General features: G+C 59.5%; 49 protein-coding genes, 1 pseudogene and 1 riboswitch (1 of these 51 only partly in view). Of the genes and pseudogenes, 25 read left to right on the top strand and 25 right to left on the bottom strand.

Translation table 11 applies throughout. The features are described from left to right. The first annotated feature begins 455 nt into the window (after positions 1-455). Together tmaR and AB5Z05_RS16835 are read left to right on the top strand one after the other, a co-directional pair. Entirely contained in the window at positions 456-773 is a 318-nt protein-coding gene (gene tmaR / locus AB5Z05_RS16830; protein WP_127006015.1) for a PTS system regulator TmaR, read from the top strand. A gap of 207 nt (positions 774-980) precedes the next feature. Continuing rightward, positions 981-4,064: a transglycosylase domain-containing protein gene (locus AB5Z05_RS16835; RefSeq protein WP_368152300.1), complete on the top strand. Its 3,084-nt coding sequence runs from the start codon at positions 981-983 to the stop codon at positions 4,062-4,064. Between the two features lie 109 nt (positions 4,065-4,173). Here the strand turns inward: AB5Z05_RS16835 and yidA are convergent, their stop codons facing one another. The 4 genes from yidA to AB5Z05_RS16855 form a co-directional block, all read right to left on the bottom strand. Continuing rightward, positions 4,174-4,983 (bottom strand): sugar-phosphatase, encoded by an 810-nt coding sequence (yidA, locus tag AB5Z05_RS16840; protein WP_043825990.1) that lies wholly within the window; start codon positions 4,981-4,983, stop codon positions 4,174-4,176. 114 nt (positions 4,984-5,097) lie between these two features. Further along, positions 5,098-6,771: a FapA family protein gene (locus tag AB5Z05_RS16845; RefSeq protein ID WP_368152301.1), complete on the bottom strand. Its 1,674-nt coding sequence runs from the start codon at positions 6,769-6,771 to the stop codon at positions 5,098-5,100. Between the two features lie 250 nt (positions 6,772-7,021). Beyond that, the gene (locus AB5Z05_RS16850; protein ID WP_368152303.1) at positions 7,022-8,170 is read right to left on the bottom strand and encodes a competence/damage-inducible protein A; all 1,149 of its coding nucleotides are present in this window, start codon (positions 8,168-8,170) and stop codon (positions 7,022-7,024) included. Between the two features lie 53 nt (positions 8,171-8,223). Next, positions 8,224-9,462: a DUF3391 domain-containing protein gene (locus AB5Z05_RS16855; protein WP_204419726.1), complete on the bottom strand. Its 1,239-nt coding sequence runs from the start codon at positions 9,460-9,462 to the stop codon at positions 8,224-8,226. A 144-nt stretch (positions 9,463-9,606) separates the two neighbouring features. On the opposite strand from AB5Z05_RS16855, the gene metA reads away from it, so the two are divergent. Next, a complete protein-coding gene (gene metA, locus AB5Z05_RS16860; RefSeq protein WP_019446225.1) occupies positions 9,607-10,554 on the top strand; it encodes a homoserine O-succinyltransferase in 948 nt (315 codons plus the stop codon). On the opposite strand, the gene AB5Z05_RS16865 is transcribed toward metA, so the two are convergent. Further along, the gene (locus AB5Z05_RS16865) at positions 10,555-11,073 is read right to left on the bottom strand and encodes a cyclin-dependent kinase inhibitor 3 family protein (RefSeq protein WP_368152304.1); all 519 of its coding nucleotides are present in this window, start codon (positions 11,071-11,073) and stop codon (positions 10,555-10,557) included. 143 nt (positions 11,074-11,216) lie between these two features. On the opposite strand from AB5Z05_RS16865, the gene AB5Z05_RS16870 reads away from it, so the two are divergent. Then, positions 11,217-11,687, top strand: a complete 471-nt coding sequence (locus AB5Z05_RS16870) for an Lrp/AsnC family transcriptional regulator (protein WP_005336001.1) — start codon at positions 11,217-11,219, stop codon at positions 11,685-11,687. Between the two features lie 91 nt (positions 11,688-11,778). Here the strand turns inward: AB5Z05_RS16870 and AB5Z05_RS16875 are convergent, their stop codons facing one another. Then, entirely contained in the window at positions 11,779-13,743 is a 1,965-nt protein-coding gene (locus AB5Z05_RS16875) for an LTA synthase family protein (protein ID WP_368152306.1), read from the bottom strand. A 259-nt stretch (positions 13,744-14,002) separates the two neighbouring features. Between AB5Z05_RS16875 and AB5Z05_RS16880 the strand changes: the two genes are divergently transcribed. Continuing rightward, positions 14,003-14,260, top strand: coding sequence for a DUF2442 domain-containing protein (locus tag AB5Z05_RS16880; protein WP_005335997.1), 258 nt, complete (start codon positions 14,003-14,005; stop codon positions 14,258-14,260). Here the strand turns inward: AB5Z05_RS16880 and AB5Z05_RS16885 are convergent. Then, positions 14,257-14,517 (bottom strand): hypothetical protein, encoded by a 261-nt coding sequence (locus AB5Z05_RS16885; protein ID WP_368152307.1) that lies wholly within the window; start codon positions 14,515-14,517, stop codon positions 14,257-14,259. The two genes, AB5Z05_RS16880 and AB5Z05_RS16885, sit on opposite strands and share 4 nt — an antisense overlap. Between AB5Z05_RS16885 and AB5Z05_RS16890 the strand changes: the two genes are divergently transcribed. Beyond that, the gene (locus AB5Z05_RS16890) at positions 14,506-16,473 is read left to right on the top strand and encodes a TonB-dependent copper receptor (RefSeq protein WP_368152308.1); all 1,968 of its coding nucleotides are present in this window, start codon (positions 14,506-14,508) and stop codon (positions 16,471-16,473) included. The two genes, AB5Z05_RS16885 and AB5Z05_RS16890, sit on opposite strands and share 12 nt — an antisense overlap. A gap of 109 nt (positions 16,474-16,582) precedes the next feature. Further along, complete coding sequence (locus AB5Z05_RS16895) at positions 16,583-18,211, top strand: alpha-amylase family glycosyl hydrolase (RefSeq protein ID WP_368152310.1); 1,629 nt, start codon at positions 16,583-16,585, stop codon at positions 18,209-18,211. 84 nt (positions 18,212-18,295) lie between these two features. Here the strand turns inward: AB5Z05_RS16895 and AB5Z05_RS16900 are convergent, their stop codons facing one another. Then, complete coding sequence (locus tag AB5Z05_RS16900) at positions 18,296-19,735, bottom strand: RimK family protein (RefSeq protein ID WP_368152311.1); 1,440 nt, start codon at positions 19,733-19,735, stop codon at positions 18,296-18,298. A gap of 186 nt (positions 19,736-19,921) precedes the next feature. Here AB5Z05_RS16900 and AB5Z05_RS16905 point away from each other — a divergent pair, with 186 nt between their 5' ends. From AB5Z05_RS16905 to AB5Z05_RS16915, 3 genes are read left to right on the top strand one after another with little or no spacing between them, the layout of a single operon-like run. Next, positions 19,922-20,443 (top strand): N-acetyltransferase, encoded by a 522-nt coding sequence (locus tag AB5Z05_RS16905; RefSeq protein ID WP_257691146.1) that lies wholly within the window; start codon positions 19,922-19,924, stop codon positions 20,441-20,443. Positions 20,444-20,474: 31 nt separating this feature from the next. Then, positions 20,475-20,720, top strand: coding sequence for a DUF3624 domain-containing protein (locus AB5Z05_RS16910; RefSeq protein WP_108541674.1), 246 nt, complete (start codon positions 20,475-20,477; stop codon positions 20,718-20,720). Between the two features lie 56 nt (positions 20,721-20,776). Next, positions 20,777-21,523: an SDR family oxidoreductase gene (locus tag AB5Z05_RS16915; protein WP_368152313.1), complete on the top strand. Its 747-nt coding sequence runs from the start codon at positions 20,777-20,779 to the stop codon at positions 21,521-21,523. 61 nt (positions 21,524-21,584) lie between these two features. Here the strand turns inward: AB5Z05_RS16915 and AB5Z05_RS16920 are convergent, their stop codons facing one another. Next, positions 21,585-23,057 (bottom strand): C69 family dipeptidase, encoded by a 1,473-nt coding sequence (locus AB5Z05_RS16920; protein WP_368152315.1) that lies wholly within the window; start codon positions 23,055-23,057, stop codon positions 21,585-21,587. 474 nt (positions 23,058-23,531) lie between these two features. Here AB5Z05_RS16920 and AB5Z05_RS16925 point away from each other — a divergent pair, with 474 nt between their 5' ends. Together AB5Z05_RS16925 and AB5Z05_RS16930 are read left to right on the top strand one after the other, a co-directional pair. Then, on the top strand, positions 23,532-23,987 hold the full coding sequence (locus AB5Z05_RS16925; RefSeq protein ID WP_019446593.1) for a hypothetical protein: 456 nt from the start codon (positions 23,532-23,534) through the stop codon (positions 23,985-23,987). A 143-nt stretch (positions 23,988-24,130) separates the two neighbouring features. After that, positions 24,131-25,282 (top strand): iron-containing alcohol dehydrogenase, encoded by a 1,152-nt coding sequence (locus AB5Z05_RS16930; protein ID WP_368152317.1) that lies wholly within the window; start codon positions 24,131-24,133, stop codon positions 25,280-25,282. Positions 25,283-25,371: 89 nt separating this feature from the next. Here the strand turns inward: AB5Z05_RS16930 and AB5Z05_RS16935 are convergent, their stop codons facing one another. The 3 genes from AB5Z05_RS16935 to AB5Z05_RS16945 form a co-directional block, all read right to left on the bottom strand. Beyond that, complete coding sequence (locus AB5Z05_RS16935) at positions 25,372-25,830, bottom strand: methylglyoxal synthase (RefSeq protein ID WP_005354960.1); 459 nt, start codon at positions 25,828-25,830, stop codon at positions 25,372-25,374. 184 nt (positions 25,831-26,014) lie between these two features. After that, the gene (gene bfr, locus AB5Z05_RS16940; protein WP_005354959.1) at positions 26,015-26,491 is read right to left on the bottom strand and encodes a bacterioferritin; all 477 of its coding nucleotides are present in this window, start codon (positions 26,489-26,491) and stop codon (positions 26,015-26,017) included. Positions 26,492-26,635: 144 nt separating this feature from the next. Beyond that, positions 26,636-26,842, bottom strand: a complete 207-nt coding sequence (locus tag AB5Z05_RS16945; protein ID WP_368152320.1) for a bacterioferritin-associated ferredoxin — start codon at positions 26,840-26,842, stop codon at positions 26,636-26,638. A 136-nt stretch (positions 26,843-26,978) separates the two neighbouring features. Between AB5Z05_RS16945 and AB5Z05_RS16950 the strand changes: the two genes are divergently transcribed. Together AB5Z05_RS16950 and AB5Z05_RS16955 are read left to right on the top strand one after the other, a co-directional pair. Continuing rightward, positions 26,979-27,290 carry an HlyU family transcriptional regulator gene (locus AB5Z05_RS16950; protein WP_107682840.1) on the top strand — a complete coding sequence of 104 codons (312 nt, stop codon included), beginning with the start codon at positions 26,979-26,981 and terminating at the stop codon, positions 27,288-27,290. Then, entirely contained in the window at positions 27,287-29,353 is a 2,067-nt protein-coding gene (locus tag AB5Z05_RS16955; RefSeq protein WP_368152321.1) for a tRNA(Met) cytidine acetyltransferase TmcA, read from the top strand. The genes AB5Z05_RS16950 and AB5Z05_RS16955 overlap by 4 nt, the downstream gene beginning before the upstream one ends. Here the strand turns inward: AB5Z05_RS16955 and AB5Z05_RS16960 are convergent. Next, the gene (locus tag AB5Z05_RS16960; protein WP_368152323.1) at positions 29,340-30,059 is read right to left on the bottom strand and encodes an SDR family NAD(P)-dependent oxidoreductase; all 720 of its coding nucleotides are present in this window, start codon (positions 30,057-30,059) and stop codon (positions 29,340-29,342) included. The two genes, AB5Z05_RS16955 and AB5Z05_RS16960, sit on opposite strands and share 14 nt — an antisense overlap. Before the next feature lie 203 nt (positions 30,060-30,262). Here AB5Z05_RS16960 and AB5Z05_RS16965 point away from each other — a divergent pair, with 203 nt between their 5' ends. The 3 genes from AB5Z05_RS16965 (at position 30,263) to AB5Z05_RS16975 (ending at position 32,566) form a co-directional block, all read left to right on the top strand. Next, positions 30,263-31,279, top strand: coding sequence for a chemotaxis protein (locus tag AB5Z05_RS16965; RefSeq protein ID WP_100644989.1), 1,017 nt, complete (start codon positions 30,263-30,265; stop codon positions 31,277-31,279). 175 nt (positions 31,280-31,454) lie between these two features. Further along, positions 31,455-31,934 carry a hypothetical protein gene (locus AB5Z05_RS16970; protein WP_005354955.1) on the top strand — a complete coding sequence of 160 codons (480 nt, stop codon included), beginning with the start codon at positions 31,455-31,457 and terminating at the stop codon, positions 31,932-31,934. Between the two features lie 17 nt (positions 31,935-31,951). After that, positions 31,952-32,566 (top strand): superoxide dismutase, encoded by a 615-nt coding sequence (locus AB5Z05_RS16975; RefSeq protein WP_368152325.1) that lies wholly within the window; start codon positions 31,952-31,954, stop codon positions 32,564-32,566. Between the two features lie 84 nt (positions 32,567-32,650). On the opposite strand, the gene AB5Z05_RS16980 is transcribed toward AB5Z05_RS16975, so the two are convergent. From AB5Z05_RS16980 to AB5Z05_RS16990, 3 genes are all read right to left on the bottom strand, one after another. After that, complete coding sequence (locus AB5Z05_RS16980) at positions 32,651-33,598, bottom strand: vancomycin high temperature exclusion protein (protein WP_368152327.1); 948 nt, start codon at positions 33,596-33,598, stop codon at positions 32,651-32,653. A gap of 187 nt (positions 33,599-33,785) precedes the next feature. Further along, complete coding sequence (locus tag AB5Z05_RS16985; protein ID WP_368152328.1) at positions 33,786-36,545, bottom strand: collagenase; 2,760 nt, start codon at positions 36,543-36,545, stop codon at positions 33,786-33,788. A gap of 470 nt (positions 36,546-37,015) precedes the next feature. Continuing rightward, the gene (locus AB5Z05_RS16990; protein ID WP_005354947.1) at positions 37,016-37,333 is read right to left on the bottom strand and encodes a hypothetical protein; all 318 of its coding nucleotides are present in this window, start codon (positions 37,331-37,333) and stop codon (positions 37,016-37,018) included. Positions 37,334-37,424: 91 nt separating this feature from the next. Beyond that, a riboswitch (cyclic di-GMP riboswitch) is annotated at positions 37,425-37,511 on the bottom strand. An 863-nt stretch (positions 37,512-38,374) separates the two neighbouring features. Between AB5Z05_RS16990 and AB5Z05_RS16995 the strand changes: the two genes are divergently transcribed. From AB5Z05_RS16995 to AB5Z05_RS17020, 6 genes are all read left to right on the top strand, one after another. After that, the gene (locus AB5Z05_RS16995) at positions 38,375-38,917 is read left to right on the top strand and encodes a fimbrial protein (protein ID WP_026034942.1); all 543 of its coding nucleotides are present in this window, start codon (positions 38,375-38,377) and stop codon (positions 38,915-38,917) included. A gap of 99 nt (positions 38,918-39,016) precedes the next feature. Further along, positions 39,017-39,406 carry a hypothetical protein gene (locus AB5Z05_RS17000; RefSeq protein ID WP_019445468.1) on the top strand — a complete coding sequence of 130 codons (390 nt, stop codon included), beginning with the start codon at positions 39,017-39,019 and terminating at the stop codon, positions 39,404-39,406. A gap of 67 nt (positions 39,407-39,473) precedes the next feature. Next, the gene (locus AB5Z05_RS17005) at positions 39,474-42,008 is read left to right on the top strand and encodes a fimbria/pilus outer membrane usher protein (RefSeq protein WP_368152331.1); all 2,535 of its coding nucleotides are present in this window, start codon (positions 39,474-39,476) and stop codon (positions 42,006-42,008) included. A gap of 10 nt (positions 42,009-42,018) precedes the next feature. After that, the gene (locus AB5Z05_RS17010; RefSeq protein ID WP_019445470.1) at positions 42,019-42,750 is read left to right on the top strand and encodes a molecular chaperone; all 732 of its coding nucleotides are present in this window, start codon (positions 42,019-42,021) and stop codon (positions 42,748-42,750) included. Between the two features lie 5 nt (positions 42,751-42,755). Further along, entirely contained in the window at positions 42,756-43,784 is a 1,029-nt protein-coding gene (locus AB5Z05_RS17015; RefSeq protein ID WP_158111291.1) for a fimbrial protein, read from the top strand. An 11-nt stretch (positions 43,785-43,795) separates the two neighbouring features. Then, positions 43,796-44,347: a fimbrial protein gene (locus AB5Z05_RS17020; RefSeq protein ID WP_043826024.1), complete on the top strand. Its 552-nt coding sequence runs from the start codon at positions 43,796-43,798 to the stop codon at positions 44,345-44,347. A 2-nt stretch (positions 44,348-44,349) separates the two neighbouring features. Here AB5Z05_RS17020 and AB5Z05_RS17025 read toward each other — a convergent pair whose 3' ends face one another. The 7 genes from AB5Z05_RS17025 to AB5Z05_RS17055 form a co-directional block, all read right to left on the bottom strand. Further along, positions 44,350-45,585, bottom strand: coding sequence for a winged helix-turn-helix domain-containing protein (locus AB5Z05_RS17025; protein WP_110303624.1), 1,236 nt, complete (start codon positions 45,583-45,585; stop codon positions 44,350-44,352). A gap of 300 nt (positions 45,586-45,885) precedes the next feature. Next, the gene (menE, locus tag AB5Z05_RS17030) at positions 45,886-47,289 is read right to left on the bottom strand and encodes an o-succinylbenzoate--CoA ligase (RefSeq protein WP_368152356.1); all 1,404 of its coding nucleotides are present in this window, start codon (positions 47,287-47,289) and stop codon (positions 45,886-45,888) included. Further along, positions 47,282-48,211, bottom strand: a complete 930-nt coding sequence (menC, locus tag AB5Z05_RS17035) for an o-succinylbenzoate synthase (protein ID WP_368152333.1) — start codon at positions 48,209-48,211, stop codon at positions 47,282-47,284. Before menC ends, menE begins: the two co-directional genes overlap by 8 nt. Beyond that, positions 48,211-49,059, bottom strand: a complete 849-nt coding sequence (menB, locus tag AB5Z05_RS17040; protein WP_368152358.1) for a 1,4-dihydroxy-2-naphthoyl-CoA synthase — start codon at positions 49,057-49,059, stop codon at positions 48,211-48,213. The genes menC and menB overlap by 1 nt, the downstream gene beginning before the upstream one ends. 4 nt (positions 49,060-49,063) lie before the next feature. Then, complete coding sequence (gene menH / locus AB5Z05_RS17045; RefSeq protein WP_368152335.1) at positions 49,064-49,861, bottom strand: 2-succinyl-6-hydroxy-2,4-cyclohexadiene-1-carboxylate synthase; 798 nt, start codon at positions 49,859-49,861, stop codon at positions 49,064-49,066. Beyond that, positions 49,821-51,578 carry a 2-succinyl-5-enolpyruvyl-6-hydroxy-3-cyclohexene-1-carboxylic-acid synthase gene (gene menD / locus AB5Z05_RS17050; protein ID WP_368152336.1) on the bottom strand — a complete coding sequence of 586 codons (1,758 nt, stop codon included), beginning with the start codon at positions 51,576-51,578 and terminating at the stop codon, positions 49,821-49,823. The genes menH and menD overlap by 41 nt, the downstream gene beginning before the upstream one ends. A gap of 32 nt (positions 51,579-51,610) precedes the next feature. Further along, positions 51,611-52,933 carry an isochorismate synthase MenF gene (locus AB5Z05_RS17055; protein ID WP_005335930.1) on the bottom strand — a complete coding sequence of 441 codons (1,323 nt, stop codon included), beginning with the start codon at positions 52,931-52,933 and terminating at the stop codon, positions 51,611-51,613. Between the two features lie 208 nt (positions 52,934-53,141). Here AB5Z05_RS17055 and AB5Z05_RS17060 point away from each other — a divergent pair, with 208 nt between their 5' ends. Then, positions 53,142-54,047, top strand: a complete 906-nt coding sequence (locus tag AB5Z05_RS17060) for a 1,4-dihydroxy-2-naphthoate polyprenyltransferase (protein ID WP_005363134.1) — start codon at positions 53,142-53,144, stop codon at positions 54,045-54,047. A gap of 75 nt (positions 54,048-54,122) precedes the next feature. On the opposite strand, the gene AB5Z05_RS17065 is transcribed toward AB5Z05_RS17060, so the two are convergent. Beyond that, positions 54,123-55,517 (bottom strand): PepSY-associated TM helix domain-containing protein, encoded by a 1,395-nt coding sequence (locus tag AB5Z05_RS17065; RefSeq protein ID WP_368152338.1) that lies wholly within the window; start codon positions 55,515-55,517, stop codon positions 54,123-54,125. A 268-nt stretch (positions 55,518-55,785) separates the two neighbouring features. On the opposite strand from AB5Z05_RS17065, the gene AB5Z05_RS17070 reads away from it, so the two are divergent. Beyond that, the gene (locus AB5Z05_RS17070) at positions 55,786-56,193 is read left to right on the top strand and encodes a hypothetical protein (RefSeq protein ID WP_201908173.1); all 408 of its coding nucleotides are present in this window, start codon (positions 55,786-55,788) and stop codon (positions 56,191-56,193) included. Positions 56,194-56,220: 27 nt separating this feature from the next. Here the strand turns inward: AB5Z05_RS17070 and AB5Z05_RS17075 are convergent. Continuing rightward, positions 56,221-56,238 (bottom strand): annotated as a pseudogene (locus tag AB5Z05_RS17075) (YkgJ family cysteine cluster protein); its annotated part runs 97 nt beyond the window's last position; the annotation flags it as partial.

Raw genomic sequence — 56,238 nt, forward strand, 5'->3', positions numbered from 1 at the left:
TGTCACGCCGGGGGTCGCGGGTTCGAGTCCCGTCCGCTCCGCCACTAATTTGAAGGCCTTCCCGATTGGGAAGGCCTTTTTGCTATGGGCGATTTTGTTCATAAGACCCACAGATTTGCACACCAGAATCAACACAAAGCCCAGTCTGACCACCGGGCTTTTGTATTTTTAGCGTGTTAAACCGCCAGTGTTAGCATTTATCTGCAGGAAGAGAACTAAAACCCTGTCACCTCCACCATTTTCTATCTATATCAAGCCCTTATCTGATGGATTACTTGCCATTTTAACTGGTTTACTTTTGGCCAAACTCTGTTCATGGTGCGCGATTAGGGTTGTATCTCGCTTATAACTCGGTAGAGTAAGGGCATCTTGAGTTTGCCTGTCCCGCGCCTAGCTTGCCGGGTTCCAGGTGTAACTTGGCCAGTTTTTATCAACCTTAAGTCAGTGGTATCGATATGGAACAAGTAAACAAGTCCACCTTCAGCGATGTACTGGAATATGTGCGTATGTCCCGTCGCCAGAACAAACTCAAGCGTGAAATTGCGGATAACGAGAAGAAGATCCGTGACAACCAGAAGCGCGTGCTGCTGCTCGACAACCTGAGCGACTACATCAAGCCGGGCATGAGCATTGATGATGTACAGGCGATCATCGCCAACATGCGTGCCGACTATGAAGAGCGCGTGGATGACCACATCATCAAGAACGCCGAGCTATCCAAAGAGCGCAAAGATCTGAGCACCAAGCTGAAGGGCATGAGCTCTCACAAATAAGCGTTGCGCTTCGCTTAAGAGACACCGGCCACTGGCCGGTGTTTTGTTATCAGCTCGGATCTCTGCCACTCCTGCAACAATCGGCTCCCCTTTTTAGAATTGCCCTGTTACCATCACCACAAAGCGGTCAATAGTTTCAAGCCATTGACTTGAAAAGGCTAAGCTTGAGTGAAACACAATAAATTGCGCAACCATGGTGGGGCTGATATGGGCGCATCAGAACAGACGGATTTGACACAAGTGGCATCTCAAGATTCATCTGTCCAGACCTCGGACGGGAACCCAAAGCGCAAGCGCCGTCCCTGGTGGCGTTGGCTGTTCTGTTTTCTCTTTTTATTGTGCCTGGGGGCGGTGATCGCTCTGGTTGGCTATGAGATGAAAACCTCGAAGCTGCAATCTCAGGAGATCTCCCGCTATGCCGCCAAGCTCACCTATCAGGTCGAGCCTGGCCAGAGCAAGCAGATCACCTTCCCTGAGGATGGCCCGTTCGACAAGCGGCTCGGCTATGTGCAACTGCCGATGATGCAGGAGCGTTTGCTTCAGCGGGGCTATGAAGTCAGCAAGCAGGTGTATTTCTCCGACGCGCTCTATGACTACGCCAGTCGTGGCTTCTTCGTGCCCTATACCGAGAAGGTGCAGGCTGGCCTGACGTTGCACGATTGCCGCGCAGAACCTTTCTATCAATTCAAGTATCCGACCCATCACTATCCGGATTTTGCCTCGATTCCGCCGCTCGTCATCCAGTCGCTGCTGTTTATCGAGAACCGCGACTTGCTGAGCAACGAAGAGCCGTTGGCCAACCCGGCGGTCGACTGGCCCCGTTTTGCCAAGGCGGCACTATCTCAGGTGGGCAAGGCGCTCGATATGCAGGATCAATCTGCCGGTGGCAGTACTCTGGCGACCCAGGTGGAGAAGTATCGCCACTCGCCGGATGGCCTGACCCTGTCGCCGACCGAGAAGATCCGTCAGATGGCCTCTGCCAGCGTGCGGGCCTATCGTCTCGGGCCGGAAACCCTCGAAGCGCGCAAACTGGTCGCCTGGGCCTACCTCAACTCGGTACCGCTCTCGGCTGCGCCGGGATATGGTGAAGTCCATGGTCTGGGAGATGGTCTCTGGGTCTGGTTTGGTGCCAACGTCGATGATGTGAACCGTCTGCTGGATCCCGCCCGCAACCAGAATGCGCCGCTGGCCGAACAGGGGCTTGCCCTGCGTCAGGTAGTCTCTTTGATGATTGCGCACCGCCGTCCCTCTTACTATTTGGCTCAGGGGCGAGAGGCATTGGCTACCCTGACCGACAGCTACCTGCGCCTGTTTGTGCAGGAGGGGATGATCACGCCACCTCTGATGGAGGCGGCGCTCAAGGCCAAGATTACGTTTCGTGATTTCCTGCAGTCCCCGGCTATCACCAGGGTGAATAATAACAAGGGGTTGCAGGTTGCCCGTACTCGCCTGAGCCGCCAGCTCGGGGTGCAGCTCTATGACCTCGACCGGATGGATCTGACCGCCGATACCAGCCTCAACATGCCGTTGCAGAACGAAATATCCCGTTATCTGCAACAGCTGGCCGACCCGACGTTTGCCGCTCAGGTGGGACTGTTTGGTGAGCGCCTGCTCTCGCCAGAGAAGACCGGCGATGTGCGCTACAGCTTCACCCTGTTCGAGAAGTCGCCGGAAGGGTTCAAGGTGCGGGTGCAGACCGACAACACCGATCAGCCGTTCGATATCAATGAAGGCTCCAAGCTGGAGTTGGGCTCAACCGCCAAGTTGCGGGTACTGACTACCTATCTGGAGATTGTGGCCGAGCTGCACGACAACTATGCCGGGATACCGGTCGAGAATCTGCGCAAGCTGGCTGCCGTCTCTCAGGACAACCTCAGCCGCTGGGCCATCTCCTATCTGATGACGGCTCAGGACAAGAGCCTCCCTGTGATGTTGGAAGCGGCGCTGGATCGCAAATACTCCGCCAGCCCCAACGAAGGGTTCTTTACCGGTGGCGGCATGCACACCTTCAACAACTTCCGCCGCGAGGATAACAATCGTATTCCGACGTTGCGTGACTCTCTGCGTGAGTCGATTAACTTGCCCTTTGTGCGGCTGATGCGCGATATCGTGCGCTACAGCCTCTACAAGGAGGGCAACCGTGCCCAGTTGCTGAAGGATGACAAGGATCCCCGCCGTCAGGAGTATCTGGCCAAATTTGCCGACAAAGAGGGGCAGACCTATCTGCTGCGCTTCTGGCGCAAATATCGCGGCAAGACTCCCGAGGAGCAGCTCGATACCTTCCTCGACGGTCTCAAGCCGAGTGCGGTACGTCTGGCGGCGGTTCACCGCTACCTGATGCCGGAAGCCAGCGAAGCCGCATTTGCTGCCTTCCTGGCGGAGCGGTTGCCGCGGGAGAAGCTGAGTGCGAAGCGGGTCAATCAGCTCTATGTGAGCTATGGCCCGGGCAAGTATTCACTGCCGGATCAGGGCTACATCGCCCGGGTGCACCCGCTGGAGCTGTGGTTGCTGGCCTATCTCAAGGAGTTCGACAAGGCGACCTTTGCCGACGCGGTGGCGGCCAGTCGTGACGAGCGGCAGGAGGTCTACAGCTGGCTGTTCAAGACTCGCCATCGCAGTGCCCGTGACAGCCGGATCCGCACCATGCTGGAGGTTGAAGCCTTCCTCGATATCCATCAGCGCTGGGCCAAGCTCGGTTACCCGTTCGACCATCTGGTGCCTTCGCTGGCGACCGCGTTGGGTAGCTCCGGCGATCGTCCGGCTGCACTGGCCGAGCTGATGGGGATTATCCAGAATGGCGGTATCCGCTCGCCAACCTTGCGTATCGAGCATCTCTCGTTCGCCAAGGGGACGCCCTTCGAGACCGAGTTTGAGCCGCAGCACACCGAGGGTACCCGGGTGATGCCAGCAGAGGTGGCGGCCGCCCTGCGCAGTGCGCTCTCCAAGGTGGTTGAAGGGGGCACGGCAAGACGTATCGCCGGTGCCTTTACCCTGCCGGATGGCACTGTGCTGCAGATGGGGGGCAAGACCGGGACCGGGGATAACCGGATTGAAACAGTGGGCCGTTATGGCAACGTGACCAGCTCGCTGGCGCGCAACCGCACCGCAACCTTCGTCTTCTATCTGGGTGAGGATCACTTCGGTACCTTGACCGCCTATGTGCCGGGTAGCCAGTCTGACAAGTTCCGCTTCACCTCGGCACTGCCGGTGCAGGTGCTCAAGGGGATGGCTCCCCTGCTGACGCCTTACCTGCAACCTGGCTCCCATACCCAGTGTCTGGCGAACCAGTGATGCGAGCGAATTACCGCTCATCACGCAGATAACTGACCAGAAAAAACGGGGAGGCTGACAGCCTCCCCGTTTTTATTTCCTCATCGGACGCAGCAGCGCTCGATTGCGATCAGGCGTTCAGTACGAACTGCTCGATCACCTGAGCCACGCCATCTTCATCATTGCGGGCAGTGGTGTGCTGGGCGAGAGCCTTGATCTCGTCGGTGGCATTGCCCATCGCAACCCCGAGGCCTGCGTATTCGATCATGTGGCGATCGTTGCCCGCATCCCCGACGCAGATCACCTGAGCGGCGGTCAGGCCCAGGTGCTCGGCCAGCGCGGCGACGCCAGTTCCCTTGTTGCTCTGCTTGTTCATGAATTCGAGGAAGAAGGGGGCGCTCTGTACCACGGTATAGCGCTCATAGAGCTCAGCAGGCAGTCGCTCGATGGCGCGGGAGAGCTGGGGCGGCTCGTCGATCATCATCACCTTCATGATCTGCTCGTCGGCAGGCAGGGTAGCGAAGTCGATCAGATTGATCGGCATGCCGATCAGGCGGGATTCGTGCTCGGTGTAGGTGCTGACACGGGGACTGATGAGGCCCTGGGTGACCGAGAAACCGTGAACGTTCACTTCCAGCTCGTCAGCCAGTTTGGCGACGGCGCTGGCGTCACTGCCGGTCAGCAGCTGGCTGCGGATGATGCGCTGATCGGCCACCTGTTGTACCAGGGCGCCGTTGTAGCAGATGACGTAGTCATGCTCTGTGGTGAGGCCGAGCTCTTCCAGATAGCGGCTCATCCCTTCCAGCGGGCGGCCGGAGGCCAGCACAACTGTTACCCCTTTGGCGCGCGCGGCGCTGATGGCGGCGTGGGTGCGGGGAGTAATCTGGCCCTGCGGGTTGAGCAGGGTGCCATCCATATCCAATGCGATCAGCTTGTACATCTCTCACTACCTGAGTCTGGGTGGCCCGCCCGGTGGGGCCAAGGAAGTGGCGAGTGTAGCGAAAATCGGCGGCGGGATCACGACCGGTTCAGCGATGGGGCCGTGCCTGTTGATCTATTTGTGCCCCTCGTAAGGGGTCATCTCCAGGGTTTCATCATGGATGGTCAGACGGGTAGGGCCTCGGGTGATGGTAACCTTGCGTTTGAAGCTGGCCATCTCGACCTCGATGCCGGAGTAGAGGTGTTGGGTGGCAATGACCTCCATCTGAGCCATCAAGTTTCGCAGCTCCTCCTGGTTGGCGGTGAGCTGCTCATCGAGCTGGGCCAGTTCGGCCAGCTGATGGTCCCGGATCGGTTTGAGCTTGCGCAGGGTATCCGGATTGCGCTTGTCGCCGGGCAGTTGCAGCAACTTCATGACCAGCTCCTTGATTTTCTCCAGCTGGGCCTGACACGCCTGCTGGCGCAGCTTGAGCTGGTGTTCCTGCTCCTTGTGGGTGAAGTAGCCGCCGAGGATCTGCAGCCGGGTATGATTGGCGGCCTCTGCCCCCAGGCTGGGAGCCATGATCAGGCGATTGGCAATGCTGGTGCCCCCCAGCAGAGTGCCTTTGCGCATGTTGCTATCGCCCACCTTGATGTCTTGTCCGCTGCGGGAGTAGCAGTGGCTGAGCTGGCTCTGGATCTGGATATCCCCCCCCGCTTCCAGCTGGGCATATTGGGCGTAGCTGGCGTGGATCTCTCCTTGTGCATTGAGCTGGCAAAGGTACTCCCCCTGCTCGTTGCGGCGGCCAATGATGCCGTGGCGTACCGTGATGCAGCCCCCCGCCTCGATCCAGCCCCCTTCGATAAAGCCGCCGATGACGATATCACCGCTGACCCTGATCTTCATGCCCGGGTTGACGTCGCCGCTGACGATTAAGCCCCCTTCAAAATCAATGTGGCCGTGGCGGGCATCAACCTGTTTGACGCTGAGCACCTCGTCCACCTTCATGCCTGCTTTCTCCTGACAGGGCAGGCCAGCCCGACCGGCAATCAGCAGGTCGGGATCGTCGGGGGAGATGAAGGTGCCCTCGCCAGCGCTCATCTGACTGTCTTTGCCATCTTTGGCGGGCAGGTCCTGACCGGTCACGGTAAAACCGGGTACCCCGACGGTGGCCGGATGACGGCGCATCAGCGGAGCGCCGGCCTTGACGGTGACGATGGAGCCGAGATCCCGCAGGTCGACCTTGCCATGCCCCAACTCCTGCGGTTTGAGGATCCGTTCGGCCGGGGTCTCCACCAGCCGCTCATAGCGAGTGTCCTGACCATTGACGGCAGGCTGGCCGTTGGCAATCACCAGCTTGAGCTGACTGCCGGGGGCGGCCTCCTTGGCCGACTGGATGGCAGCGGTGAGCAGTTGCTCACTCACCCCCTGTTTGATTTCGCTGATGGCGATCGCCTCTTTCAGCTGTTCCAGCGTCACATACTTGCCCCCCCAGTCGGCAGTGATCTGGGCGATGGCGCTCATGCGATCCTTCTCCACTATTACGGTGAGTCGGGCATCCTGACGCTTGCCGACAGGGATGGGGTTGGCGGGGACGGGGACGGGGGCGGCAGGGTTGGTGAGCAGGGTATTAAGCAGGCTGATGGCCTGTTTGATCCCCTCGGGCAGCGGCTGATAGCGGCGACAGTTGGAAGCGAGCAGCAGAGCCTGCACATCCTGTTCCGTGACAGGTTTGGTGAGACCGGCGGCAATCCGCAGGCAGACCAGTTCCATATCGCTTGATAGCAGCAACCACTCTTTGCTTAACACCGCATCTCCTTGCTGGATGAGAACGGAACGATCGGCTCGCTCCTCTACTGTCATTTAATCTCTCAATGATTAATAAAGCGAGTCACCAACCCTGAGAGTGGGCAGTATTCAGATATTTCCTCTGAATGGTCAATGAATTGAAGTTAAATCGGTGATGGCGGCCGGATAAATATGGGTGCTGTTTGGCAATGGCGTGAAAAGGCGGATCGCAGCGCCAGCAACATAGGGTCGCTGGCAGGGGCGGTAGTTATCAGCTGCGCTGGGCTGTTCTGGCCAGGGTGAGGTAATCGCCGAGTACCGGCTCACCCAGCATATGGCGGCGCAGCATGTCGAGGGCGGCAAAGGCGAGGATCTTGCGGCGGCTCTCCGGGTCGGGGTGGCTGACCTTGACCGTCTGACCGATGTGCATGCCATCGGCGCTGAGCAGCAGTGGCACCCCCTCTGCACCCTCTCGCCCAATGGTCAGTTGCAGGCCTGCATCGGTTGTCGGCAGTTGTGCCAGCTCATTGGCCAGTTGCGTACTGAAGTTGGCCTCCAGCCGGGGATGGCCGTGACAAAGCGCCAGCAGGGCGCCGCCACTCTCTCCCTCCAGCAGAGCCAGCGGTTTGCCTTGCAGCAGCGCCAGGATCTGTTGCGCAGGTTCCGTATCTCCGCTGCCAACCAGCCAGGGGCGGATCGTATCCAGCAGTCGGCGTTCTGCACTCTCCATGTCAGCGGCACTGGCGCCGTGGCAGATCAGTTTCAGCTCGATAAGGGGCATGGAGGAGCGGTAACCCAGCTCGATGCCGGCTGGCCAGGGTTCGGCATCCAGCATATCGCTGAGCGCCGACTCCGAGACGCCGAAGGTGTAAAAGCGACGCAGCTCGGTATCGACTTGTGCCCCGGCCAGCTGTTTGAGGCGCGGCAGAATTTGCTCGCGCACCATCTGCTTGAACTCGAACGGCACGCCCGGGGTGAAGAAGAGCTGACTCTGGCCATTTCGCACCACAAAGCCGCAGGCGGTGCCAACCGGGTTGTCGAGGATCTCGCTCCCCTGCGGCAACCAGGCCTGTTTGGCATTGCTTTGTGCCATGGGGCGGCCACGGCTGGCGTAGCGCGCTTCTATGGTAGCGAGCCAGTCGGGGAAGAGGGTGAGCGGTTGGTCAAAGGCCTCGGCGGCAGCCTGAGCGGTCAGGTCGTCGGCAGTGGGCCCGAGCCCGCCACACACCAGCACCACCTCGGCGCGGCTGGCACTCTCTTGCAGCACCGTTTTCAGGTCGGCGAGGTTGTCCCCTACCGTCAGGCGACGGCGCACCTGCCAGCCCTGTTCCAGCAGCAGAGCGCTGAGCCAGGCCGCGTTGGTATCCACCACCAGACCCGTCACTATCTCGTCTCCGGTACTGATGATCTCGATACGCATGGCAGGCTCCTTGGGTTAAACGGGTGGCAACGGTTGGCCTCGGGCCAACACAATCAGGCTTTGTTGTGCTCGAAGTAGTAGCTGATCCGGGTACGCGGATTGAGGTACTCGAACACCGCCGGCGGCAACCGCTTGGGATGGATCACCTTGGCGATGGAGAGTTCGGCCTGCTGCAGATCGATGATGGCCGCTTCCTGACGGGGAATGCGCGGATCGTAGACCAGCACCGAGGGGTAGAGCAGGCGGGAAGCGTTGACCGACATCACCAGCCCCACCTGACCGTTGGAGAGTTGCACCACGCTGCCGGGGGGGTAGATCCCCATCAGCCGGATCAGCATGCTGAGGTACTCCGGATTGAACTGCGCCTTGCGCTGCTTGTAGAGGCCGCTCAGGGCCGAGTAGGGCACCTTGGCCTGCATGTGGCAGAGGTTATCGTACTCGTTGATCAGCGACACCATCTGGGTCAGCGGATCGAGCTGGCCACCCTTGAGCCCTTCCGGCCCGCTGCCATCGAGATATTCGTGGTGATGGAGCACGATCCCCTTCGCCTCGGCCGGAAAATCTTTGGCCAGATTGAGCAGATCCAGCCCGTAGCGCGGGTGCTGGGCCATCAGGTTCTGCTCCGGCTTGGTGAGCGGATCGGTCTTGCGCAGGATCTGGCTCGGGATCTTCAGCTTGCCGATATCGTGGAACAGCGCCCCCATGCCGACCTGACGGATCTCGTCGGCCGTCATGCAGCACTCCTTGGCCAGCAGCATGCTGAGCACGCTCACATTGAGGGAGTGGAAGTAGAGGTTGTTGCCATCCTCGCTGTCGGAGACCAGATGAAGCACCATCTCGTCCACCGAGAGCAGTTGCTCGGTCATGGCGTTGACCAGCTCCTGCGCCTCGCCGATAGCATTGAGGGGGCGGGACTGGATCTTGCTCATCACGCTGCGCACCTGCGCCAGCGACTGCTGGAACTGTTTCTCGCACTGCTGCAGGTTGCGGCGATAGAGTTGCAACTGCTCGATGCGGCGATCTTTCTCCTGCTGCATCTGGGCCTGGCGCTGGGCGGCGTCTGCGCTCTCTTGTTGCTGAGGCTGTACCTGATTGAGGGGCTTGGGCGGAACGTCGCTCTTGTCGGGAATGATGGTGACCAGTTTCAGGCCGAGACGGCGGATCAGCTCGATCTCTTCTTCACTTTTGATCTTGAAGCTGGAAAACAGGAACGGGTGTTCGCGCCACCCCAGTGGCAGGGATACATAGTTGCCGACTTGCAGTCGATCTACGGAAATCTTGATACCGGTCATTATCTTGGAAGCAGGAGACACACTGAGCCGTATGCTAGTCAAAGGCGGGGGTGAATACAAAAGGTATCTGATGACAGGGCTGGAGCTTTATTATAGGCTTCTGGATGTCCAGACATATTTACCGATGCAGTACAGGGAGTAAGCATGCCGATCAAGATCCCGGATCAGTTACCCGCCGCCGAAGTGCTGGGGCAGGAGAACATCTTCGTGATGACGGAATCCCGGGCCGTCACCCAGAACATCCGCCCGCTGCGGGTGCTCATCCTCAACCTGATGCCAAAAAAGATTGAGACCGAGATCCAGCTGATGCGGATGCTCTCCAACTCGCCGCTGCAGGTGGATGTGGATCTGCTGCGCATCGATGACAGGGAGTCAAAGAACACGCCGCAGGCCCATCTGGAGAACTTCTATCACGACTTCGAGCAGGTGCGCGGCAACAACTACGACGGCATGATCATCACAGGGGCGCCGCTCGGGCTGGTGGAGTTCGAGGAGGTGGTCTACTGGCCGCGCATCGTCGAGATCATCGAGTGGTCCCATCAGCATGTCACCTCCACCCTGTTCCTCTGCTGGGCGGTGCAGGCGGCGCTGAAAGCCTTGTATGGTATGGAGAAGCAGACCCACGGCGAGAAGCTCTCCGGGGTTTATCGCCACCATCGCCTCGATGAGCACGAGCCACTGCTGCGCGGTTTCGATGATGAGTTCGTCGCCCCGCACTCCCGTTACGCGGCGTTTGATGGTGATCTGATCCGCGCCCAGACCGACTTGCAGATTTTTGCCGAGTCAGAAGAGGCAGGGGTCTATCTGGCGGCGACCAAGGATTGTCGTCAGGTGTTTGTCACCGGGCACCCGGAGTACGATGCCCTGACGCTGGACGGGGAGTATCAGCGGGATCTGGCTGCGGGGCTCGACCCGGCCATTCCGGTCAACTACTACCCGAATAACGATCCTGGCAAGACCCCGCGCGCCAGCTGGCGCAGCCATGGTCATCTGCTGTTTGCCAACTGGCTCAACTACTACGTTTATCAGCTCACCAGCTATCGGGTGGAAGATATCGGCAAGGTCTTTACCTACGACCAGGGAGGCAAGTAGTCAGTCGCCCTGCGCCAGCCGCTCGGCCAGCTGGTCGAGCCACTGGCGGTGGCAGGCCAGGGTAAACGCCTTGGGTCTGTGGGCCTTGATGGCGGCCATCGCCTCTAGCTGTGGCTGGCCGAGGGTCATCAGCAGCGCGGCGGCGACCAGACCGGTACGACCGCTGCCCCCTTTGCAGTGGATGACCAGATGTTTGCCATCCCCCAGCAGCTCGCGCAGCTGTGGCAGCGCCTGTTGCCAGGCAGCCTCGAAGTCGGCATCGGGGGCCAGATCATCCTCAATGGGCAGATGGAACCAGCGCATCCCTTCGTGCTCGACCTGCTGGCCGAGCTGCGCCAGTTCGAGTCGGATCAACTCGGCGCTCGTCATCAGGGTCACCACCCCGTGGGCACCGGCCAGCCGCAGTTGATCGAGCGCCAGGGTCAGCGGCACCTGCTGGGTGCCGGGGCAGGGTGTCAGCAGCAGCTGACCGTCGACACGGGGAACCTCAAGGCTCCAGAAGGGGTGATACGGGTGCATGGCGGATCCTCGCGTGGTGGCCGCAGGGCTGCGACCGGTGAATGGCGCCAAGGATAGGCGGGGCAGGGGGGATGTCAATGGCCGTTGTGTTTGCCCCGGTTTACGGGCAGAGTCTAAAAAATTGAGCGGTTCAAGGAGTTAAGATGAGAAACCTGGATCAACTGGATTTGGATATCCTGGCCCATCTGTTTCGGGATGCGGGCATGACCAACAAGGATCTGGCCGCGCTGGTCGGTGTTGCCCCCTCCACCTGTCTGGAGCGGGTGCGTAAGCTGCAGCAGGATGGCGTGCTCAAGGGAGCGCACTGCGAAGTGGATTATCAGGCCCTCGGTGGCCACATTCAGGCCATGGTCTCCCTGCAGTTGGCCCGCCACAGCCGCCAGATCATCGATGCCTTCCGCGATGCCATTCTGGCGCTGCCCGAAGTGATCAGTCTGTTCCACATGGGGGGCAAGGATGATTTTCTGGTGCACCTCTGTGTTTCCGATACCGAGCACCTGCGCAACTTCGTCTTCGATCACTTCACCTCCCGCGAGGAGGTGGTGCACCTCGAAACCTCGCTGGTGTTCGAGCACAAGTTCAGCCGCTCCCTGCCCTGCTTTCCCCAGCCATAACGGTCTGTGGGCCGACGGTATGGATAGATGGAAAAAACCGCCAGCTGGCGGTTTTTTCCATTCTGCTATCGGCTGAATCAGCACAGTTGGCTCAATTGGCGGCGGTGCGTTCATCCTTGGCCGTCTGATAGAGACTCTTCTGATAGGCCATGCTGCCCCACAGGGCAAGACCAAGCGCATCCTCCTTCAAGGCGTCCGGCTGCGCCGCCAGGGTCAGCTTCTCGCTGGCATTGTCGTAGACATAGCCCTCTGCCGCCCGCTCCGGTTGCAGGATCACCACATCCTTGCCGCGCATCAGGGCAAAGTTCTTGTCGTACTGCATGATGGCGCGCCCCGGCCAGTCGGCGGGCATACGGGTCAGATCCTTGCCGAGCATGGGGTAGTCGGCACTGATCCCCATCAGGGAGAGCAGGGTCGGCGCCATGTCGATCTGGCTGACGATGCGCGGATCCTTTCTCGGCGCAATACCGTCGCCCACGATAACCCCCGGAATATGGAAGCGGGGAATGGGCACCAGACTGGCGCCACCGACCCGGCTATCGTGGTCAGCGATGACCAGGAACAGGGTATCCTTCCAGTATTCGGACTGTTTCGCCCTCTTGAAGAACTCGCCGATGGCGTAATCCGCATACTTGGCCGCGTTGTTGCGGGTCTGCTTGGGTTGCTCGAAGAGTTCGATGCGGTTGTCCGGGAATTCGAACGGATCGTGGTTGCTGGAGCTGAACACCAGACTGAAGAAGGGTTTGCCCTCCTTGTGCAGCGCCTTGAAGGTCTCGTCGGCCTTGACCATCAGATCCTCGTCGGAAGCTCCCCAGGAGCCTTTGAATACCGGATTGTCGAAATCCTTCTGCTCGACGATGGTGGTGAAGCCGTTGCCGAGGAAGAAACTGCGCATGTTGTCGAAGTGGCTCTCGCCGCCATAAATAAAGCTGGTGTCGTAACCCCGTTGCTTAAGCAGATCCGCGATGGTGAAGAAGTTGGTCTGGCTCTTGCCGAGTTTGACCACCGACTGTGCCGGGGTCGGCGTGAAGCCGGTCAGTACCGCCTCGATGCCGCGCACCGAGCGGGTGCCGGTGGCGTAGAGCTGCTCGAAGGCCCAGCCCTGCTGCGACAGGGCATCGATGTTGGGGGTGAGCGGCAGGCCGCCGAGGGAGCCGACAAACTGGGCGCCCAGACTCTCCTGCAGCAGGATCACCAGATTCTTCGGTTTACCCCGGAAGCTCGCCTCGTTGAAGGTCTGGCTGGGCAGCAGATCGGAGTTGAAATCACTGGCCGGACGGCCACTCTCCTTGCGCATGACCTCGAGCACCTTCTGAGGGGTCATCTCACCGTAAAACTGGCCGGCATCCTCCTCGGCGCCCATCTGTTTGATGGCAAAGAAGAGGGAGTAGGCGGAGTTGACGGTGAGCGAGTTGACCAGCGGATCTTCGGCAAAGGCGACCATGGCCGGGTTCAGGGCGCGGTGGCCGAGACTGGAGCGGGCACCGAGAAAACCTATGGCCAGAATGAGCAGGGCGAAGGCAGGACGCAGATACCAGCGGGGGAAGCTGAGGCCACGCACCAGACGGCCGCTCAGCCACCAGCCACCGGCCAGCACGGCGCCACTGAAGAGTACCGCCAGCAGCAGCTCGGCTTTGCGGCCCGCCCAAAGCATGGCGAATACCTCTTTCGGATAGATGAGGTACTCCACATAGAGGCGGTTGGGGCGCACGCCATACTCGGTGACAAACGAGGGGGTGGAGATCTCGAGGAACAGCATCAGCCAGAGTCCGACGGTCAGCCAGATGCGCATCAGTTGCAGCCAGCCCCGGCCGATGGCATGGGGGCCTGCCAGCAACAGAGTGAGCATGGCGGGGACACCCCAGACCCAGCAGAGGGTCGCAAAGTCGACCCGGATCCCTTGCAGCAGCATCTCCTGCCAGCCGGCCACGGTATCCACCCGTTCCAGTTGCCAGAGACCGAGGGCGATTCGGCTGAAAGAGAGAGAAAAAAGCGCGAGCGCGCAGAAGACGGCGAAGGGCCAGAACGGGCCGAGTCGCTGTTTTAGATTTGTCATGTTTGTTCCTGAATGAGACTCTAAACGTCTGTCCACAGACGTTTTTTTAGTTGTTGTGAGGTTATGACAGATCGAATTGGTTAAGGTTGCATTCAAGTTTGTTAAAAGTCGGCATTAACACATTTGTCATCTAAAAATGTGATGTCGCGCCACTAATGAGCACAGAATAATCTGCTGGGTAAAATGTGAGCCACAGCGTGTATGGATGGGGAGTTGGTGTTTATAATTGCCGCGAATTATCTCAATCGGAGCCGAAGGGATGCCGGTCTTTATCGATGTCGAGTATGTGCGGGGATGGCGCCTGTTTCTGGTGTTATCGGATGGCACCACGGGTGTGCTGGATCTGACCCCCTGGCGAACCCAGCCGCTGTTTGCAAAGCTTGAGAGCGAGCGTCACTGCGCCCGGGTTTTCATCAACCGTCACCACCAGCTGGAGTGGCCCGTCGGATGTACCTTATCAGCCCATGAGGTCTATCACCTCATCTCTCCCATCGATGAGCGGGAAGCCTTCAGCTAATCCCCATTTTTTGTGAGCCAACGCCAGATTCCTGTTGCTAGAATGTTTGCCCGTTTGCCTTTCTGAGCCAACTTGGGTAAAACCTGCGCAACATTTTGCCAACTTGCCTTCGCTTCACCTGACAGAGGCTTGCCGCTTTCACGCCGCAGGCCTTTTTTGCGGCCTGATGGCAAACCTTTCCCTTGCTGAAAGGTTTGGTTGGTTGAATGAAAATAACAAAATAAACAAATACATAAGGAAAATGTATGGCTTGTCATATGCGCACACCCCTTGCCCTGCTGGTTGGTGGGCTCGCCTGTCACGGCGCTGCCGGTCAGGAACCGGTGCAACAGCTGGATCCCATGGTGGTGGTGGCAACCCGCCCCGCCAGCACACTTGAAGTGACACTGGATCCCAAGAAGCCCGGTTCCCCCATGCCCGCTGCCGACGGCGCCGGTTATCTGAAGAATGTCACCGGCATGAGCATGGTGCGCAAAGGGGGGCTCGGTGGCGATCCCGTGCTGCGGGGAATGGGGATGTCCCGCCTCAACGTGCAGATGGATGGCGGCATGCTGGCCGGTGGCTGTGGCGGCCGGATGGACCCGCCCACCGCCTATGTGTTTCCCCAATCCTTTGACCGGATCCGGGTGCTGAAGGGGCCGCAATCCCTCGAGCAGGGTGCCACCCTGGCGGGAACCGTGCTGTTCGAGCGGGACAGGCCCGAGTTCACCGCACCGGGTCTCAAGGCCGATGCCTCGGCCCTCTATGGCAGCTTTGGCCGTGATGATCAGATGGTGGATATGACGGCGGGCTCGACCGACGGTTATCTGCGCGGTCAGTTCACCCACTCCGACAGCGACGATTACCGCGATGGTCACGGTAACAAGGTGCGATCTTTCTATCGCCGCGAGAACGGCACCGCCCAGCTGGGCTGGACGCCGGGGGAGCACACCTGGCTGGAACTCACCGCCGAGCGCAGCAATGCCCGTGCCGCCTATGCGGACCGCACCATGGATGGCCCCATGTTTGATCGCGAATCCTTCGGGCTGAAGCTCAAGCAGGAGCAGATCACCACTCACTGGCAGCGCAGCGAGCTGACCCTGTGGGACAACTACATAGACCACATCATGGACAACTTCAGCCTGCGGCAAAACAGCGGCATGAAAATGCTCTCCAACCCGGATCGCCGCAACACCGGCGGGCGCTGGGCCAACGATATCGCCCTGCCTGCCGACTGGCTGCTGACCGCCGGGCTCGACAGCAACCGGGATCAGCATCGCAGTCGGAGTGGGGTCGACTATGCCACCAAGGATCGTCAGCGCACCCTGCGTTTCGAGCAGCAGGGCGGCTTCGCCGAACTGGGTCGTCAGCAGGGGGCTCACAGCTACAAGGGCGGTTACCGTCAGGATAGGGTCGAGACCACCCGCTATGGCGCCGGTGAACAGACCCTCTACAGCGATACCCTGACCCTGAACAGCGGGTTTGGCCGCTACGAGTACCAGTGGTCGCCCCGCTGGTCCAGCTATCTGGCCTGGGGGCAGGCAGAGCGGGCGCCGGACTACTGGGAGCGCAGCAAGGACAGTACCCCGTTCACCCTCAACCCAGAGCGCAGTCGCCAGTGGGATGCGGGGCTGGCTTTGCGCAGTCGCGAGCTGGACCTGACCCTCTCCCTCTTTAGCGCCGATATCAAGGACTACCTGCTCTACAACAGCAAGTCGAACCAGGTGCGCAATATCGATGCCCAGACCCGGGGTGGCGAGCTGGAGGGGCGCTGGCAGTTTGCCGAGCAGTGGCGTCTCGATGGTGGTCTGGCGGTGGTCTACGGCGAAAACCAGAGCGACAACAAGCCGCTGGCCCAGATGCCGCCGCTCGATGGCAAGCTGGCCCTTGGTTGGCAGCCAAATGAGGCGCTGAACTTCACCCTGCTGGGGCGCGCGGTGGCGGCGCAGGATCGGGTAGATCTCTGGTCCGGTACCGTTGCGGGTCAGGATCAGGGTGAGACTCCGGGCTTCTTCACCATGAACCTGAGTGGCGCCTGGCAGTTTGCCAAGGGGTGGCAGCTCTCGGCCGGGGTAGACAACCTGTTCGACACCTTCTACTACGAGCACCTCTCCAAGTCGGTGCACGCCAGTCAGGCCGGGCTGGGCTACGAGCAGAGCGGCCGCATCCCCGAGCCGGGCCGTTCCTACTGGCTCTCTGTCAACTACCGCTTTGCCTCGGCAGGGGTGCTCTAACCAGTTGAGTCAGATAACGTTTTCAGTCACAGACACCGCTGTGTGAGCATCGCTATCATGGTGAAAAACAGGCGTATCAGACGCCTGCTCTCACAGCGGGAACATAACAATGAAACAGGGAACGTTACGCTATGGCGGCCTGCTCGGGGCCGCCCTGTTACTTGCGGCTTGCGGCGGCAGCGGTAGTTCAGGAGGGGAGAGCGCTCCCCCCGTTGTCAATCCGCCGGTCACCCACCCTCCGGTCGCCACGGCCAGTCGTGCCTGCTATGGCGACGATCAACCCGCCTGCAACCTGCGCATCTATCAGGTAATGGTGGAGTCGTTTGCCGATGGTGACGGCAGTGCCAACTACGGCGTCGGCTATGGCCCCTCCCAGCACAACGGCGATCTGCAGGGGATCATCGATAGCCTCGACCACATCAAGAGTCTCAACGTCAACGCCATCTGGCTCACCCCGGTGTTCGATTCCTGCGCGGGGCAAGGCGGCGATAACAAGCTCGATGCCACCGGCTACTTCGCCTGCGACTTTTTCACCGTGGATCCCAACTTTGGCAGCAATGCCAAGCTCAAACAGCTGGTGGATGCAGCGCATCAGCGCGGCCTCTACGTCTTCCTCGACGGGGTGTTTGGCCACGTCAACAAGGTGGGGGTGAGCAAGCCCTCGCCAGAGGGGCGTCTGCCAGCCCTCACCAGCGGCGGTGCGGGTTATCCCGGCCAGCTGGTGGATTACAGCAAGCCGGAGAGCCTCGCCTACTTCAAGGAGGTGGCCCGCTACTGGGTCGAGCAGTACGGCATCGACGGCTGGCGCCTCGATCAGGCCTATCAGCTTGGGCTGGATGATTGGCGTGCAATTCGCAGCGAGGTGGAGCAGGCCAGCGCAGCGCGCAAGGCCGCCGGTCAGCAGTGGGGCACCCTTGGCTACATGGTGGGTGAGGTGTGGAAGGGGGCTGACGACATTCGCGCTCAGGCTTACGGCAGCAGCGACAATCCGGCGCTCTCCTCGGCCTTTGACTTCCCGCTACGCTACGGCATCCTGCAGGCGCTGGCGGTGGAGGAGTCCGGCAAGGGCGGGCAGGGGGCCAGCGTGCTCGATGCCAGCTGGAACAAGGTGGAGAACTACCCGAATCACGCCATGCCGAACCTGATGTTGGGCAACCACGATCTGGTGCGTTTTGGCGATCTGCTGGAGCGCGGTAACTTCAAGTCGACCGAGTACTGGCAGCGCCACAAGGCGGCCTTCAGCTTTATGGCGGCTCGCTCCGGCCCGATTACCTTCTACTATGGCGAGGAGTTTGGCGACGAGGTGCCGGGCTTTGCTGCCAAGGTTGGTGGTGACTGTGCGGCGCAGGGCTTGTGCGACGACCATGTGGCCCGTAGCGACGGCAAGGTGCCCGCTGTCACCGGCTTTGTGCCAAGTAGCGAACAAGCCGAGCTGAAAGAGTGGCTGGCCCAGCTGCTGGCGATGCGTGCCGCCCACCCCGCTCTCTATCAGGGAGAGCGAGTCAAACTGGTGGCCGAGGGCAGTCTCTATGGTGACATCAAACAGACGGCGGGGGAGCAGATAGTCTACCTGCTCAACCTCTCCACCACGGCGCTCAGCTACAACCTGCCAGCGGGCAAACTGCGCAGCGGCAGCGCGCTGGTGGATCTGCAAAGCGGCGAGAGTCTGGCTATCGGCGGCAGCAGCGTAACGGTGGAGATACCGCCCTTGAGCGGGCGTTTCCTGCGTCTGCAATAAGTCAGCCACAGCACGCTTTGATATGAGAGAGGGCCCCGTCGCGGGGCCCTCTCTGTCATTGGGGGTGACAAGGTCATGGCGGGGTTATACGGTGGTCTGGCCCCTGTTTTCCAGCCGCTGGCGAAAGGCGCGGGCCAGTCGTTCGTAGAGATCCTGCGCCTCCATGTCTTCGATATCGCCGCGGATCCAGGGGTTATCGACGATCTCCAGCAGCACGCAGTCGCGCCCTTGCTGGCGCAAATCGAGCCCGTAGAGGCCATTGCCGAGCTGATGGACTGCGCGGCGGGCGGTCTGCAGTACCCGCTCCGGCACCTCGTTGAGCGGCAGCGCCTCGATGCGGCTCATGTCGAGGGGGTGCTTGCGGCGGCGGATGCGGTTGCCCGGTTCGGGCCGGTAGCGGCGGCAGGCAAACAGCGGCGAGCCATCGAGAAAGCCGATGCGCCAGTCGAACTCGGCGGGGATCCGGCTCTGCACCAGCAGCAGGGCGGAGCGGCCCAGCCCCTCGTCCAGCAGCCGGGCCAGCTGTTGCTCGTCGCTGGCCAAGGCGAGATCGCGCCCCTGTGCGCCGTCGGGCACTTTCACCATCAGCGGCAGGCCGAGCCGTTGCACCAGTTCGTCCACATGGTGGCGGCCGCGGCGGGTGACCACCATGGTGGGCGGCATGGGCACGCCGCTGCGCACCATCAGCTCGTAGAGGTAGAGCTTGTTGCTGCAGGCCAAGATGGCGCGGGAGCTGTCGATCACCGGCATCTTGAGCTGTTCGGCGCGATGGGCAAATTCGAAGGTGTAGTGGCCGACCGCGGTTTCGGCGCGCAGCCAGAGGGTGTCGAACTCCGGCAGCCGCTCGATGGCCGACGGTGGCAGGATCTCGGCCCGGATGCCCTGGGCGGCGGCAGCACGGATAAAGCGCTCCAGCGCCAACCCGTCACTGCTGGCGCGGCCGTCATCGGGATCCACCAGAATGGCGAGCTGATAGAGCGGCGCCGCCTGCTCCTCATCACCGGTCCCCACAAGCGCTTGGGCGTGGTGCCGCATCAACTCTTTCTCGCTCTGGCTCAGCTCCAGCGGCGACAGGCTCTGCTGCTGGCGTACCGACCAGCCGTGGCGGCCGCGCTTGAGGGTCAGCTCCTGCAGCGGCAACTGGCTGAGGCCATAGTAGTAGCGGGCCAGTCCCGCCAGCTCGCTCTGTTCACACTGGCCGAAGATGGCACGTACCCGGATCCGATCCTCGCTCTGCTGGGCCAGCCACCCTTGTGCCTTGCGCCACAGTTTGGCCGGTGGCTGCTGGGGTTGCAGTCGGCTGATAGCCTGCAGACCCGGCAGACAGTGGTGGCCGCGTGCCTGGGCCAGCAGCGAGCAGTAGTAGCCTGCGCTAAGGTGTTCCAGATTGCGGCAGAGGTTGATGATGCGGGGTCGGCCGCCGGTGGTCGGCACGCCATGTTGCAGATAGGTGCGGGCGGTCAGCAGATAATCGGCATGGCAAGGCCAGTCGCCCAGCTCTTCGACGATGACATAGGTACTCATATTTTCGGCTCCACAGATCAGACTGCCTGAACAGGCAGGATCCCCAGTGGGCTTCGATGCACCGACAAGCACGACAATGGCGCGAGGGGAAACAAGAGGTTACAGTGCCTAATATGACGCCTTGGTAACTTGTGATACAAGTCGCATTTTTGGTGCTGAGGATAAATAACCGAACAAGGACTCCCCGTGTTGACCGTACGTGCGGCCCGAACCGATGATCTGGGCGCCATCGTGAATCTGGAACGCTACTGTTTTCCTCCCGAAGTCGCCTTTGGCCGCAGCCGCTGGCACTATCTGCTGGCCCACGCCAAGGGGCGCACCCTGTTGCTGCTGGACGAGAAACATCAGCTGATGGGCTATCTCTGCCTGCTGGAGCACAGAGGCTGGGATCGGCTGGTCATTCAGGCGCTGGCCATCCGCTGGACGGTACGTCGTCTGGGCTGGGCCCGACGTCTGCTGGAGCAGGTGATCCGCGAGGGCAAGGTCGCTGGCTGGGGGGCGATCCGGCTGGAGGTGGCGGACGCCAACGAAGAGGCGCTGGCGCTCTATCAGGGATTGGGATTTCGTCCCCAGCAGCGGCTGGCGGACTACTATGGCCGCGACCAGCACGCCCACCGGCTGGTGCTGCCGCTGGTGAGCGACGAGGAGCGTGAGCGGCGCAGAGTGGCTCGCTTTCAGGCGCGCAAGCCATCTTCACAGGCCAACTGATCATGTTGCACGAGCAGAATCGAGGAGCAGGATGAGCTGCGACAACTGTCTTGCCACCGCCATCAGGGCCAAGCTGGGGCGCTGTCCGGTCTGCGCTGGCCAGACCTTCGTCATCGGCCTGACTGGCTGGCTGGTCTGGTGGTGGTGCGGCGCCGATACCTCGGTCAACGCCCTCACCGGCCTGCTGTTTGCGCTGGGTGGCTCGGGCCTGTTGCTGCTCCATCTGGTGGTATTTGTCTGGCGCAAGGCGACCGGACGTGAATTGAGCGATGAATGAATCTGAATAGATTCAAACAGATAAATAACAATATCGGTGTAGATATGGAGGTTCAGATGATTGCAATGGTAACGGGCGCCTCGTCCGGGTTTGGTGAGTCCATCAGCCGTCAGCTGGTGAAGGCAGGCTACAAGGTGATCGGCACCGGTCGCCGTGCCGAGCGGCTCGCTGCGCTGGCTGACGAGCTGGGCGAGCAGTTCCTGCCGCTGGCGTTCGACGTGCAGGACAAGGCGGCTACCCGCGCCGCCATCGCCGGCCTGCCAGCCGCCTGGAACGAGGTGGATCTGCTGGTCAATAACGCCGGTCTGGCGCTGGGGCTGGAGCCGGCCCACAAGGCGGATCTGGAAGATTGGGAGCAGATGATCGCCACCAACATCAGCGGTCTGACCCTGCTCACCCGACTGCTGCTGCCGGGCATGGTGGCGCGCAATCGCGGTCACGTCATCAACATCGGTTCGATTGCCGGCACCTACCCCTATCCGGGTGGTAACGTCTACGGCGCCACCAAGGCGTTCGTGAAGCAGTTCAGCCTCAACCTGCGCGCCGATCTGGCGGGTACCGCCATCCGCGTCACCAACGTGGAGCCGGGCCTGTGCGGCGGCACCGAGTTCTCCAACGTGCGCTTCCACGGTGATGATGCCAAGGCGGCCTCCGTCTATCAGGGGGTGGATTCGATCCAGCCGGAAGATATCGCCAATACCGTGCTCTGGGTGAGCCAGCAACCGGCTCACGTCAACATCAACAGCATCGAGATCATGCCGGTGGCGCAGACCTTCGGCCCGCTCAATATCAGCCGTCGCTGATCGTTGCATTGGCTGAAACGAAAGAGGCTCCCGTGGGAGCCTCTTTGCGTTGGCGAGCCGGTCACAAGCTCATGATCTTCTTGAACTCCTCCGGCGAATACTTCTTCTCGGTGCGCTTGGTCAGATCCGTCATCAGCTTGTAGCGCAGAGTTTTGGCCATCTGATAGGTCTGCTCCAACTGGCCATAGGAGTAGTCGGCGGCCAGCTCGATGGCGGTAGCCTTGTCGCTGGCATAGGCCTGCTTCAGGCTCTTGTCGAGGACGGCGACCTCCTTGTAAAGCTTGCTGCTCTCCTTGCTCCAGACGCCGCGCAGCAGCGGCAGGTACTTGTCCGGATCGGCGCTGGCCAGCGCGGTCAGGCTGCGGAACTGCCAGTAGGCGGAATCATCGGAGTAGCTGTCGCTGCCGGTGCGATAGGGCAGGGGGTAGGATTCCAGGGTGTTGTAGAGCGGCACCATCACAGATTCGGCCAGCACGCCGTAGCTCTGCCAGATCAATCCCTGCAGCTCTTTGGGCATCTCCTTGCGCAGCTGGATGACGTGAGATTCCAGCTGGCGATCGATGCGGATCGGCCGCTCCGCCTTGCCCGCCAGCGGCGTGCCCTCATAGGTGGCGCTCAGCAGTTTGGCTACGTCCGGCACGGCGATGGGGGCATCCGGCTTCATAAAGAGCGGATATTGCGCCTGCCGGGTCGGCTGTGGGTGGCTGGCGGTCAGCATTTTCTGGCCAAGCCACTCCCGATCCACGTTGTAGGGGTCGGCAATCACCCCGAACGCCTTGGCGAAGTTGAACTCTTTCGGATCGGCGTTATCCAGCAGTTTGTGCTCGCGCACGAACTCCAGCAGCTTGGGCGAGTGCAGCACATCGGCGCTGTCGAGATTGACGCCGTGGATGCGCAGGCCGTTGGCCACCATGGCGTAGCTGTCGTCCGGCACCCGCACCGCGATCCAGTGGTGGCCGGAGCCGATCTCCATCAGCCAGGCCTCGTTCACATCCGCCAGATAGAGGCTGTTGCCCTCACCGGCGCCATATTGCTCCACATAGCGGCCAAGCAGCTCGACCCCCTCTTTGGCCGTCCTGGCCTGCGGCAGGATCAGGGTGGGGATGATGGCTTCAATCACGCCCTTCTCGATCAGCGGATCGGCTTTCTGGGCCTTGTCGTTGACCTCGGCACTGGTGGTGGCCGAAATGGCGACGTTGAACTCGTTGATGCCGCGCTCCTCGTAATATTTGCCTGCCGGATCGCTGGTGGTGGCATCCCAGTCGTGGATGGCGGAGTAGGCGAAAAATGCCTTGGGCATCGGCACTTCCAGCCCGTTGCCCAGTTTCCAGACTTTGCCCTCGTTCTGCTGCGCGGGCCGGAAGGCGAGGTACTTGTTCCAGTTGTTGACGCCAAAATCCTCGTTTCTGGCGATCATCACACTGCCGTCGGCGCTGGCTCCCTTGCCGACGATGAGGCCGGTACAGGCGTCGGCACTGGTGCCAAGCAGGGTGAGCAGGGTGGCGGAGAGAAGACTCAAGGGGTGTTTTTTCATAGGTGTACCCGAAGGGTTGCGGTGAGTGAGAGCCAGACGAGGGGATGAGGTGTGTGGAGGTTGCAACTCCGAACTGGCAGCGGAGTGAGCACGACAGATTGGTCTGCCTGTTATTAGTTTTTCGAACAGATCATCCATGACACGGCTGGCTGGTTGTGATGTGCGCCAAAATTGTATTCCCGAGTGGTTGTTTATTTTGTGATCGAACGACTGTTCCTGACTTTTCTCTGGCATCGTGGCGCGTGGACGGCAAAATGTGCCAAAACAGCGTGAGCTGGCAGCAGATGAGTCATGATTCTGACGCCTGCTTGCGTGGGATGCGTGGTGAGATCCGCCATATCTCTGGATCTCGCACTATCTGACAAGTTGGCCTGTAACTTGCTGGTTTAATTGATAATGGTGGGGCCTGACGCCCCATGTGATCGGATCAGCCTGTGCCCATTGCCGCAGATGCGCACTGAATTGGAGCCCCCCATGGATATCAAACCCTACAGCCAGCAGCTTGCCCAGAGCGCATCCAACAACCGCGCCCTCGCTACCCTCAACAGTGCCAGTAGCGGCGGTCAGGGTGGTGGCTGGGAGGAGATGGTCAGCCTCTCCACCCAGCGCATGACCGGCCAAGCCCAGCAGGTGCTGACCTACGAACATCTGGCCAAGAACAACAAGCTGCCGCCGGCGCTCGATATGAGCTCCGACAAGGGGGGCGTGGTGCAGCAGCTGGTGGACAAGGCGCTTGGTTTCGATCGCAAGAAGTTCAACGAGATCGAAGAGAAGCTCAAGACCATCGCCGATAACAAGAAGCTGACGCCGGAAGAGCGGGCGGAGCAGAGCAAGCCGCTCAACGAGCAGCGAGAGGCGATGCTCAAGGAGGCAATGGATCGCCTGACCGGCAAGAAGAGCTCATCCAAAGATGAGGCCAAAACTGCCTGATCCTGCCGCTGTTCTGAGATCTACCCGGTCGGCACCGATGGGCCAGTGTCGACCGCCGATGGGCAAGCTTCTGCCACCTCTTTTGACCTCACCTCCCCACAGGCGCACAATGTCCGCGCATTGAGCCAGTCGAGGAGTCCGCCGTGTACAACTTCCAATATGCCAATCCGACCCGTATCTGTTTCGGCGAGGGGCAGATCGCCAGCCTGCCCGAACTGATCCCGCCCGGCAGCCGGCTGCTGGTGCTCTATGGCGGAGGCAGCATCAAGCAAAACGGCGTCTATGAGCAGCTGACCCGGGCCCTGGAAGGGGTGACGTGGCAGGAGTTTTCCGGCATCGGCGCCAACCCCAGATACGAGCTGTTGATGGAGGCGGTGGCGCAGGTGAAACGCGATCGCATCGACTTCTTGCTAGCCGTCGGCGGCGGCTCGGTAGTGGATGGCACCAAGTTTGTCGCGGCGGCCGCCTGCTACGAGGGGGATGATCCCTGGGATATCTGCGGTAAACAGGCGAGTGTGCACCAGGCGCTGCCGATGGGCTGCGTGCTGACCCTGCCCGCCACCGGATCCGAGAGCAATCCCACCTCGGTGGTGAGCCGGGGAGATGTGAAGATCTCCTTCAGAAGCCCGCTGGTACAGCCGCAATTTGCGGTGCTCGATCCGGCGACCACCTACAGCCTGCCGCCGCGCCAGACCGGTAATGGAGTGGTGGATGCCTTCGTCCATATTGCCGAGCAGTACCTCACCTTTCCGGTGGGAGGCGAGGTACAGGATCGGCTGGCGGAAGGTTTGCTGCAGGTGCTGGTGGAGAACGGCCCCAGGGCGCTGGCGGAGCCGACCAACTATCAGGTGCGGGCCAATCTGATGTGGGCGGCCAGTCTGGCGCTCAACGGCCTTATCGGCTGTGGGGTGCCGCAGGATTGGGCCTCTCACGCCATCGGCCATCAGTTGACGGCGCTCTACGGGCTTGATCACGGCCAGAGCTTGGCGGTGGTGCTCCCCTCACTGCTGCGTGAGCGGGCGAGCCAGAAGCAGGACAAGCTGGCTCAGTTTGCCGAACGGGTGTGGCATTCGACCCGCGAGGACAAGGCCCTGCGCATCGAAGAGGCGATTATCCGCACCGAGCAGTTCTTCCAGAAGATGGGATTGGGTACCCGGCTGGCCGACTATGGCCTCAGCGAAAGCTGCATTCCGGCGGTCTGCTCCAACCTCAAGCGGGTGGGACGTACCGCGCTCGGTGAACAACAGGATATCGACCCGGATCGGGTGGCGCGCATTCTCGCCCGGGCGCTATAAGCCGGTGCCGGTTTGTTTCCTTGGCTGATTCATTTTCCCAATTAAAGAGGGCCGCTTGTTGCGGCCCTCTTGCATGACGGGTTCGCCGATCACTCGGTGCGCGCCTTGAGATAACCGGCGTAATCCGGGATCTGTACGCTGAACGCCTGCCGCATATGGGGGCTGTCCATGATGAAATCGGCGGTCGCCTCGTTGGTGGCGACCGGGATGTTCCAGACTGCCGCGAGGCGCAGCAGCGCCTTAACGTCCGGATCGTGCGGCACCGCATTGAGGGGATCCCAGAAGAAGATCAGCACGTCGATCTTCCCTTCGGCGATCAGGGCGCCGAGCTGCTGGTCACCCCCCATGGGGCCGGAGAAGAGGCAGGTGATGGGCAGTTGTGCCTGCTTGCCGAGCATGGTGCCGGTGGTGCCGGTCGCATAGAGGTGGTGGAGCTTGAGCTCCTCCTTGCGGCGCATCACCCAGTTCAGCAGAGGGGTCTTCATGTTGTCGTGAGCCACCAGTGCCACCCGTTTGTGGGGCGCCATCTCGCGTGCAATCTGTTCCATGGAAATCGTCCGTAGCATTGTTATTGGCAGAGAGCCGTATCCTAATCGAAAGCCATGACAGATGCTGTGTCGGGCGTATTAACTGTGATCCTGTCGAAAAGTTTTCGGGTCATGCAACTCAAATATGGCGGCCCAAATAAAGAGACCCGCGCTGGCGGGTCTCTTTGCTTGCTGGCCTAGTGGCTCAGGAGCCGTGGTGCAGTTGCGACTGCTGGTAGTTCTCCAGCCCGATGCGATCGATAAGGTCGAGCTGGGTCTCCAGCCAGTCCACATGCTCCTCTTCATCTTCCAGGATCTCCTGGAACAGGTCGCGGCTGATGTAGTCCTGCACCGACTCGGCGTAGGCGATGGCTACCTTGAGGTCGGGGATGGCATCCATCTCCAGCGAAAGGTCGCAGCGCAGCATCTCTTCGACGGTCTCGCCGATGCGCAGCTTGCCCAGATCCTGCAAATTGGGCAGCCCTTCGAGAAACAGCACGCGCTTGACCAGCTCGTCGGCGTGTTTCATCTCATCGATAGACTCGTGATACTCCTTGTGCCCGAGCGCCTTGAGGCCCCAGTCATCGTAGATGCGGGCGTGCAGGAAGTATTGGTTGATGGCAATCAGCTCATTGGCCAGCACCTTGTTGAGGTGGGCAATGATCTTGGGATCTCCTTTCATCGACAGTGCTCCTTGGTTCGTGCCTGAGGCTTCGATCGTTAGAGCTTAGTCCAGAAAAGTGACAACAAGAGGTCTGGCGAGCCAGCTCGCCTGAGAAAAGGGGTGACCCTGTTGGCGGGTCGCATCAGAAAAGAGGTGTCCGGATCAGGCCACTTCGTAGTAGCGCACGGGTTGCTCCTGCTCCAGCTTGTCGAGCTCGGCGGCGATGATCTCCATGGTCATGCGCACGCACTTGCCGCACTGGGCGCCCACCTCGAGCGACTGCTTGAGCTGGCGGAATTCGCTTTTACCTGACTGCACCGCTTTGCGGATCTGGGTATCTGTGATGCCGCGGCACAAACAGACGTACATGATGGTCACCTCTTGTGGAATGAGATGAAATCTAAATGAGAATGGTTCGTAGTGCAAATAACCATTGGTAATAAGATCCCCTGCTTGCCACTGTGCAACCCCTTGGGGACAATGCTGGCAACCAGAGGAGATCACCATGCTCAAGAAACTGTTCAGTGCCCTGTTCGGGGGCGAGCCGACCAAGGCGCCGGAAGTCACTCCCACCGAATATGCCGGCTATCTCATCTATCCGGAGCCCATGGCGGAAGGTGGCCAGTATCGGCTGGCGGGCCGCATCACCAAAGAGCTGGATGGGGTGCTGCAGACTCACCGCTTTATCCGCTCCGATCTGTTTGCCAATCCGGCCGATGCCGAGCGTTTCATGGTGCAGAAGGCCCACACCTTTATCGATCAGATGGGAGAGCGCATGTTCGAGCCCCGCAAACCGGCTGACAGCCAGGCTTCATGACGCAGCAAGAGCTCAACAGCCTGCGCGAGGCGTTGGCCCGCGCCGGTGAGCGGCGCCTGATCTGGCTGGAGGGGGAGGAGGCCGAGTGTATTGCCCGCGCCCAATCCCTGCTCGGCGAGACCGTCTTCTGGCTGGGTGCCGGGCCCGAGAGTTATGCCCCGCAACCCGCCGCCAAGGCGCTGCAGCGGCTCGGTCAGGAGTGCGACACGCTGGTGTTCAACGCCTTCAGCGGCTTTCATCCCGACGCCTTCGGGGCGCTGGCGGGCACTCTGCGCGCCGGTGGCTTGCTGTTGCTGCTGACGCCGCCCAGAGTAGAGTGGCCTGCATGGCCGGATCCCGACCGGATCCGGCTGGTGGCCCAGCCGGAGGAGGCGAGCCGGGCTGGCCACGGCTTTATCGCCCGACTGGTTCGGTTGCTGGAAGGTGATCCAGCCCTCTTTCTGGAGCCGCCAGTTTGCTCGCAGCCGTGGCAACCGATTGGGCCCGAGCGCAGGCTGAGCAGCGATCAGGCACGGGCACAGCCCGCCATCCACAAGGTGTTGCAGGGCCATCGCCGCCGTCCGCTGGTGCTGAGCGCCGACCGCGGCCGTGGCAAGAGTGCGCTGCTGGGGCTGGCTGCCGCCGAACTGCTGTGCCAGCAACCCTCGCTGAACATCGTGGTGACGGCCCCCTCGCAGGCGACGGCCGCCACCCTGTTTGCCCACGCCGTTTGCGGGCTCGATTGCACGCCGGAACAGCTGACAGGGCTGAGCTACTGTTCGCCGGATCGGCTGGTGCACGAGGCGATGAATCCCGATCTGCTGCTGGTGGATGAAGCGGCCGCCATTCCGACCCCGCTGCTTGAAGCCATGCTGGCCCGCCACAGCCGCATTGTGTTTGCCACCACCGAGCACGGTTACGAGGGGACGGGGCGCGGTTTTCACCTGCGCTTCAAGCGGGTGCTCGATAGCCAGACCCCGGAGTGGCAGGAGATCCGCCTCTCTGAACCCATTCGCTGGAGTGAGCGTGATCCGCTGGAGCCGCTGATTTTCCGCCTGCTCGGCCTCAATGCCGAAGTCGCAATGCCCTTGCCGCCGACCAGCCCGAGCTGGCGTCTGGTCAGTCAAGAGGCGCTGGCGAGCGATGAGACGTTGCTCAACCAGCTGTTCGGCTTGCTGGTGCTGGCCCACTACCAGACTACGCCGAGCGATCTCAGATCCCTGCTTGAGAGTCCGGATCTCGACATCCATCTGCTGGAGCAGGATGTGTGCCTGCTGGGAGTGGCCTTGGTGGCGCGGGAAGGGGAGATAGAGCCCGAACTGGCCGAGGCGATATGGGCCGGTCGCCGCCGTCCGCGCGGCCATCTGCTGCCCCAGTCGTTGCTGGCCCACGCTGGTTTTAAAACGGCGGGGGCGCGCAGCTACGCCCGGGTGATGCGTATCGCCATCCATCCCGAGCAGCATCGCCACGGGTTGGGTTCGCTGCTGCTTGGCAAGCTTGAGGAGCACTATCGTCAGATTGGCATCGACTACCTCGGCTCGGCCTTTTCGGCCAGCGCCGACCTGCTCCCCTTCTGGCGCAAGGCAGGACTGACGGTGCTGCGCATCGGCCTGCAACGGGATGCCGCCAGCGGCTGCCACGCAGCCCTGCTGCTCAAAGCGCTGAAACCCGAGCATGAGCCCGAGTTGAATCAGTGGCAGCAGCGTTTCATTCGCCAGTTGCCGACCCTGCTGGCGGGAGAGTTAAGCGCGTTGGATCCCGAGTTGGTATGGCAATGTCTGCAAGGCAGCACCGTCACCGCGGCTGAGCTTGACGAGTTCGAGCGCGATGAGGTTGAGTGCTTTGCCCTGCATCACAAGCCGTTTGAACTGAGCCAATCCAGCCTGCAGTTGTGGTTGGCGCGCAATCTGGCTGTGCTGGGTTCACTGACTCCTGAAGAGCGTTATCTGCTGATCGCCACCATCTGGCAATATGCCGACTGGGGAATGCTGGCCGTGAGGTTGCAACTGGCGGGCAAGCCCGCCGTGATCAAGAGTTTGCGGGCGCTGCTGGCGCGTCTCCTGATCTCCTCTACCACTCGATAGGTTTGCCCTGCCAGTCGAGAAAGCTCAGCTCGCCATCCGGTTGCAGCCGGTTCATCAGGTTAATCAGATGGTCGGCTACCAGCTCGGGACTCTGCACATTTCCCGCCGGTACATTGGCGTGAAACGGGCGGGAGAGTTGGGTATCCACGGTGCCGGGATGGAAGGCCAGCAATTTGACGCCGGGGGCCCGCCGGGCCAGCTCGATGGCGGCACACTTGAGCAGCATGTTGAGGGCTGCCTTGGATGCACGATAGCCATACCAGCCGCCCGCTCGGTTGTCGCCAATGCTGCCGACTCGGGCGCTGAGAACGGCCAGAATGCAAGGCTCGCGGCCAAACAGCGGTAACAACTGGCTGATCCAGCGCAGCGGCAGCAAGGCGTTGGTCTGGTAGAGGCGGGTCATGGCATCGAGATTGAGTGCTTCGAGCCGCTTCTCTGGCTGGATCTCTCCCTGATGCAGGATGCCGTTACAGATCACCACCCGATGGGGTCGCGGCGCCAACTCCGCGATGCGGGCCACCACTTCTGTCATTTGCTCATCGCTGTAATCACAACATAGCCAGTGCAGGGCTGGCGAAGAGGCTCCTGCTGGTGCGGGCTGACGGCTGATGGCAATCACTGGCCCGATACCAGTGGCCAACCAGTGTGCGACCAGCGCCGCCCCGATACCGCCAGAAGCGCCAATCACGACTATGCCTTCACTCATCTCTGGCTCCTTATGAGGGCATGGTGGGGTTCACCATCTGCCAATGTTGTCCTGATTGGCAGATACGATCGTGCCAGCCTGCGGGATCAAGCGGTTAACGCTGCAATCTTGCCGAGATCCGAGCCGCTGGGCGAATTCCATTCCTATACTGAGGGAAAACCGCAGCGGAGTGCTGCCTGCGCAACCAGAGCATGAGAGTCACCATGATGGCCAAAGACGGGGAAGAGCGTAAATCCATTCTGACCGAGAGCGGCACCAACGAGCTCGAGATCATCGAATTTCACCTCAAGAAGCAGCTGCCGGACGGGCGCGAGAAGATCGCCTACTACGGGATTAACGTCGCCAAGGTGCGCGAGGTGATCCGTGTGCCGGAGACCACAGATTACCCCAACGCCCAGCGCCATATGGTGGGGGTCTTCTCCCTGCGGGATCGCCTCATCCCGCTGGTGGATCTGGCGGGCTGGCTCGGCATCAAGACCAACCCCGACCCCAGCCACAAGGTGGTGATCGTCACCGACTTCAACAAGATGGCCAACGGGTTTCTCATCGACAGCGTGAGCCGGATTCACCGGGTCTCCTGGGAGGATGTGGAGTCCCCCAGCCAGTTTCTGGAGGCGGGGGAGAACGACTGCGTGGTGGCCGTGGTCAGGCGCGATGGCAACCTCATCATGATCCTCGATTTCGAGAAGATCATCGCCGATATCAACCCCGAGCTCAGCATGGAGAAGTACGACGTCACCCAGGATCGCAAAGTGCTTATCGACGATCGCATGATGGCACTACGTCAGGGCAAGACCATTCTGGTGGTGGACGACTCGGCCTTTATCCGCAAGATGATCGAGACCACCCTGCGTACCGCTGGCTACAACGTGATCACGGCCAAGGACGGGGGAGAGGGACTGGAGATGATGACGGATTTCGATCGTCTGGCCCAGGAGGAGAGAATGCCGGTGACCGGCTTCGTCAATGCGGTGATCACCGATGTGGAGATGCCGCGCATGGATGGCATGCACCTGCTCAAGCGGCTGCGGGACACCCCCTCCTACAAGGAGATGCCCATCGTGATGTTCTCCTCCCTGATGAGCGATGACAACCGCCAGAAAGCGCTGCAACTGGGGGCCAACGATACCATCACCAAGCCCGAGATAGGGCGCATGGTGGGGATGATGGACCATATGCTGCTGGGGATTGCCCCGCCTTCGCCCGCCAACAACATCTGACCCGCCATTAACTTGCCATTGGCCGGTCGAATTCACTGACCGGTTGCCTCAAGCGGCCACTCCTTGCCAAGGAGTGGCCGCGCTGTTTTGGCTGTTTGCTGCGATCCCGACGCCCCTTGTCTCCCGGATATAATCCATGTAATGATAATTATTATCATTTATTGGTGTGAAGCATATGACAGCAACCTGGGTGAAGGGGTGGGTCGAGTCGACCGAAGGTGGCAGCAGCATGAGTCACTGGAAACAGCAGACCCGAGAGGGCAACCGGCTGTTTGACTGCGGCGAGTATCATCAGGCGTTGGCCCATTATCAGCAGGCGCTCTGGCTGGCTCGTCAGCAATTGGTGCAGTGGCATGACGCCGATGAGGCGGTGGCGGCGCTGGTTGTGGCTCATCACAATCTGGCGGATCTGCTGGTGGCCATGACTCTGCCCGATCGCGCCGCCGACCTGCTCTGCTATGTGCACGACTGCCTGCTGGCGACCTGTCACTCCCCCGCTTGCTCCTCTCGCCTGCGAGAGGCTGCTTTGCGCCATACCCGCACAACCCGTGCCGAGTTGCTGACGTTCGTACAGCGCCACGGCAGCCACGCCGGGATCATGCGTTCGCTCGGTCACTGCCTGTGTCAGAGCGAGCCCTCATCCCGGCTCCATTAATCCGAACAGAGGTCATCATGAGCCATACCCTGCCAGCCCTGAACTATGCCTACGACGCACTGGAACCCCATATCGATGCCTTGACCATGGAGATCCACCATAGCCGTCATCACCAGACCTATATCAGCAACCTCAACGCCGCGCTGGAAGGGGCGCCAGAGCTGGCTGCACTGCCGGTTGAGGAGTTGCTGCGCCGCTTCGATACTCTGCCTGCCACCTTGCAGGGGGCGGTACGCAACCATGGTGGCGGCCATGCCAACCACTCCCTGTTCTGGCGGGTAATGAGCCCGCAGGGTGGTGGTGAGCCGAATGGCGAACTGGCGCTGGCCATCGAGCGGGAGTTGGGTGGCTTCGATGCCTTCAAGCAGGCCTTCACTCAGGCGGCCCTGAGTCGTTTTGGCAGTGGCTGGGCTTGGCTGGTGGTGGACCAGGCGGGCCAATTGCAGGTGGAGAGCAGTGCCAATCAGGATAGCCCCCTGATGCATGGCCATACCCCGATCCTGGGGCTGGATGTGTGGGAGCACGCCTACTATCTCAAGTACCAGAACAAGCGTCCTGACTATATCGCTGCCTTCTATCAGGTGGTGGATTGGGCCGAAGTGGCCCGCCGCTATCAGGCGGCGAGAGGCTGACCTGGTCGCTGGGAATGGGTGTGCAGGCTCACCGCCACAACTCGAGCTGTAATACCAAGACCCGCCAGTTGGCGGGTCGTCTGTTTATGGTGTGGCAGTGCTGACGCTGGCGGCTGAAGAGGCCACCGGCAATGTGGGCAAGGCCGCACTGGGCGCCTCTGCGGTGGTTTCTGCCGCGGATTTGGCGGGAGTGACCGGATCAGTCGTTGCCGCTGCGGATAAAGCTGGAGTGACTTGTATAGTCGCGGCCGAGGCGGACGAAGTTGCTGACTCGGTGGCAATAGTGGTAGAGACTGCCGCTTGCTTGGCCTCATCCACCGCCGGTTTGGGCTGTTTGAGGCAGGGTTGCAGGCTGCCGATGGTGCTCAGTGACTGGCAAGGCACAGGCAGACCGATGGGCACAGGAGCGCCGAGGAACTTGGGCCCCTTGTCCAGTACATATAGGTCGAGCAGCCCCATCAGGCGGGCAAAGACTTCCCGTACCCGGGTGCGGATCCCCTGATAGGCGCTGGGGTCCTCGGCATTGAAGCCGACCGCATCGATACCGAAATGGCGGGCGATAAAAATGGCCCGCTCGTTATGAAAGCCTTGGGAGACCACGGTAAAGCGCTCCTGGCCGAACACCTCCTTGGCGCGAACCACTGAGTCGAGGGTGCGGAATCCGGCGAAATCCATATAGATGGCGGAGGCGGGGATGCCCGCCTTGATCAGGGCGCGGCGCATCTGGCGTGGCTCGTTGTACTGCACGGTAGCGTTATCACCGGAGACGATGATGAAGTCCACCTTGGCATTGTTGTAGAGCTCGGCCGCCGCCTTGATGCGGTATTTGAAGTAATGGTTGGGGCCGCCACCGGAGAGATATTTGGAGGTACCCAGCACCACCGCAACCCGGTTGTAGGGCACTTTGTCTACCTGATCGTAGGTGTAGTGACGGGCATCCGAGACGATCCACTCGCTGTAGCCCAGCAGCATGGCAATCAGGGCCAGCAGCAAAACGAGGCAGGCGAGGAGGATCTTGGCAAACTTCTTCATGCGCGGTGCGGTCAGGGTCTGAAGTTGGGAGTGGCTATCGGCATTCTATTACAACTCGGCCGCTGGCGTCAGGCTTGATAACGGGCGGGCACCTCATTCGGGCAGAGGTTGTCGCAGCAGAGGCCGGGGGTGCGGGAGGATAAAGCGAGGGGTTGCGGTGGCAGCCCCTCTGGTCGGTGAAGGTTTATCAGTGGGCGGAGTCGTTACCCTTGCAGGCGTCTGACTCCTTGTTTGCTTGCCACCAGGGCAGCAGATCCCGGGCGAGCCACGCCTGATAGGCATCGCTGTCGTTGGCGATCAGCCGGTCCAGCTCCCCTTCGAAGTCGCTCATCGCCTGCTGCCGATCCGGATTGCGTAGCGCCTGTGCCAGCGCCAGCCAGCTGGCGCCGCGACCGGTATCGTTGAGGAAGCGGTGCACGGTATAGGACCAGGAGTAGACCATCTCGCCACCTTGGTCGTAGTCAAGGTGGAGGATCGCCGCCAGTGTCGGACGCAGGTTGGCGGGGCGGTTTGCCACGTTATCCAGGCCTCGGGCAAAGCACTGGCCGTGGGCGATGTACTCTGCAATTCCCTCGGCCCACCAGGTGGTGCGGTTGAGCGGATAGTGGCCGAAGCTGCCGTACTGGTTGAAGCGACCATCCAGATAGTGAACGTACTCGTGGCGCAGGTTCCACACCTGGAAGGCGGGGCGTTTCCACTCCGCCTCATAGGCGAAGAAGCGGGCCTGATTGCCGAGGCGAGCCGGATCCCCCTCGATATAGATGCCGCCATTGTCGGTGGAGACGCCAAACAGCGCGCTGCCGTAGCGGCCCCAGTCGGCGGAGGAGTTGAAGATCACCAGCTCCAGCGCCTCGTTGTGATCATCGGCCACCGGTTGCCAGCCAGTCTCCATCTGCTGGTGGAAGCGCTGCTCTTCATCACCCAGCTCGCGGCAGATCCCTTCGGCCTGAGCCAAGGTCAGATCCTGGGCGCGCAGACGCAGGGTGGGTGAGCAGGTGTGCTCGAACGGCAGAATATCTTCCATGCGGATCGGGGTACAAAGCCCGGCAAACTCGCCGCTGACACAGGCTTCGCTGGTGCGATCAGTGTAGGTGAGGTAGTAGCTGGAGAGGGTCAGGGAAACCTCTTCCAGCATGGCGGCCGGATGTTGGCCACCCGGGATCAGCCCCTGCTGGCGCATGATGGCGATGACATCGCGATCCAGCTGTTGGCGGTAGGCGATCGCCATATCCGGGCGGGTGTGATGGAGGTAGCGCATCATCTGGTAGAGGCGGCTGTGGGCATCGAGGATGTTGTTGAAGATAAACAGATCCCGTGAGCCATCGCGCTGTTTCCAGAGGGCCAGCTCGCTCAGGCCCAGTTGCAGCAGGCTCTGGCGCAATGCCGCCTCCTGTTGCAGCACAGCTGCGCTGAAGTCAGCCTGCTGACCGTAAGAAGCGCTCTGATCGACCAGATTGAGCAGCTCGAACAGGCCATCGGCCCAGGGTTTGTGGCCATTGAGCTGCGCCGCATGTTGCACCGCATAGCCGAGCGCCTGGTTGAGCTGGGCCAGCATGGGGGCGGCACTCTGGCGGAAGGCGGCTTGGCCAAGTTGTCCCTGCGCCGCCACGCTCCAGGCTTCCAGCACTGTGCCAGCCTGATCCTGCGGTTCAGCTCCCAGCAGCAATGGGTGGTTGAGCAGATCAATCATCACCCCGGCCAGAGCCCGGGCGGCCTGATCACTCTCTTTGCCAACGCCGCCGTGGTAGTTGTGGGCGCGCACATAATAGAGCAGCTTGTCCATTGCCGGATGGGTCGGCTGGTTGGCCGCCAGCAGGGCACGCATGCCGCGTACCACCGCCATCAGCTTGGCATCATCGTGGCCGTAATCCGCCTGCCAGGCAGGACTGTTCTGGCCGCTCACGTCGGCTACCAGTTTGGCGGCATCGTTGTCGAGCAGATCCACATCGGGCTGCTCGGGCTCGGAGCAGAGACGACCGTTGGCACGGCGGCACTCCAGCTGCTCCTCCTTGCTGGCCAGCACGATGGGGCGATTGAGCACCCGACTCTCCTGCCACGCTTTGCTCTCTGGCAGGGGCTGCCACTCGCCGCCGGCGACCGGGTATTGGTAGCCGCTATCTTGCAACGTTACCTGAACCTCGCTGCCAGCGGGGATCACCTGACGACAGATGCGATAGCGGATGGTGTTGCTCCCCTCCTTGCGCTCCTGCGGCTCATCACACTCCTGCTGAGGCGTGAGCTGATCCAGCTGCCACTGATAGCGGCGCCAGACATGGATCTCGCTGACCTGAGCGGCAGCCTGACTGCCTGCCACCGGTTGCAGACGGAAAAAGATCTGCTCCAACCGGCCATCCCGCTCGCTCGGGGTCTCTTCAAGTACCTGCAACTGCTGCCAATCCTGCGACTGATAGTGCCACTCCGACTCGGCGCAGCGGCCTTGTGCGTTGAGTTCGCAGCGATCCAGCTCCCTTTCACTCTGACCCAGGATGATGGCTTGCGGCAGCGGCAGACGATCTTGGCGCTGGGCGGTCGGCGTGCCCGCCAGCTGCTCCCAGCGACCCAGTTTCAGGCCATAACCGAAGTCATAACTGCTGGCCGGAATGAGCTTGCCCGCCGGAATCCGATCTTCACAGCGCACGAAGCGGATCTGCCAGCCCGCATCTACCTTGAGCTGCGGCTCGCCACACTGCTGTTCGGCCAGTGCGGCGAGATCGCTGCTCTGCCAGTCGAAGCGACGGTAGACCCTAAGCTGCTGGTAAGGAGCATTGCTGCTACGCGCCTTGAGCTCGTAGGTGATCTCGGTGATGCGAGCGGCCAGTTGCCGGCTCGATTCGCCAGTCAGCTGATACTGTCGCCAGTCATTGGGGGAGTAGTTGGCTTGCGCCGAGGATGTCGCCAAAAGCAGGGGGCCTGCCAGCAGCAGCCACCCGGTACCTGAACGGTTCATTTTTATCCCTTTGTTCTTGTTTGTGTATTGTCTTGCGAGTAATCGCAAGGCAATCTACAGAGACTCAAAGGAATATCAATGATTTTTTAAATGACATATAAATCAATGATATGGCGTTTATTTATATGCTTGCTGTTTTTGAACTCCTGCTGCCGTAGTGAGGGCTCACATGCGACTTTATTGAAGAAGTTGTTAGTTGTGTAAAGTGCGTGTCAGATCTCATTTAATCAACACGAGACATGCGGCAAATGACCAGGAAAAGCGAGATGTCCCTATGGCTTAAGCCACATTATCTGGGCGGATGATGACTGGTGACTCAATCAGCAAAGCCGGCTATTTGTTCGTGAGTAGGCGGGATGAAAAGATATTGGCCGCCTGTATGGGTAGCACAGGCGACCTGATAAGAGCTTCTTTCAACACCACCTGCTCATCTGTTTAGCGCCAATTTCAGCGTCACTACAGATGAGTTATCAGAGATAGCTGACAGTCACGATCGCCATGTTGCTGGCATTGGTCACTTTGTAGCTGATAGTGCTGCTAATTGAGCTGATTTGACCGGCTTGCTGCAAGTGAGCCAAAGGCATGGTTTGCTTGTTCATGCCTGAATAGCAGGTCACGCTGCTGTCAGAAAAATCACATGGAGATTCATAGATAGTGCCAGTAAACGTCACTGAGCCATCAGCCGCAGAAGCTGTGGATGGCAACAATGCGGTACCAAGCAGCAAGGAGGTGCATACAGAGAAAACTGTCTTGCGAACTAAACGGGAGGCGGTGTGTTGAGCTTTCATATCTATGTCCTTTTCGTCACAGGTGTTGTACGAAAAGGGCAACGCAATCAAAGAGTAATGCCATAAATCGGCAATAACATCACTCTTCTCAGATGGCAGCTCCGCTGTCTTAGGTATCAAAACCCTTAGACCGGTGGCTTTGCGTCCCGACCTTTCGATCGGTTTGCCCTTTACTCTATGTCTAGATGATAACACTCCACTTTGAGAAATCAATCGGCTTAAAAATCATGAGAGATGGATCACAGTTAGTCTGCATAATTAATAACGTATATTTATTTTTTATCTCAAATCTTGCCTGTGAATATTGCGGACAAGCCTCTATATTAGCGCGTCATATCTATGATTAATATGTAATGTAGTAAATGTATATTTATGTGTGGGCTGCCAATGATTTGATTACCTGATTACCTGATTACCTGATTACCTGATTACCTGATTACCTGATTACCTGATTACCTGATTACCTGATTACCTGATTACCTGATTACCTCTTTAGGGGGTGATTCATGAAGTGGTTGATAACTATTGTCAAAAATAGATAGGTTATCTTTGTTGTGTTTTTGTTGGAGTTTTGTGTGCAACTTTAAATTCATAGTCTGACAATATTACAATAGATGTCCTTTATATGAACTTTATTTATTTCATGATCTCGCTTTATGTTTTGTTGTTGCCTTAACTCATTGTTTTTTATGTGTTTATAAAAAAATTTATACAAATCAAAATGTATTTGATGTGCATCAAACGAGTCGTTAATTTGTTCGTCAAGCAAAAGCGGAATGCGGCTTTCTGCACAGACGACAAGGACGTATGTAGTTGTGCAGTTGAGGTGTAGCGGGAACTACCCCTGATGCGGTGTGCTGCTTTTGCTTATTTAAATAAACCTGAAGAGGCACAGTTTATTATTGGCATGACTTCTCATCGGCTTAATGAGAGACGAGCGCCAACAGTTGCTGTGCAGTATATCGCGGCATCACTTAATATCGTGACTCCAGCATGATTGGAGTGATGCAGTACAACACACGTTAATGTAGGTATAAACGAATGAAAGCTAATAAGATTCTGGTTGCTATGGGTGTTGGTTCCATGCTGCTGTGCGGCTCCGCTTTTGCTGCTGGTGGTGCCGGTTCCGGTAAAGTCACTTTTAACGGTGAAATCATCAACGCTCCTTGCTCTGTAGCCCCTGAGTCTGTTGACCAGGTAGTTGAAATGGGCCAGATCAGCACCAAAGAGCTGGCCAACGGTGGTGAGTCCAACTCCAAGCCGTTCAGCATCAAGCTGCTGAACTGTGAAATCTCCGACGCCGAAGATGCTGTCAAGGTGACTTTCAGCGGTGCCAAAGACCCGGTAGATTCCAGCCTGCTGGTGATCGGTGGTGGTGACGCCGCTGGTGCCGGTATCAAGATGACCGCTCCGGGTGGTGCTCCGATCGTGCTGGGTACTCCGACTTCAGCCTTTACCCTGGTTAATGGTGATAACGAACTGCCGTTCAGCGCCGTGCTGAAAGGCTATGCAAAACAAGACACCAACCCGCTGAAAGCCGGTGCTTTCACTGCAGTGACCAACTTTACTCTCTCCTACGAGTAATAGAGTGCCTTAACGTGTGACAAGGGTTGTGGTGGTGCGAGCCACCACAACTTCACACATTCTGTTTCCTCACATCGAACCCTAATCATGAAAACTTCAATGATGGCGGCCATGGTGCTGCAGCTGGTGATGATGGCGGGATCAGTCCACGCCAACGAACTCACGGATGGACTAGCCGAATCGGGCTGTACGCTGAAGGTGCTGCGCAGCATTCCGCTGCAGGCTCAGCAACCGGGGACGTTGAAAATCAGCGGTTGTCAGGTTGACGGGGCGACGGTGGCATCACTGCCTTTTATTTCCATGTCCGTGCGTGGTGCCATGAGCGATGAGCTGGGCATTCTCAATAACGGCCAATATCACAAGGTATCCGGTGAGCGCTTTATTGTCTCGGATATCGTCAACAGTGATCTGGAATTCAATTTGGGGCTCATCAGCAGTCAGCTGTTTTTTCCGGACAGTACGACGCTGTTAGAACTCAATTATATGTAAGCAAACCAATTGCTTAGTGTAGATACCTCATTACGTGAGACCTTTATGCAATTCCTAGAGTGAAAATATGAGCGTTTCAACATCAGACTCTGTGAGAAAAAAACATTATTCAAAAATGGCTTTTATGCTATGCGTGCCCGGCCTGATGGCGGTGGCAAATCACGCATGGGCAGAAACGGAGTTTAATATTGATGCGCTCGATCTGGATGAGCGGACCAAGATCGACCTCTCCCAGTTTGCCGACGAAGGCTACATCCTGCCCGGCGACTACTACCTCGAGATCGAGGTCAACAAGAACAAGCTGCCCCTGCAGAAAATCCCTTTCTACGAGAGCGATACTGGCAAGGGAAAGGGTGGGGTAGCCTGCCTGCCGCAAGACGTGATCCCCAAGCTGGCGCTGACCGACGAGGCCATCGCCAAGATCGATAGTTGGCACGATGGTCAGTGTGCCAACCTGTTGGCGCTGGACGGCGTAGTGATCTCGAACGATATCGGTAACGGCTTGCTGCGCATTGCCATCCCTCAGGCGTGGATGAAGTACAGCGATCCCAACTGGATTCCGCCCGAGCAATGGGATGAAGGGATCCCGGGGATGATGCTGGATTACAACATCAATGCCCAGGTCAACGAAGGCGATGGTTACTCCAATCACAACATCAGCAGCTATGGTACGCTGGGGTTCAACTACGGCGCCTGGCGTCTGCGGGGTGACTATCAGGCCAGCTCTTACTGGGGTGATAATGAGCGGACGTCGACCGAGCTGAACCGTATCTATGCCTATCGTCCGCTGCCGAACATGGCCGCCAAGCTGACAGTAGGTGAGCAGCAGCTCAACTCCCAGTTAATCGATGGTTTCCGCTATACCGGCGTCAACCTGGCCAATGACGAGCGCATGCTGCCGCCTAGTCTGCAGGGTTATGCGCCGGAAGTGAGCGGTATTGCCAAGACCAACGCCAAGGTCACTATCTCCCAGTCCGGCCGGATCATCTATGAAACCAACGTGCCGGCGGGCCCGTTTCGCATCCAGGGGCTGGACAGCTCGGTGCGCGGCCGCCTTGATGTGCGGGTAGAGGAGCAAGATGGCAGTGTCAATTCGTTCCAGGTAGACACGGCAACCGTTCCCTACCTGACTCGCCCTGGCTATGTCCGATACAACCTGGCGGTTGGTGCACCTTCCGAACAGACGGATTCGGTGCACGATGTGCACGGCCCTGCCTTTGTGACCGGTGATTTCTCCTGGGGGGTGGCGAACTCCTGGTCGCTGTACGGCGGCAGCCTGATTGCGGGTGAATACAACTCCATGGGATTGGGTATCGGTCGTGACCTCTATGCCTTCGGCGCTATTTCCGCCGACCTGACCCAGTCCATCGCCAAGTTGCCGGGCTTGTCGACCAAGATTGGCCAGTCGGTACGGGTGAACTACGCCAAGCAGTTTGATGAATACAACAGCTCGATCACCTTCGCGGGTTATCGCTTCTCCCAACATGACTTCATGACCATGTCGCAGTTCCTCAATAACAAGGATCGGTTGGAGAACAACACTACGACCTCGAATGATGACTACAACACCTGGGGTGACAAGGAGCTCTACACCATCACCGCCAACAAGACCTTCTGGGCGGAGGATGCAGCCAAGGCGCTGACTGTTTATCTGGACTACACCCACAGAACCTACTGGGATCACGAGGCAGAGGATCGCTACGGCCTCACTATCAACAAGAACGTGAACATCGGCAGCTTCAAGGATGTTTCCGTCTATGTGTCGGCCTACAAGACCAAGACCGAGAACTACGAGGATGACAAGAGCGTCATGTTGACCCTCAGCGTGCCAATAGGGGACAGAAAGAGCGCGGGATACAGCGTACAGTCCTCCAACGGCAAGGTGACTCACCTGGCCACCTATCAGGACTACAGTCGACCGGATGATACCTATCAGTTGGGGGCGGGCGTGCAGAGCAATGGTCACGCCGTGGCGCGGGGTTACTACAACCACAACAGCGACATCGGAGCGGTCAGTCTCAATGCCTACAGCGTGCAGAGCGAATACACCTCGGTTGGTGCCAGCCTGCGTGGCGGTCTGACGGCGACCCAGCACGGTGCAGCCCTGCACCAGGCGACTCGTCGTGGCGGTACCCGTATGATGGTGGATACCGACAATACCTCCGGCATCTCTTTCAACAATGGCCGCGCCGTGACCAACCGCTTTGGCGTCGCGGTGATCAGCGACATGACCGACTATCGCAAGAGCGACACCCGGGTCGATGTGGATCAGCTGAGCGACGACATCGATGCGATGAATGCCATCAAGCAGGGGACCCTGACCGAGGGCGCAATTGGGTATAATGCTTTCGAAATTGCGGAAGGGTTCAAGCTGCTGGCCAATGTCAGACTACCCGATGGCTCAGTGCCGCCGTTTGGTGCCACCGTCGTCAAGGATTCCGGCCGTGTGCTCTCGGTGGTGGATGAAGATGGCCTGGTCTATCTGACCGGGGTGAAACCGAATGAAGCGTTTGAGCTCTCCTGGGGCGGGGCCCGCCAGTGCAAGATAGTGGCGCCGCAACAAGTAACCGATCTGTCGATGAAGACTCTCACTTGCAAGTAATGGGATACCGATGAAAAAGCTGCTCTCTTATATCTGTCTGGCTGCGCTTGGCATGACCTCACTCAACGTCAGTGCCGCCATTGTGCTGGATCGTACTCGTGCCGTTTATCCGGGCGGCGCAAAGTCCATCAGCCTCAACATCAAGAACGAGAACCAGAAGCTGCCCTACTTGGCGCAGGCCTGGATTGAAGATGCCCAAGGCCAGAAGATCTCTTCTCCCTTCGTGGTGCTGCCGCCGGTACAGCGGGTGGATGCCAACCAGAAGTCCATCGTGCGCATCGCCAGTGTGCCGGCCATCGATAGCTTGCCCAAGGATCGCGAGTCCATCTACTACTTCAACCTGCGCGAGATCCCGCCCAAGAGCGAGAAGAGCAATGTGATGCAGATTGCCGTGCAGTCCAAGATCAAGCTGTTCTACCGCCCCGAGGCTATTCTGCCGGAGCGTGGAGCCGTCTGGCAGGATCAGGTGCTGATCACCAAGCAGGGCAAAGCCCTCAAGGTCAACAATCCGACCCCTTACTACATCACCTACGTGGGCCTAGGTCATCCACAGGGCAAGGAGCGGACCACCATCAAGGGTTTCTCCGCCTTTATGGTTGCCCCCAAGTCAGAGCAGACGGTCACCATCCCGGAAGCACTGGGTAATGAATTTGTGATCAGTTACGTCAATGACTACGGCGGATATATGGATATCAAATACCAGTGCACAGGCAATGCCTGTAAAGCCGTGAAGAGCGAGTAAGCCTTATGCTACGTTCTATCTTCTGTTCAAGTCTTATGTTGTTTGCAGGAACGGCATTGGCAAATGGCTATGTGACGCCTAACCCAACCCATGATTACTATATATCGTTGGACAAGGCTGACATTCAAAACAGACCTGGTTTTACTACCAAGGCATTTGAGTGGAATTTGGGAGGGCAATACTCAGGTATCGTTACCTGCCCAGATAGAAGCATTCCACAATCTCCAGTGTACTATAAAGCGACAATGACTGATGGCTTGCCTCAAGCTGGTGATGGTTTTGTAAAACTAAATGACTTTTTGGATATGAAAGTCGAAATTTGGATAGCTGGTTGGAAGAAAAAATTTGTTACAGCCCCATTTCCGAATGAAAGTAACGATTACCCAAATTACTCTTGTACTAAAGGGAAAGAGACAAGAATAAATAATTTCGAAAGCGGTAGCCGTGGAAAGGTAACTTTTCGCGTGAGAAAACAAATAATTAATGGTGTGCAAATATCAGATCGTCAAGTTGTAGAGATGTATGGTCGTCTAGGGGCTACAACGACAGACTTTAATAGTTTGCCAATGTCTAGGATTACGATTACATCTGCAATTTTATATGTACCAGAAGAGTGCGTGATCAATGGTGGGCAGACTATTGAAGTAGAGTTTGGTGATTTGCCGGGATCGGGATTGGATGGAAATAACTTTGAAAAGACGGTTCCTCTGACATTTCAATGCCGTGGTGGTGTTTTCGAAGGGGATGCTTTGAAGATCAATCTTGGTATTTCTGGAAAACCAACCTCTTTCAGTCAAGACTATCTGCGGACAACTCGGGATGGCTATCAAGGTGGAAATGTTATTTCCGATTTAGGGATAAAATTCAAACAGCTGGATGGTTCTCAGCTGAAATTGAATACCTTCTATCCGGTTTCCATGCAGGGAAATATCGGTGATTGGGGCTTTATCGCTGCACCGGTAACCCCGACAGGTGCAGATATTCCGGCGGGCGATTTCTATGCGACAGCCACCATCGTTGCCGAGTTCCAATGAGGAGATGTTTTATGCTACGGACATTGTGGATAGGCTTGGTGCTGTACCCGTTGTTGGGGGTAACGGCAGCCCCCCGTGCCAGCAATGATCTGGAATTGCTTGGCAATACGGTCCATCTCCATGGCAGGATCATCGATCAGCCCTGTGTGGTTTCTCCTGAATCCCTTGATCAGGAGGTCGAGATGGGGGTAGTTGATGTGAAGGAACTCTATGCCAACGGAGTCGCGGAGCTAGTGCCGTTCTCCATTCGTCTGACCAATTGCAAGCCGGGTATTTTCCGCATGGCCAAGGTGACCTTTACTGGCTCGCAGGATACCGAACTAAGCGGCGGATTGGCATTTACGGCTGGGATTGCCAAGGGGGCAGGCATCCGCCTGTATGACGTGGCCCAATCACCTCTGAATTTGGGTAGTGCCTCCCGCGGCTATCTGCTAGGTGGTGCGGCAGATAATGATCTGCAATTTTTTGCCAGGGTTGAAGGACATCCAGCGGCATTGACCGCCAAGAACATCCAGCCTGGCGACTATTCTGCCGTCGCCAATTTCATTGTTGCTTATGAGTAAACTCAGAAGTCGTTGCGCTGGATGACTTTTGTATTGCCATGGCTAGGCCAGGTGATGACGCCACCTAGATAACTGGAAAGGTAAATACCTCCGGGCAATTGAATGAACTTGGCTTTTTGTTTGGGGGGCGTTAGCGCCGCGACCAGAGTGGCGACCAGAGCGTTATTGGTCAGCGCCTGCTGGTCAATGAAATTGACAATGGTATTTTTTATCTCAACCGAAATATCGCCATTATCCCGCTCCAGATCCCCAACAGAATCCAGATTGAACAGCGTCTTTCCCTGATTGTCAGTGGCTATCACGGTGGCCACTACTATTTCTCTGTTCATGGTCACAATATATTTACTCTTTCTGGTCATTTCTACCCAGTTGTCTGGTGCCTGACAATCTCTGTGATATCTGACTGTGGTTTCTTGATTATTGTAATAGTTGTTGTAAACATTATTTCCCTGCTGGTTCATGGTTGTGATAACGCATTGAACTTCTTCGGCCACAGGGTGACCGCTACGCAACAGGAAGATATTTTCGGATAATTTCCTGCTGCTATTGTTGATGGAAAAATAGCTGATGGCTTCTTTTCCAACCAGAATTGAAATCTGCTCATCAGCTTTACGTGAAACAGGTTTTATCAAGGGCGTCAGTGAATCTATTTTCACATTCAGAGCTTTTTCCGTCTCGCTGGTCATATAGAGAGAAATCTGACCTAAATTGATAGTGCGTAGTGTATTTGCTGTCGCATAGTTATAAATGACGAGGGCTAGTGAAGTCAGCGAGACCAGCAGCAATGCAAACAGCAAAATACGCTTTGGGCTGAAATATCGGTCATATTTGCGGCGAGTATATTGCCGCCTGGCTTGAGGTGCAGGGGAAGGCGTCGACGCTTGAATTTCTTCCGCTGGTGCTGGCTCTTCACTTTCCCCAGCGAGCTCAATCGGAGCACAAAACATATAGCCAACCCGTGGAATGGTATCGATCGCATCCATTAAGCCGAAGGATTCCAGCTTTCTTCTCAACGAGAGTATCTGCCGGTTCAAATTGGTATCGGTATTGTCCTGATTTGGCCACAAGGCATCCTGCAGTTTGCTTCTTGGAATGACAGTGCCTGCCTCATCACACAGCATTTCGAGTAGCTCGGCTTCCTTGTTGCTGAGCTTGATGTCCTTGTCCCCTTTCGAGATTCGGAATATTGCAGCGGAGAAAAAGATATCCTCTGCAATTTTATAAATTCTGTTACTCATGTGTGACTCGTCTTACTGCCAAGGAGAGCATTTTACCACCACGCAGTCTTTGTTCAAATAATGATAAATCGTCAATTTCTTTTATTATCATATGGTTAGCTTTCCGACTAAATGCATGGTGGAGGGTATGGTACTACAGCCAATTAATTTGGTTCAAAAAATGTGCAAAAAAAGGCCGTTTATGTAATCGTTCTCACTTATTCAGACTGAGGAGGAGGATTTTGATACCACCAGCATTTTATTTTGAGCCATATGTGTATTTGGATGGCTCCGTGGCGTCATTTTTTGTCGCATGAATAATTATTGCGACCTAATGATATTCTGAAATTGTTTCCGCTGTGGCTTGAGATTACCGTCAAGATCGGGCCAGGGGATCCAGTGGTCGGGCACCATAAAGCCGGGCAGGGCGCTACGGATCCAGGCTGCCAGTTCGGGGTAGGGCACCGGCTCGCCGTGCCAGTCGATAAAGGCGGCGGGGCGTTGCCCCCACTCGTCGCTCGGCACCGGCACCACCAGCGCCTGGGCGACGGCGGGATGATCCACCAGTCGCTGCTCTATGGTTTCGGGCTGGATGTTTTCGCCACCCGAGATAAAGAGGTTATCGAGCCGTCCCTCTACCAGCAGCTCCCCTGCCGCAGTGAACCTCCCCTTGTCGCGGGTATGAAACCAGCCTTCGTCATCGAGGGGAAGTTCCAGCTCGCCATCTCGGTAGTAACCGGCAAACAGGGTGGCGCCGCGCACGCAGATCTCCTGCACCCTGATGCACACCTCCCGTCCCGGTAGCGGTTTGCCAACTATGCCTGCATCGCCGGGGATAGCGGTGCAGACCTGGCTCCCCATCTCGGAGAGACCATAACTCACCTTGGGTTCGAGCCCCATGGCGCAGAGGCGCTTCACCAGCGGTTGCGGGATGGCGGCGCCACCGAGCAGCAGCTCGCGCAGGCGGGTACGGGCGGGATCAAAACCCTCAGCCAGCAGGCGCCAGAGCTGGGTTGGTACCAACGAGAGGTGAGTGATGGGCTGGCACTCCAGCCGCTCCTTGAGGGAGCGTTCACGTTGATCCAGCACCAGCGTGGCGCCCGCCAGAAAGACCCGAAACAGGATGGCGTAGCCGCCCACATGGAACAGCGGCAGGGAGAGCAGCCAGCCGCAGGCCTCATCAAGGGGAATGAGGGTGGCAGAGCCGCGTGCAGAGGCCAGGTGGTTGCAGAGCAGGTGCACCACAGCTTTCGGCGTGCCGCTGGAGCCCGAGGTGAGGATCATGTTGTTGAGCTGGGTCGATTCCAGCGGCCACGCTTCCTCGCTTGCTGGCAGTTCGTGCGTGAAGTCGAGCTGCAGGGGCTGCCAGTTGCCTGCCGGGATTTCCCCTGCCGACCAGAAGGCATCGGCATCGAGTTGCACCGCCAGCTCGCGCTGCTTTTCGAGAGGAAAGGCGGGGTTGAGCGGGCAGAACACCACGCCGCTGCGCACGCAGGCCCATGCCAGCAGCACATCTTCCAGCGCACCGCGCACCACTGCAGCCAGATGATTGCCACGACGCACTCCGGCTTGTTCCAGCTGTTGGCACAGGCTGTTGAGGCGGGCATCGAGCTGGCGATAATTGAGGGGCGAGGCGGTGTGGATGGCAATGCGGTTCGGGGCTGTGATTGCCCGGTGGCGTACCGGGCACGGTGTCTGTTCGGATGAGCGGGAGGGGTCAATCACGGGAATACAGTTGCTCCAGTCGGCTAAGATCCGGTTTGCCATCTTCCCCCAGCAGATTGCCGGCCATCCAGCGGCGGGTATCCAGACCCGGCGCCTGTTCCGGCGCCCATTCGCCAGCCAGATGAAAGAGCTGGTTCAGGCCCAGATCCGATTCGAAACAGGAGGAGATGATCACCTTGAGCCGCAGTTCGCGGGCGCGGGCGATCAGCGCTTCGCAGTTGGCGAGTGAACCGAGCAGGGTAGGCTTGAGCACCAGCGCGCGCAGTTGCGGGATCGGCTCCCACGGCTTGCCTTGTGCCAGCAGTTCGTCCAGCGCCACTGGCATGCCGGTGCGGTTGGCGACAAAGGCGATGTCGGCAAAGTCGGCGCAGGGGTCTTCCAGATACTCGATACGATTTGGGTCGAGGTGGCCGCAGAAGGTCCACGCCTCCTCGCGAGTCCAGCCCTGGTTGGCATCCAGCACCAACTTGAGGGAGGGGAGGCGATCGCACAGCAGGCGGATCAGCGCCAGCTCGTCACGCATCGGGTAGCGCGCCACCTTCAGCTTGGCCTTGCCGGGCGTGCGGTGCAGCCACTCTTTCCAGTTGCGCAGCAGCTCCTGGGGGGAGCCTTGAATGAGGGGATAGGGTTCCGGCAGCGGGTTGCGCTGCTCGGGCCATGTCCGGCGCGCGCAGTCGAGGCCAAATTGCACCGACGGCAGCACGGGGTTCGGGGTGTCGCCGGCGGCCAGGGCCGCCAGCGTGGCAAGGGCTTCCGCCTCTGCCTGTTGCAGGCTCTCTTTCGAGAAACCGGGCAGGGGGGCAATTTCCCCCCAGCCGTCGTTGATGCGCACCAACAGCCCCTCTCGCGCCACCTCCACCTTGCCGTGAAAGGTCAGTGGCTGGGTAAAAGGCAGTTGATAGCGATACAGGGCTAGTGTCATCAGGGGTTCCGCTTGTATTTGGAGAAGTCGGGGCGACGCTTTTCGTTGAAGGCGTTGCGGCCTTCCTGACCCTCTTCGGTCATGTAGAACAGCATGGTGGCATTGCCCGCCAGCTCCTGCAAGCCCGCCTGACCATCACAGTCAGCGTTGAGGGCCGCTTTCAGGCAGCGCAGCGCCATCGGGCTGTTTTGCAGCATTTCGCGGCACCAGCGCACGGTTTCACGCTCCAGTTCTGCCAAGGGCACGACGGTGTTGACCAGACCCATGTCGAGGGCTTGCTGGGCATCGTACATGCGGCAGAGGAACCAGATTTCGCGGGCTTTCTTCTGGCCGACGATGCGAGCCATGTAGGAAGCACCCCAACCGCCATCGAAGGAGCCCACTTTCGGACCGGTCTGGCCAAACTGGGCGTTGTCGGCGGCGATGGTCAGGTCACACATCATGTGCAGCACGTGGCCGCCACCGACTGCGTAACCGGCCACCATGGCAACCACAGGTTTCGGGCAGGTGCGGATGTCGCGCTGGAAGTCGAGCACGTTGAGGTGGTGAGTCCCCTCGTCATCACAGTATCCACCGTAGTCGCCACGGATCTTCTGGTCGCCACCGGCGCAGAAGGCTTTCTCGCCAAAACCGGTCAGGATGATGGTGCCGATCTGATCGTCATAACGGGCATCGGCCAGCGCCTGCAGCATCTCTTTGACGGTGCGGGGGCGGAAGGCGTTGCGCACCTGGGGACGGTTGATGGTGATCTTGGCAATGCCATCGTTGGACTTGTGATAGAGGATGTCCTCGTAACCGGCGGAGCAATCTTGCCATTCAACAGGTGCATACAGTTCAGCTTCCGTCATTGCTTCAATCATGACTCGTCTCTTCTTGTTGGTTGACCCACTCCGCGAGGAGTCGGGCGAAGTTATCAGGCTGATGGGCGTGCAGATTATGGCCGCCATCCAGCACCAAGTGGTTGATTCTGCGATCCTGGTTCGCCAGCTGGCAAGCCAGCTGATGGAATTTGTGATCCCGCTTGCCACTCACATAAGTAACCGGCAGCTGGCTCGCCATGAGCCAGGGGGCGAGATCCGGCTGCTTGCCTAGCGAGGTGGCGCGCAGCATGGTGGCGATGCCCTGACCGTCGTTGCCAAGGCGGCGTGCGATCTGGCTGGCCCGGGCCGCATCGTCAAGATCGGCAAACACCCCTTGCCGGTACCAGTCTGCCAGCACGTCAGCCAGGGGCTCACGCTCAAAGCGCTGCGCCCACTGTTCATCGTGCTGGATGCGGGCGGCCCGCTCATTGTCTGGTAGCCCCGGGTGGCAGTTCTCCAGCAGCAGCCCCCGCAGCCCGGCGGGCTTGCGGCTGGCGTGATAGAGGGCCAGTCGCCCACCCAGCGAGTAACCCGCCAGCAGATAGCGTTCAATGTTGCGGCTGGCCAGCTCGGTGACCAGCCACTGGTGGCTCTGCTCAAAGTCGCTGACGTTGAGATCGCGATGCTGACCGTGACCCGGCAGGTCGAGGGCAATGCAGCGGATGGCGGGCAGCCGGTTGATCACCGGTTGCCAGTCGCCGCTATCCCCCAGCAGGCCGTGCAGCAGCACCAGCGGCACATTGGCATCTTTATTTGCCACGGATGGCGGCCCCCAGCGCCTTGAGATCATCGGCCACCTGCTCGCTCGGTACCCGGATCTCGATCAAGGTAACGCCATGTTGGAGGGCGGTGCGGTAATCGCGCTCGAACTCGGGCAGGGTGGTCGGCGCACGATAGGCGAGGCCAAACATGGCGGCGGCATGTTCAAAACTGAGGCCGTGGGGCAGCCGGTAGTAGCTCTCCAGCAGCTCCCCTTCGGTGGGCACCGGCAACATACGGAAGATGCTGCCGCCATCGTTGTTGAGCAGGATCACCACCAGCGGTCGGCTCGCTTTGCCAAGCAGGGCGAGGCTGTTGAGGTCGTGCAGGGCGCTGAGATCCCCAAGCAGCAGAGTGGTGGGCTCATCGCTGCCTTGCTCGACCGATTGGGCAAAACCGTAAGCGGTGGCGATCAGACCATCGATGCCGGAGGCGCCACGGTTGGTCATCACCCGGCTCGGCCCCTTGCCCGTGTCACCGAGCATATCCATCAGCCGGGCGGGCATGCTGTTGCCGACAAACAGTTGCCCTTCGATCAGGCGGTTGAGGCGATGGCAGACTCCGAGCTCGGAGAAGTGCTCGCAGGCAGCGGCGATCTGCTGGCTGGCGTTGTGTTGCAGCTTGGCCAATGTGTGCCAAGGGGCTTGTGTGGTGACCGGATGGGCGGCGGCAAAGGCGCTGGCACTGCAGAGCAGCCGGTTGCGCAGCCGGTAGTCGGGATCGAGCCGCGCCGGTTGCGGATCCACCAGCCAGTAATCCTGCCATGAATGGTGCTTGATGAACTGGCCAAGCCGCTTGGAGACAAGTCGCGCGCCAAATTGCAGCAGCACCTCGGCACGGCCCAGCTCGGTGACGAATTCAGGGTCGTTGAGCGCCATATCCATATGGATGAGGTTGCGGCTATCGAAGCGGATCTGGCTCTGCAGGTCTGCCAGCAGCGGCCAGCCAAGTTGCTCCGCCAGCGCGGCGGCGGCCTGTGCCTGATTCGGGTCGGTAATGCGGCCAGCTACAACGATGCCGCGCTGTTGCCGAAAGGTTTCCCACTCCGCCTGAGGGGGGCAGCTCGGCGCGTTTTGCTGCCACGGGCTCCATGGCTTGCGCGAGCCGAGCCAGTCACCGAGGGGGGCCAGATAGTCGGAGAAATTCTGATAGTGCTCGCCCGGGTAGAGGGGCTCGGGGTACATGCAGTTGAAGTGCACCACCCCGGGGGTGAGCGCCTGTTTGGCCAGCGCCTGATCCACCGAGCTCAGCACAAACGCCGCCGGAATGGTAGGGGTGGGGCTCGGCAGGTTCTGCTGATAGACGGGGTAGCGGCCGAAGATCCCCTGCTGGTCGATCGCCTGATTGGCGCCGTTGTCGATAAGCTCGTGAGGGCGATCGGCGGAGAGAATAATCAGCGGCACGCCGGTGAGCTGGGCCTCAGCCACTGCGGGCCAGAGGTTGGCTACCGCGGTGCCCGAGGTCATGATCACCGCCACCGGCCGGTTGCTCCCCTTGGCCAGCCCCAGTGCCATAAAGCCGAGACCGCGCTCGTCAAAGTGCAGGTGACGACGAAAGCCCTGATGCGCTGCGGCGGCCATGGTCAGCGGCGCGGAGCGGGAGCCGGGGGCCAGCGCGATGTCGCGCACCCCGAGGCGAAAGAGCTCCTCCAGCAAGAGGGAGGACCAGACGTGGTTGAAGGTGGCGTGCTGGCTCGAAAACGGGGTGCAGGCAAACTCTTCGCTGGCAGGCTCTTTACGGGTGGGCATAGGGGCTCTCGTAGCGTGAAAAGGGTGAATGACTATCCCAGCAGGGAGAGCACATTGGCGATCTTGTTGTCGAGTTCGGCCCACTCGGCGACAGGCTCGGAACCGGCGACAATGCCGGCACCGGCAAACAGGGTGACGCTGCCCGGCTGAATGCGGGCGCTGCGAATAGCGACCGAGAACTCCGAGGTCTCCCGGCTCAGCATGCCGCAAGCACCGGCGTACCAGCCCCGATCATAGGGTTCGAACTCGCGGATAAAGGCGAGCGCCGCCTCGCGCGGGGCACCGCCCACCGCCGGCGTCGGGTGGAGGGCGTCGAGCAACTGCCAGTCGCAGACCCCGGGCTTGAGCTCGGCTTCGATATCGCACTTGAGATGTTGCAGCAGCCGCAGTTTGAGAATGCGCGGCTCGGTCAGGGTGGCATCGTGGGTCAGTGGCGCCAGTCGGCTGAGGATGTCGGCATGTACCAGCCGGTTCTCCAGCCGGTTCTTGCTGTCGGCCAGTAGCTCGGCGGCCAGTTGGGCATCCACCTCTTCATCGCCGGAGCGGCGAATGGTGCCCGCCAGCGCCTCAGTAAAGAGGTGGCGATCTTCCCGGCGGTAGAGCCGCTCGGGGGAGCAGGCGATAAAGGCCTGCTCGGGGGAGAATTGAAAACCGAAGTGGAAACAGTCCTGGGCGTGGCGGGCCCACTGGTCGAGCATGGCCCAGGGATTGATATCTGCATCGTGGTTCGGACTGGTCAGCATGCTCTCCCGCGACAGCACCACCTTGGGAGTGTGGGCCTGAAAATCGGGGGCAGTGACTCGCTCAACCAGCGTCTGCCACTGGGCGGGGCCGGGGCAATCCTGTCGCTGCCAGGGCTGCTTTTGCAGGGCGGGCAGCGGGGCTTCCGGGCGCAGGGCATCGAGGGCGGCTTCGGCCGCCTGCAGTTCGGCCTCGAGATTGTTTTCATCCAGCCAGAGGTTGAGGCAGAGACTGACGCACTCGCCACGGCGCACCAGCTCGATGCGGGGCAGCACGAAACGGCAGGGGCCAAACCCTTGCCAGCCGGATTGGGCCGGATCGAACGCCAGTCCGCCATAGTAGCGAGGGCTGTCGTCATGATGCTGGTTGGCTGTGTTAGTGCACACCTGCTTGATGGCGTGCGGTTCGGTCAGTTCATGGATGGCGCCCAGCGCGACATACTCGGGACGAGCCTCTCCACGGGCCTGCCAGTAGATGCGGGGATAGAGGGTTTGCGCCGCGAGCCAGCCCAGAAAGGAGCGGATTTCGATCGCTACTCGCAACCGTACGAAGCCGCTGACGTTGCTGTGACGCAGGGCGTCCAGTTGTTGCTTGATATGGGTCTGAGCCAACATGGATTCTTGTCTGAGCCGGGTAGTAACGAGCGATCCGGTAGCTGGATGCCGTAGGTTTATGCCAAAGGGCGATGATTTCCTATATATTATCTGCCCATTCGTCCATGTAAATCGCCCGCGGGAGCTTCACTCTCCGGGGCCAAGTATACCCAAATCCGGTTCGATAACCCTTAACACGATCAATATCCGATTGTTTGGCCATCACAAAATGACAAATACCTTCTCTGTTTGGTTGCTGGCGGCGCGTTTGCGAACATTGCCGCTCGCCTGCTCTTCCATCCTGCTGGGCTCGGGGCTGGCTGCCAGTCGTGGTGCCTTCGATGGCACCATCATGGCGCTCTCGCTGCTGACCGCCATCCTGCTGCAGATCCTCTCCAATCTGGCCAACGATTACGGCGATGCGGTCTCCGGCGCCGACAACGGCGAGCGGATCGGCCCGCAGCGGGCGGTGGTCTCCGGTCTTATCACCAAAAAGCAGATGTGCGTGGCGATGGGGCTGACTGCGCTGGCGGCGGTGGCCAGTGGCCTGCTGCTGCTGGGCTGTGCCTTCGGCGGTCAGTGGCTGCAGATTTTGGCATTTGTGGTGCTGGGTGGTGCGGCCATTGTCGCGGCGGTGACCTACACCGTCGGCAAGACCCCTTACGGCTATCGCGGGTTTGGCGATATCTCTGTGTTCCTCTTCTTCGGCCTGCTGGGGGTGCTCGGCTCCTACTACCTCTTCACCAAGACGCTGGAGTGGGATCTGCTATTGCCTGCCACCGCCTGTGGCCTGCTGGCCACCGCCGTGCTCAATATCAACAATGTGCGCGACATTGAGACCGACGCCGCTAGCGGCAAGATCACCCTGGCAGTGCGCCTTGGCCGCAATCGCGCCATCGCCTATCACTGGGTACTGCTGGGGGCAGCGCTGCTGGCGACCATCGCCTTTATCCTGATCCAGCCCGCCAGTTTCTGGCCGTGGATCTTCCTGCCCGCCATGAAGCCTCTCAGCGATGCGGCCAAGACTCTTCGCGAAAGCTACGATGGCGAGGTGCTGACCGGTTCCCTCAAGAAGACCGCCATCAGCGCGTTTCTGTTCAGCCTGCTGCTCTCCATCGGGTTAGCGCTCTCCTGACCGCTGGTCGCAGCTCGCCAAGGCGAACAATGAAAAGGGCTCCCGAGATGGGAGCCCTTTTTGGTTTTGGCCGGTTTAGCTGGCGCGCGCCACTTTGAGCGTGCGGCGGGAGAAGAGCAGGGTATCCAGCAGCCAGATGGCGACCTGCGAGGCGCCCACCAGCGGGAAGGCAATGCCCAGCAGGATCAGCAGGGTGATGGCACCTCGCATCGGCGGGAGTTTGGCAGGCAGCGGCGGCGCGGCGAGACGGCCCTGCGGACGACGGTACCACCAGATCCACAGACCACTCACGGCGCTGGCCAGCACCATCAGGCAGATGAGCAGCATGGCGAGCTGATGGGGCCAGCCGTAGAGCTTGCCCATGTGCAGCATGACGCCGCTCTCCACCGTTTTGGCGACCGGGCCGTAATCCTGCCAGCGCACATCGGCCAGCACCTTGCCGCTGTATTGATCGATATGCAGGGTGGCGTCGTTGCGCGGATCGTCGGCAAAGATCGCGATGGTATAGACACCGGTGGTGCCGACCGGCGGGGTGATGCTGTACCCCGGACTCACTTTTCGGGCAGTGGCAATATCCACCACCTGTTGTAGCGGGATCCGCTGGCTGGCTATCACCATTCCCTCGTGCTCGCCGTGGTTCATGGCGCCGTGATCGTGCCCCTCATCAACCGGCTGCGAGCTGGGCATGGGAGTGTTCTCAACCGCCCAGGGGACGGTTTGCTCATGGGCCTGATTCAGAGTGCGGGCCAGCGGTGCCGACTTGGGCACCTCGTTCCACATGGTGGCGGGGAAGCGGTTCCAGACTGCGGCAAACTGATCGCCCCAGAAGCCAGTCCAGGTCATGCCGCTCAACAGCAACAGCAGCAGGAAACCAGCGCCCCAGAAGCCGACCACGGCGTGCAGATCCCGCCACCAGAGACGGCCGCGCTGGCTCACCCTGGGCCAGAGGATGCCGCCCACCCCAGGCCCCTTGCGTGGCCACCAGAGGTAGAGGCCGCTCAGCAGCAGTACCAGCCCCCAGCCTGCAGCCAGTTCGATCAGCCGATCCCCCGTGGTGCCGAGCAGCAGGTCGGCGTGCAGGGCGCGGGCTACCGCTTGCAGATTCCACTTGTTGTCCATGGTGCCGAGCAGGGCGCCGCTGGCGGGGTCCATAAACAGGGTCAGCTCGCGATCCCCCTGATTGACGATGAACTGGGCGCTCTGGTCGGGTGCGGCAGGCGGCAGGTATTTACGCAGGCTGGCATCGGGCATGGTCATCATCGCCTTGGCCAGCAGCTGGTCGGCACTCAGGGTCTGGCTGGCGGTAGCGACCTTCATCAGCTCGGGGTACATCAGGTTGTCGAGCAGGGGTTTGAACAGATAGACGATCCCGGTCAGTGACAGCAGGATCAGGAAAGGGGCGACAAAGAGACCGGCGTAGAAGTGCCAGCGCCAGATCCGTTGGTAATGACTCGAGTCCCTGTTTTTCATTGCACATCCTTGTTGGGGCGCTAAACCTTTCGGTTGGTGGAATGTTTGTGGCGGCGCGGATAATAGCAGTAACGTTTCGTTAACTGCAATCGCACATCTTGATATCGATTCAGTGCGGGATGTCGGTAACATGAGGTGTAGACGGTTTGCAGGATAGGATGATCACGCTTTGGGGAAAGCCTGTTTGCTGCTGGACTTTTCCTTATAAATTATTACCTTGTGGTAACAATTTGCAGGCGATGGTGGTGGTAACGGAATGGGTGCAGTCATGCAGCCACATGGGCAATTCGACATGGAGCGCAGGGGCCAGATGCTGATCTGCCGCCCGAGTGGCCCCTTCAATCTGGCTGGTGCCATGGCCTATGAGGCGCGCTTTCGTCACGAACTGGCCGGATTGATGGATGGCCCCTGGGGGATTGTCGAGGTCGCGACCGAGTTTGAAGCGGCCGGGCCCGAGGTGCTGGCCCGTTTTCGTCGCCAGTTTGGCTGGTGTGCCGAGAGCGGCTGTCAGTTTCTGGCGGTGGTCTTCGTGGGGGGCTTCAAGCGCTATCTGGCGGATAACATCTTCAAGGATCTGCAGTTTCGGGCGGTGCGTTACTTCGAGCAGGAGGCAGCGGCCATCCAGTGGCTGGGGGAGCAGCTCAACACAGCTCCCTGTGAACCTGCGAGCGCTTGACGACCCCGCATTCTGGTTGGCTCGGGTTTACTCCAGCTTGATAAA

Source organism: Aeromonas sp. R2-4, from assembly GCF_040908365.1.
GTDB classification, from domain to species: domain Bacteria; phylum Pseudomonadota; class Gammaproteobacteria; order Enterobacterales; family Aeromonadaceae; genus Aeromonas; species Aeromonas veronii.

Coding starts and splice junctions, on each gene's coding strand:
- AB5Z05_RS16945 (WP_368152320.1), bottom strand. CDS start 26,842: ATGTACGTCTGTTTGTGCCGCGGCATCACAGATACCCAGATCCGCAAA.
- bfr (WP_005354959.1), bottom strand. CDS start 26,491: ATGAAAGGAGATCCCAAGATCATTGCCCACCTCAACAAGGTGCTGGCC.
- AB5Z05_RS17000 (WP_019445468.1), top strand. CDS start 39,017: ATGATGGCGGCCATGGTGCTGCAGCTGGTGATGATGGCGGGATCAGTC.
- AB5Z05_RS16910 (WP_108541674.1), top strand. CDS start 20,475: ATGAGCTGCGACAACTGTCTTGCCACCGCCATCAGGGCCAAGCTGGGG.
- AB5Z05_RS17070 (WP_201908173.1), top strand. CDS start 55,786: ATGCAGCCACATGGGCAATTCGACATGGAGCGCAGGGGCCAGATGCTG.
- AB5Z05_RS16970 (WP_005354955.1), top strand. CDS start 31,455: ATGACAGCAACCTGGGTGAAGGGGTGGGTCGAGTCGACCGAAGGTGGC.
- AB5Z05_RS16965 (WP_100644989.1), top strand. CDS start 30,263: ATGATGGCCAAAGACGGGGAAGAGCGTAAATCCATTCTGACCGAGAGC.
- AB5Z05_RS16850 (WP_368152303.1), bottom strand. CDS start 8,170: ATGCGTATCGAGATCATCAGTACCGGAGACGAGATAGTGACGGGTCTG.
- AB5Z05_RS16985 (WP_368152328.1), bottom strand. CDS start 36,545: ATGAACCGTTCAGGTACCGGGTGGCTGCTGCTGGCAGGCCCCCTGCTT.
- AB5Z05_RS16865 (WP_368152304.1), bottom strand. CDS start 11,073: ATGCACCCGTATCACCCCTTCTGGAGCCTTGAGGTTCCCCGTGTCGAC.
- AB5Z05_RS16980 (WP_368152327.1), bottom strand. CDS start 33,598: ATGAAGAAGTTTGCCAAGATCCTCCTCGCCTGCCTCGTTTTGCTGCTG.
- AB5Z05_RS16855 (WP_204419726.1), bottom strand. CDS start 9,462: ATGACCGGTATCAAGATTTCCGTAGATCGACTGCAAGTCGGCAACTAT.
- yidA (WP_043825990.1), bottom strand. CDS start 4,983: ATGTACAAGCTGATCGCATTGGATATGGATGGCACCCTGCTCAACCCG.
- AB5Z05_RS16915 (WP_368152313.1), top strand. CDS start 20,777: ATGATTGCAATGGTAACGGGCGCCTCGTCCGGGTTTGGTGAGTCCATC.
- AB5Z05_RS17010 (WP_019445470.1), top strand. CDS start 42,019: ATGAAAAAGCTGCTCTCTTATATCTGTCTGGCTGCGCTTGGCATGACC.
- menC (WP_368152333.1), bottom strand. CDS start 48,211: ATGACACTAGCCCTGTATCGCTATCAACTGCCTTTTACCCAGCCACTG.
- AB5Z05_RS16920 (WP_368152315.1), bottom strand. CDS start 23,057: ATGAAAAAACACCCCTTGAGTCTTCTCTCCGCCACCCTGCTCACCCTG.
- menB (WP_368152358.1), bottom strand. CDS start 49,059: ATGACGGAAGCTGAACTGTATGCACCTGTTGAATGGCAAGATTGCTCC.
- AB5Z05_RS17025 (WP_110303624.1), bottom strand. CDS start 45,585: ATGAGTAACAGAATTTATAAAATTGCAGAGGATATCTTTTTCTCCGCT.
- AB5Z05_RS16955 (WP_368152321.1), top strand. CDS start 27,287: ATGACGCAGCAAGAGCTCAACAGCCTGCGCGAGGCGTTGGCCCGCGCC.
- AB5Z05_RS16925 (WP_019446593.1), top strand. CDS start 23,532: ATGGATATCAAACCCTACAGCCAGCAGCTTGCCCAGAGCGCATCCAAC.
- AB5Z05_RS16875 (WP_368152306.1), bottom strand. CDS start 13,743: ATGACAAATCTAAAACAGCGACTCGGCCCGTTCTGGCCCTTCGCCGTC.
- AB5Z05_RS16995 (WP_026034942.1), top strand. CDS start 38,375: ATGAAAGCTAATAAGATTCTGGTTGCTATGGGTGTTGGTTCCATGCTG.
- AB5Z05_RS17055 (WP_005335930.1), bottom strand. CDS start 52,933: ATGTTGGCTCAGACCCATATCAAGCAACAACTGGACGCCCTGCGTCAC.
- AB5Z05_RS16880 (WP_005335997.1), top strand. CDS start 14,003: ATGCCGGTCTTTATCGATGTCGAGTATGTGCGGGGATGGCGCCTGTTT.
- AB5Z05_RS17020 (WP_043826024.1), top strand. CDS start 43,796: ATGCTACGGACATTGTGGATAGGCTTGGTGCTGTACCCGTTGTTGGGG.
- menD (WP_368152336.1), bottom strand. CDS start 51,578: ATGCCCACCCGTAAAGAGCCTGCCAGCGAAGAGTTTGCCTGCACCCCG.
- AB5Z05_RS16895 (WP_368152310.1), top strand. CDS start 16,583: ATGAAACAGGGAACGTTACGCTATGGCGGCCTGCTCGGGGCCGCCCTG.
- AB5Z05_RS16990 (WP_005354947.1), bottom strand. CDS start 37,333: ATGAAAGCTCAACACACCGCCTCCCGTTTAGTTCGCAAGACAGTTTTC.
- AB5Z05_RS16960 (WP_368152323.1), bottom strand. CDS start 30,059: ATGAGTGAAGGCATAGTCGTGATTGGCGCTTCTGGCGGTATCGGGGCG.
- tmaR (WP_127006015.1), top strand. CDS start 456: ATGGAACAAGTAAACAAGTCCACCTTCAGCGATGTACTGGAATATGTG.
- menH (WP_368152335.1), bottom strand. CDS start 49,861: ATGATCTCAAGGCGCTGGGGGCCGCCATCCGTGGCAAATAAAGATGCC.
- AB5Z05_RS16890 (WP_368152308.1), top strand. CDS start 14,506: ATGGCTTGTCATATGCGCACACCCCTTGCCCTGCTGGTTGGTGGGCTC.
- AB5Z05_RS16950 (WP_107682840.1), top strand. CDS start 26,979: ATGCTCAAGAAACTGTTCAGTGCCCTGTTCGGGGGCGAGCCGACCAAG.
- metA (WP_019446225.1), top strand. CDS start 9,607: ATGCCGATCAAGATCCCGGATCAGTTACCCGCCGCCGAAGTGCTGGGG.
- AB5Z05_RS17065 (WP_368152338.1), bottom strand. CDS start 55,517: ATGAAAAACAGGGACTCGAGTCATTACCAACGGATCTGGCGCTGGCAC.
- AB5Z05_RS16835 (WP_368152300.1), top strand. CDS start 981: ATGGGCGCATCAGAACAGACGGATTTGACACAAGTGGCATCTCAAGAT.
- AB5Z05_RS17015 (WP_158111291.1), top strand. CDS start 42,756: ATGCTACGTTCTATCTTCTGTTCAAGTCTTATGTTGTTTGCAGGAACG.
- AB5Z05_RS17060 (WP_005363134.1), top strand. CDS start 53,142: ATGACAAATACCTTCTCTGTTTGGTTGCTGGCGGCGCGTTTGCGAACA.
- AB5Z05_RS16935 (WP_005354960.1), bottom strand. CDS start 25,830: ATGGAACAGATTGCACGCGAGATGGCGCCCCACAAACGGGTGGCACTG.
- AB5Z05_RS16885 (WP_368152307.1), bottom strand. CDS start 14,517: ATGACAAGCCATACATTTTCCTTATGTATTTGTTTATTTTGTTATTTT.
- AB5Z05_RS16975 (WP_368152325.1), top strand. CDS start 31,952: ATGAGCCATACCCTGCCAGCCCTGAACTATGCCTACGACGCACTGGAA.
- AB5Z05_RS16900 (WP_368152311.1), bottom strand. CDS start 19,735: ATGAGTACCTATGTCATCGTCGAAGAGCTGGGCGACTGGCCTTGCCAT.
- AB5Z05_RS16870 (WP_005336001.1), top strand. CDS start 11,217: ATGAGAAACCTGGATCAACTGGATTTGGATATCCTGGCCCATCTGTTT.
- AB5Z05_RS17005 (WP_368152331.1), top strand. CDS start 39,474: ATGAGCGTTTCAACATCAGACTCTGTGAGAAAAAAACATTATTCAAAA.